Origin of the sequence: Guptibacillus hwajinpoensis (assembly GCF_001039475.1) — a bacterium.
In the GTDB taxonomy this organism is placed as follows: domain Bacteria; phylum Bacillota; class Bacilli; order Bacillales; family Guptibacillaceae; genus Guptibacillus; species Guptibacillus hwajinpoensis.
Genome location: NZ_LELK01000001.1, coordinates 691,433 through 749,103, shown reverse-complemented (window position 1 = coordinate 749,103; position 57,671 = coordinate 691,433). Strand labels below are relative to the sequence as shown.

Genomic DNA, 57,671 nt, shown 5'->3' with positions numbered 1-57,671 from the left:
TGAAAAGATTGTGAGTCTTGTACATAAGAACATCCCGATTGTCTTAGAAGAGGACAATTCAATCAATCTGTCAGATTCGAAAAGTGTTCTACTTGGTATTTCATCAAAGAATATTGGTCATGATTTTAAACTTTTAAAAAATCGAGGTGCAAATGTCCTTTTTGATGAACCGGAGCCTTGTCCACCAGGTCTTTACTTTATCGTTGAAGATCCATCTGGCAATCAACTAGAGGTTGTTGAATTCACAAATGAGGAACAATAGGTAATCAGTTAATGTTCAAAACTTACCTTGCCCGTTCACTCATTCAATTTTCCTTAACGTCAATAGGAATCATGTTGATAGGTTCACTTCCATACCTCTTTTTCAATATGGAATCTCAATTAGACGTCTTAAAGATGGTAGATCGAAAGGAACTAACAAATACGCTTTTCATCTACGATACAATCGTCCTCAACTTTGAAGAATATATAAAGCATATGATGACTACGTTAAACCCACTTTTTACTGATAATGCGATTCAATACTACGAGCGAGGAAGAGAGCTACCATTGTTCCCTGAATTTTTTGATGCGTATCTTCTATCGATGGTTTATCTTTTGGCTTCGCTTACCTTAGCACTAGTGTTAGGAGTCCTACTCACTATTCTCACAATGTTGCTACCAAAAGAGAAGAGAGCTCTACCAAAAGGAGTCCTCTTTGTTCTTGAGTCGCTACCAGACATTTTTGTTATATTGATTACGCAATTGACTATTATTTGGATTTACAAAGCATCAGGTATTCTTCTATTTAATATTGCGAGTGGATTTAATGATCGAGCTTTTTTACTTCCGATTGTTGTATTAGCTCTTCTCCCTGCTTTATACATCTTTAAATACTTGCTAGTCTCATTTGAAGATGAAGAACAGCAGCTATATGTTGAGCTAGCAAGAGGGAAAGGATTAAAGCGAAGCAAAATCCTAGTGGTCCATATTTTTAGAAATTCTATACTAACGTTATTTAACCACTTTAAAGGCATTTTTCTTTTTGCATTAGCAAATTTGGTGATGCTTGAGGTTATTTTTGAAGTAAGAGGATTCATGACGTTTGTTATTAACCATGGCGTGTTAAACCCTGAAATTGTAACCATCGCCTTATTTATGATATTTATTCCTTCCTTTTTATTCTTTACTGGGATGCAATGGATACTAGAGCGCTGGTTACATGGTAAGGGGGAGCTGTTATGAGGAAGATATCGTTACTACATAATAAACCATTACTTGGCGGTGGATTGTTTATTCTATTATTGCTTATTGGAAGCATCCTGTATGGTTTGTTTTCCGATCCGCAGGAGCCTCAAAAAGTTCTGCTTGATGAGAACAATAACGCGGTTGAACTTGCTCCTTTTTCGCCGTCAACAAAATTTCCACTAGGTAGTGACCTTGATGGCAATAACTTCTTGCTTAAAATTCTCGAAGGGGCAAAATTCACAATAGGGTTATCCATTCTCGTTGCATTTTTTCGAATGGTCGTTTCATTTGTTGGAGGATATATTTTGTACCTTCTTCCAGGAACATTTCGAAGATTATTAGATGGCCTTGCAAATGCTTTGCATTACGCACCTGTAACGATTTTTACCTACGTACTAATCGCACCTGTCATCTTAAGCTTCAGCTGGAGTTATGATACATCAACGAAAGTGATTTTCCCGATGCTAGTTCTTATCTTGATCAGCGTGCCGGTTTTATCACTTTATGTACAAAATGAACTGCATCTTATTGCAGAAAAGGAGTTCATTGAAAGTGCTAAAGTGATGGGAGGTAGTCATTTTCAAATCTTCCGCAAACATATGGCGCCGTTTCTATACCCTAAATTGTTTGTTGTTTTTATTCAACAAGTCGGTCAGGTGTTGATTGTTTTTGCGCATCTCGGTCTTCTGAATGTGTTTATTGGTGGATCGGATGTTAGAATTATGGAATACGATCTTGAGGGTGAAGCTACTATTGAAGTCTTCTCAATGTCCAATGAATGGGCAGGGTTGATTGCACAAAACTTTCAATATGTATCATCCTTTCCTTGGATGGTTCTTGCACCCGTTACGGCTTTTGCCTTAACAATTCTAGCGGTTAATAGTATTGTATATGGTTTAACGCATATGTATACTTATCGCAAACGTAGGAAAAAAAGCATTGAATCTTCCACACATTCCGTTATCCGAGAAGATAGTTTTTATATGAAGAGTTAATAGTGTTAATGTGAAGTACTGATCTTATGCATCAGTACTTCTTTTTCCCATGTAGGAAATACGTGCTATCAAATGCGAGCAAGTGTACGCTATACTAGTAAAGAGACGATGCGTGCATCATGTTCAGGGAGGAATGTTTTGATTGGCAGCAGTATGTATTATCGCCGAGAAGCCAGATCAGGGAACGCGTCTTGCAGCGCCTTACCCGTCAGAGAAAAAGCAAGGATATATTTACATAAAACCAAATCCAGATTTCCCAGAAGGTGCCTATATGACATGGGCAGTTGGCCACCTATGTGAACTTGTACCACCAGAAACATATGAGTCATCATGGAAGAAATGGTCACTTCAAACGTTGCCAATGATTCCACAGCAATTTCAATATCAAGTCACAAAAGGAAAGTGGAAGCAGTTTAAAGTTATTAAAGAATTAGTGAATAAGAAGGAAGTTAGATCCATCATTCATGCGGGAGATGCCGGGCGAGAAGGAGAGTTAATTGTCCGTACGATTCTTAATCAGGCGGGATGTAAAAAGCCAATGAAGCGGTTATGGATATCTTCACTAACTGAGCGAGCTGTAAAAGAGGGATTTAACGCACTACTTGATGAAGAGAAAACCCGAAACCTTTATTTTGAGGCCTATGCAAGGTCATGTGCTGACTGGGTTGTTGGGATAAATGCTTCTCGTGTTTATACGCTCCTTTTCAAGCAAAAAGGAGTACAGGATGTGTTCTCTGCAGGCAGGGTGCAAACACCTACGCTTGCACTAGTTGTCAAAAGAGAAAAAGAAATTGCAAACTTTAAATCAGAGCCATTTTGGGAAGTAAAGGGAACGTTCGATTACAATGGAAAACGTGTTGTCGGCAAATGGATTAAAGATGATCAAACGCGAATTGAATCGCCGGAAATGGCTAATAAGATTGCTCAGTTTTGTCAGAACAAAGATTGTCTAGCGAGTGATGTTAAGAAGGAACGAAAGCAATACAAGCCACCATTTCTATTTCAACTATCTTCGCTCCAATCGACAGCGAATAAACGGTATAAGTTTTCACCCAAAAAAACGTTAGACATAGCTCAAAAGCTCTATACAAGGGGGATTATCTCTTATCCCCGAAGTGATTCTAGTTTTGTTACGAAAGAGGAGGCTGCAGAGTTTCCTTCAATTCTAGCAAAACTGCAAAAGCAGTCAGCATACAATGATTTATTCCCTTTAAAGCGTGAGTCAATTATGAATGACAAACGGTTTGTGAATGCAGCTAAAGTTAGCGATCACTATGCGATCATTCCAACTGAACAAGTTCCTAACATGGATAAGCTATCAGGTGATGAAGCGAAGATCTATGATCTAATTGCGAGAAGTCTTCTAGCGGCACATGAAGAAGTCGCAATTGTAGACTACACTACGTTAATGACCCTTGTAGATGATCGTGCTTTATTTCAATCGAAAGGTCAGGTTCGAATCCAGGAGGGGTGGCAACGTATTATTAAATCAACACAAAAAGATGAAGAGTTGCCACTGATTGAAAAAGACGAAGCTGGTAAGGTAGTATCTGCAGAAGTTACTGAAGGGAAAACACAGCCTCCAAAACGATTTACTGAAGGTCAATTAATTACCATGATGAAAACCGCCGGAAGACATCTTGATGACGAATCGCTCGAGAAGATCTTAAAGGATACGGAAGGATTGGGTACCGAAGCAACCAGGGCTGGAATTATTACAATGTTAAAAGACAGGAAATACATCGACGTAGTAAAAAACCAGGTGTTCGCGACAGATAAAGGGGTTTTACTCATTGATTCAATCGGTAATGCCGTGTTATCCAGTGCAGAAATGACAGCCAAATGGGAGCAGCGGTTGAAACAAATAGGGAGCGGTGACGCCTCACCACAAGCTTTCATGGAATCTGTGAAAAAACTTGCTGCGAAATTAACATCGGATGCGATTGAAGCTTCTGGAACGTGGGATTTAAAAGACATTAAAATTGAACCTTCTACAGTTTCTAAAAAGTCTCTAGGTAAGAAAATAGGGGATTGTCCATTGTGTGGATCGGAAGTCATTGATAAAGGGAAGTTGTATGGATGTAGCAATTATTCAAAATCAAAATGTCCCTTTACGATATCAAAACGAATTCTCGGTAAACCAATTTCGCAAACGAATGCTAAGAAACTATTAACCGATGGTAAAACAAATGTGATCAATGGACTGAAAAGCAAGAAAGGTACGTTTGATGCAGCACTTGTTTGGAGTGCCGCTGACAAAAAAATAACGTTTGATTTTGCAAAAAAATAGTTACTCCAAGAACATGCTCAGTACGCTGAGCATGTTTTTTTATAGTGTTGGCTGCGGAACGTAATGTATTAATCAAAAATAAATATATTATTTTCTGGAAACCTGTTGTATATATATTCTTGCATATGTATAATCATACAATAAGAAAAGAAAGAGGGAGTGGAATTAGTGAAAGCAGGTATTGTCGGTGCCAGCGGTTATAGCGGTCTAGAATTGATTCGCTTGCTGCTAGGACACCCTGAAGTAGAAATTGAAACAATCGTATCTCCATCTAATGCAGGTTTTAAATTAAATGAAGTATTCCCTCATCTAACGAATATACAGAATTGTGAATTTGATGCGCTAGATGTTAACGATCTTGCATCTAAAGTCGATGTTGTGTTTTTTGCAACACCTGCTGGTATCAGCAGTCAGTCCATTCCTTCTCTTATCGAGATGGGAATCCCATGTATCGACTTGTCAGGTGACTTTCGATTAAAGGGGAATGGGTTATACGAAGAGTGGTATAACCATTCATCTCCACCTGCACAAGTATTAGAGCAAGCTGTTTATGGATTATCCGAATTTTATCCAGAGGAGATTGCGAATGCGAACTTAATTGCAAATCCGGGATGTTATCCGACAGCTTCTCTTCTCGGCATTCTTCCAATCATCCAACAGGACTGGGTGGATCCTAGCTCTCTTATCATTGATGGTAAATCCGGCCTGTCGGGAGCAGGTCGTAAAACAAGCCTAGCAGCACACTTTTCAGAAGTGAACGAGAATGTTTCTGCCTATAAGCTTGGGAAACACCAGCACATCCCTGAGATTGAGCAACTACTTTCCATGCAGATTGAAAAGGAAATTCAGGTAACGTTTGCTACTCATCTCATTCCACTAACAAGAGGTATGATGTGTAGCATGTATATGAATCTACTAACAGAAAAAACGACCAATCAAGTGATTGAGCTGTATCAATCTTTCTATGAAAATCATCCATTTATCCGCATTATGCCTGAAGGGAAATGGCCAACGCCAAAAGGTGTAGCGGGATCTAATTATTGTGATATTGGTTTCTCGGTCGACGATAGAACGAACCGTATTACAGTCATATCTGTTATTGATAATTTAATGAAAGGTGCGGCAGGTCAGGCTGTTCAAAATATGAATCTACGATTTGGTTTTGCCGAAACGGAAGGTCTAATGCTTTCACCAGTATTTCCATAAAACTATGAAGAGAGAGGAATGAATTTTGTGGCAATGACGACTGCTAGTGAAACACTTTTTACTAAAGTGAAAGAAGGTACAGTTACATCTCCAAAAGGATTTGAAGCAGGAGGCTTTCATGCAGGGTTAAAACGAAAGCGCAAAGATCTCGGCTGGATCAAGTCGAATGTTCCTGCAGCCGCAGCAGGTGTTTTCACCTTAAATACATTCCAGGCACCTCCATTGAAAGTAACGAAAGAAAGCTTATCAGGAGGACTATTACAAGGCATTATCGTAAACTCTGGAAATGCAAATGCTTTTACAGGTGAAAAAGGGCTAAAAGATGCTTATAAGATGCGCAAATCATTTGCTGATGTAATGAATCTAAAAGAATCGCAAACAGCTGTAACGTCTACAGGTGTAATCGGTGAATATTTACCAATGCATGATATTTGTAAAGGCATTAAGCAAATACCAGACTATAAAGAAACGACATCTGGAAGTGATTTTGCTGAAGCGATTGTGACAACAGATACGACAACTAAGGAAATCGCCGTTACGTGTGAGATAGACGGTAAGATGATTACGATCGGTGGTGCAGCTAAAGGCTCAGGGATGATTAAACCGAATATGGCAACCATGCTTGCTTTTGTAACAACAGATGCATTTGTGGAAACAGCTGCGCTCCAAACAGCGCTAAGCACCGTAACGGATCGAACCTACAATATGATTACAGTAGATGGTGAAACGAGCACAAACGATATGGTTCTCCTATTAGCAAACGGTCAAGCCGAAAACAATCCATTATCTCCAAATCATAATGATTGGGAAACATTTTTACACTCACTAGAGTATGTGTGTCAGCAATTAGCTAAAATGATTGCGAAAGATGGTGAAGGTGCAACTAAGCTCGTTGAAGTGCATGTTAAGGGTGCAGAAACGACTAATGGAGCGAAGGCAATAGCGAAATCCATCGTAGGATCTAGTCTTGTGAAAACAGCTATTTATGGAACAGATGCGAACTGGGGACGAATTGTTTGTGCCATTGGGTATAGTGGTGAATCGGTTCAGGAAGAGTCGCTTTCTATATCACTAGGTGAAATTAAAGTAGTCGATTATGGAATTACGACGAAATTCAGTGAAGAAGAAGCGAAAGCCTACTTAGAAAATGAGAACATTCATATATACGTTGACTTGCACAATGGTGATAAAGAAGCTACTGCTTGGGGGTGTGATCTTACTTATGACTACGTCAGAATCAATGCCTCCTACCGAACATAATAGAAAGTATTTTGTTATTAAATGTGGTGGAAGCATCCTAGCTCAGCTTCCAGACGAGTTCTATCACGATCTTATGAAACTCAAGTCCGAAGGTATCGATCCTGTGCTTGTACATGGTGGTGGTCCAGAAATATCGCATCTGTTTCAAAAGTTATCAATTGAGACAACATTTGTTGACGGTTTACGAGTAACGACAGATCAAATGATTGATACAGTTGAAATGGTTCTTAGCGGTAAGATCAATAAGCAGCTTGTAAGAAAGATCCACCGTGCTGGTGGAAAAGCGGTAGGCATAAGCGGGGTAGATGGAGGGATGTTTCGTTGCAAACAAACTGAGCAAGCGCTTGGTCGAGTTGGGGAAGTCACCTATGTAGATCGATCTTTAATTGAACAACTATCTATTTCAGGTTACATACCTGTTATCTCTCCAGTTAGTATGGATGAAAATGGGCAGTCTCTCAATATTAATGGAGATGAAGCAGCGTCAGCTGTTGCACAATCATTACATGCAGAGATTTGTCTTGTGAGTGATATTCCTGGAATCTACAAAGAAATTGATGGTGAAAAGGTCGTATTTGAATCACTTGATGATATCAAGATTGGAACGTTAATAGAAGAAGGAACAATATTCGGCGGTATGATTCCGAAAGTGAAAGGTGCGGTTGCTGCCCTTTCTGATCAAGTGCCGTCTGTAATTATACTTGATGGAAGAGAACAAAACGCTTTACTAAAAGCTGTCGCTCATAAAACGATAGGTACTCGAATTGTACGGAAGGAGCTTATCAATGTCACTAACTGAAACCTCTCAAACTAGCATTATGAAAACGTACAATCGTCTTCCAATTACTGCTGTTAAAGGCGAGGGAAGCTACCTGTATGAAGCAGCCGGCATGAAATATCTTGACTTTACCTCAGGGATTGCAACGTGTAATCTCGGTCACCAGCCTAAAGGAGTCAAAAATGCTGTAACAGATCAGTTAGATCTTCTCTGGCATTGCTCTAATTTATACCATATCCCGAAACAACAGGAGCTTGCAGAATTGCTTGCAGAAAAGAGTTGTTTGGATGAAGTGTTTTTCTGTAACAGTGGAACAGAAGCCAATGAGGCTGCTATTAAGCTAGTTAGAAAATGGAGTAACAAAGAAACCATAGTAACCTTTACGAAGTCATTTCATGGCAGAACGCTCGGTTCCCTTTCAGCTACTGCCCAAACCAATTTGCAAGAAGGCTTTGGTTCAATGTTGGAAGGATTCCACTACCTTCCTTACAACAAGTTTGAGAGTTTAAAAAGACTTGAGGAGCTTAAACCAGCGGCTGTTATGTTTGAACTTGTTCAAGGAGAAGGTGGTGTTAGACCCGCAGATCATCAATGGATCTCACAGCTCGTTGATGTTTGTCAGTCTAACAATATTCTTCTTGTCGTAGATGAAGTTCAAACTGGAATGGGGAGAACGGGTACTCTTTTCGCATATGAACAATATGGATTTGAACCCGATATTATGACACTCGCAAAGGGGCTTGGATCAGGATTTCCAATTGGCGCGATGCTTGCTAAAGAAACAATAGGATCTGCTTTCGGCCCTGGCTCCCATGGAAGTACGTTTGGAGGGAATCCTCTTGCGTCCGCGGCTGCGGTTGAAACGGTTAAACAAATATCCTCTCTATTGCCAGAAGTTAACCAGACATCTACCTATCTTTTAAATGAAATAAAGAATCTTTTAGAAAAGTCTTCATCGATTATAGACGTTAGAGGACTGGGATTGCTTTTGGGGATTGAAGTGAGAAATGCAGCGCACTATATGACGCATTTAAGAGAAAAAGGCGTTCTAGTTTTGACAGCTGGTGCAACTGTCCTTCGGATCCTTCCACCATTAAATGTGACTCATGATGAAGTGAATCACTTCTTGAACATCTTAACAGAAGTTTTTCAGACAGAGGAGGAGGGTGAACAGGAATGAAAAAAGGCTATCTAGTTCTTGAAAACGGTGAAGTGTTTGAAGGTGTCTTACCTTACGATACTGAGGCAACAGGTGAAGTTGTTTTTAATACGAGTATGACTGGTTATCAAGAAATCATTTCTGACCCTTCGTATGCAGGTCAAATCATTGTATTTTGCTATCCGCAAATCGGTAATTACGGGTTAAATGATCTAGATAGCGAAAGTGAGCATCTCCATCTTCATGGCGTTGTAACAGGTGAACAGTGTGATACTCCTAGTCATTATTTATCGAAGCATTCGTTCGCATCAGAACTTTCTCAAAAAAATGTTCCTTCATTAACAGGCGTGGACACACGTGCACTCGTTAAAATGCTTCGGAATCATGGGACGATGAAGGGTAAAATCATGTCTGAAATTCCAGCGGGAAAAATCAATTGGAATGAAGGAAAATCATATGTTCCTACTGTCTCGGTTCAAGAATCCATTTCTTATCCAAATGAAGGATCACATATTGTACTAATTGATTATGGCTATAAGAAATCAATACTAACCTCACTGCAATCTCTTGGGTGTGCGGTTACAGTTGTTCCTTATCATACAACGTTTGATCAGATTGTAAATCTGAATCCTGATGGCGTTGTGTTAAGCAATGGTCCAGGGGATCCTGAAGCATTATCAGATTGTTACGATACGATTCGAATCATAAGTGAAACGTACCCGGTATTCGGAATATGTCTTGGACACCAACTTCTAGCTCTTGCTCATGGAGCTTCTACTCGAAAGCTTATCTTTGGGCACCGAGGCTCGAATCATCCAGTAAAGCATGTTGAAACAAGTAAAGTATATATCACTTCTCAGAACCATGGATATGAAGTTGTACAAGAGAGTCTTTCAGGTACAGGATTTGTAACAACGTTTATTAATTTGAATGATGGAACGGTAGAAGGACTTATGCATAAGAAATACAACATTCAATCCGTGCAATTCCATCCTGAAGCACATGCAGGCCCTTCAGATACAGCTTATTTATTCGACGCTTTTATACAGCAGATTACTAGAACAGGAGACCAGCATTATGCCTTTACGTAAAGAGTTAAATAAAGTTGTTATTCTAGGTTCAGGTCCAATCGTCATAGGTCAAGCAGCTGAATTTGATTATGCCGGAACACAAGCTTGCCTTGCTCTGAAAGAAGAAGGAATTGAAGTAGTATTAATTAACAGCAACCCTGCGACGATCATGACGGATTCTTCAATTGCAGATCATGTTTATATGGAACCGATGACGCTTGAGTATGTTGAACAAATTCTACGAAAAGAAAAACCAGATGGGATTATCGGAACCCTTGGAGGTCAAACCGGACTGAATCTCGTTGTTCAACTATATGAAAAAGGGATCCTACAAAAGTTAAACGTTGAGCTTCTTGGAACGTCTGTTGAATCAATTCAAAATGGAGAAGATCGTGAGAAGTTTAGACAAATGATGATTGACATCGGAGAGCCAGTACCTGAATCAAAAATTGCAGTAACGGGAGATGAAGCACTAACGTTTGCAAATGAAATTGGTTATCCAATTATGGTTCGTCCAGCTTATACGATGGGTGGTGAAGGAGGCGGTTTTGCCGCAAATGATCAAGAGCTTCTTGAGATTGTTGAACGAGGACTATCATTAAGTCCGATTTCCCAAGTGCTTATTGAAAAAAGCATGCTCGGATGGAAAGAGATCGAGTATGAGGTAATGCGTGATGAGAACGACACATGCATGATTGTTTGCAATATGGAGAATATGGACCCAGTTGGGATTCATACAGGAGATTCCATAGTTGTAGCACCGTCACAGACGTTAAATGATTTCCAGTATCAAATGCTTCGTAATGTTTCCTTGAAAGTGATTCGGGCTCTGAATGTGATCGGAGGCTGCAATATTCAAATCGGATTAAATCCTGAATCAAATGACTATTACATTATTGAAGTTAATCCAAGGGTTAGTCGTTCCTCAGCTCTTGCTTCTAAAGCAACAGGCTATCCGATTGCTCGTATGGCAGCAAAATGTGCAATTGGTTATACACTTGATGAGCTTCCAAATCCAATTACTGGAACGACCTTTGCCGCTTTTGAACCAGCGCTCGATTATTTAGTTGTTAAAATACCTCGCTTTCCATTTGATAAATTCCCGGAAGGTGATCGAGTTCTAGGAACACAAATGAAAGCAACGGGTGAGGTCATGGCGATTGATCGTAGCTTTGAAGGAGCTCTTAACAAGGCCATTCGTTCACTAGAAATTGGTTATACATCGTTAACCAATGATTATTATCAAGAAGTTAGTACAGATCAATTAAATCATGACCTTCAGCACCCAACTGACGAAAGGCTTTTCTTAATTAGTGAAGCGTTTCGAAGAGGCTACACGATAGAGAACATTAAGTCGCTTACAGCAATTGATAACTGGTTTCTTGATAAAGTTAAACGAATAGTAGACGTAGAGACGATGTGGCTTAATCAACCTGACACTAATGATGCATTGCTGATCCAATCCAAACGGTTAAACATAAGTGACGCATTTATCGCTGAAGCAACCGGAAGAACAATTGATACGATTATGGAGAGGGTGAAAGAGACAGGGATCAATCGTGGAATGAAACAGGTTGATACGTGTGCAGGTGAATTTGAAGCTGTTACACCCTATTTCTATTCGACCTTTCTTGGAAGCGACGAAGCTGACGTGGTCAGTGATCCAGGAATTCTCGTTATTGGCTCTGGACCGATTCGAATCGGTCAGGGTGTTGAATTTGACTATTGTTCTGTTCATGCTGCTGAGGCAGTGAAAAAGTTAGGATACAGAGCGGTAGTAATGAATAACAATCCTGAAACAGTAAGTACAGATTACAGTATCGCAGATCGTCTATACTTTGAACCTCTTTCTTTGGAAGATGTTCTAGCAGTTATTGAGAAAGAAAACATTGTTGGAGTAGCGGTTCAATTTGGTGGTCAAACAGCAGTGAATCTCGCTGAAGATCTTCATGAACGAGGTATACCGATTCTAGGAACACCGGTTGAGAACATTAATAAAGTAGAAGATCGTGATCAATTTTATCAATTGTTGGATTCTCTTTCTATACCGTATATCGAAGGGAGAATGGCATATAAACCGGAAGAAATGGGGGTGCTTGCTAAGGAACTAGGGTTTCCTATTATCGTAAGACCGTCTTACGTAATCGGTGGGCAAAATATGTTTATTTTCCGTAATGAAGATGAGTTGAATAGGTATACGAAGAAGTTAGGCTCGAGTTCAACGAAAATGTGGCCATTTCTTCTTGATCGTTTTGTGGAAGGTATCGAATGTGAAGTTGATGTGATCTGTGATGGGAACTCAATTGCCATACCAGGCATTATGGAACACCTTGAACGCTCTGGCGTGCATTCTGGTGATAGCACGGCTATTTACCCACCTCTTTCCATTACGGAGAAGCAGAAGGAAGCGATCACACTATATTCTGAGAAATTATCACAAGCACTCGGATGTCGTGGGCTCATGAATATTCAATTTGTGATTGATGAAGATGTCATTTATGTTCTCGAAATCAATCCAAGATCGTCAAGAACCGTTCCTGTTATGAGTAAAGTAACCAATGTCCCAATGGTGGAATGGGCTATGAAAGCTCAATTACAACCAAATTCACTAGAAGTAACAGGGCTCCTGGAAGAGAAACCTTACTACACTGTGAAATTCCCGATTTTCTCAAACGGTAAATTAAAAAACGTGGATCACGTATTAGGTCCTGAAATGAAATCAACAGGCGAAGTACTTGCCATAGCAAAAAACAAAGACGAAGCGCTTAGTAAAGCTGCATTATCTACATGGGATACAGAAGTGCTCCCTTCAAAAATTCTTTGTTCAATAAGTGAAGAGCATAAAGAAGCGGCTTCACAAGTTTTATCAAAATTTACTGAAAAGGGTGTCGAACTATATGCTACTCCTGGAACCGCTCATTATTTAAACAAGAAAGGCATTCAGGCGAAGCTTATCCAAAAAGAGTTAGAAAACGTAGAGAAATTGATGAAAGAAGGGCTTGGAGCTGTTATATCTATTCCAACGACTGGAAGAGAAAAAGAACGCTCAGGCTTTCAAATTCGAGCGCTTGCAACAAGGTATAAAATTCCATGTTTTACTCATATCGACACTCTTCAGCTGCTAGATCTGACTGGTTTAAAGACAATGGAAGTGATGAGTCTTCAAGATTGGCACCAGATGGAGCAGACTACAACCGGACAGAAAGGATGATTTGATGATTCAATCAATACAGAAAGTATCCGAAATGAAGGAAGCCATGAAAGGAAAGGATTTTCTTACACTTGCAGAGTTCTCCACAGAAGAGATTCATTATCTTTTAAAAGAAGCAGTTGAATTGAAGAAACTACAGAAACAGGGTATTCCGCATGAAGAACTGAAAGGGAAAGTTCTTGGGATGATCTTTGAAAAATCATCAACTAGAACGCGTGTTTCATTTGAAGTAGCCATGTTGCAGCTTGGAGGGCATGCGCTATTCTTAAGTTCAAAAGATATTCAGCTTGGTAGAGGCGAAACGATTGAGGATACGGCACAAGTGCTGTCGGGTTACCTTGACGGCGTTATGATTCGTACGTTTGGTCATGAGACGATTGAACGCTTCGCTTCTGCCTCGTCAATCCCAATCATTAATGGTTTGACAGACACTCACCATCCTGCACAGATTCTGGCTGATTTGCTTACGATTATGGAACACAAAGGTGAGTTAAGTGGATTGAAAGCTGCATATTTTGGTGATGGAAATAACGTCGCTCATTCTTTAATTGAAGGAGCAGCCAAAGTAGGAATGCATTTCACAATTGCCTGTCCTCCTGGATATGAACCAGATGAAGCGATCGTATCGAAAGCAAAAGAAGTTGGAAAAGAGACCGGTGCAGTGATTACGGTTACCGTTGATCCGTTCGAAGCTGCCAAGGATGCTGATGTTATCATTACAGATGTATGGGCTAGCATGGGGCAAGAAGAAGAGCAAGAAGCACGTGAAGGAGTATTCGAACCGTATCAAGTTAATGAAGAGCTTTGTATAAATGCTAATAAAAAATACATCTTTATGCATTGTCTACCTGCACACAGAGGAGAAGAGGTTACCTCAGAAATAATTGATGGCTCACATTCCGTTGTATACCAGGAAGCAGAAAATCGTCTTCATGCTCAAAAAGCCCTTTTAAAACTTTTATTAAAAAGTTAAAAAAATTTAGTGCATTTTGAATAAATATACGTTATCATATATATTAATACAAAGATAAGGAGTGGGTAACATGGCGAAAGAAAAAATCATTCTTGCTTATTCCGGAGGATTAGATACCTCCATTTCGATAAAATGGCTTGAAGAGAAATACGGTTATGAGGTAATTGCACTTGGACTCGATGTAGGAGAAGGTAAGGATCTTGAAACGATCAAGGACAAAGCTCTGAAAGTCGGTGCTTCAAAAGCATATATGATTGAAGCAAAAGAATTGCTTGCTGAAAACTATTTGTTACCAGCGCTAAAGGCAAATGCACTTTACGAAGGAAAGTATCCGCTATCTTCTGCCCTGTCACGCCCGCTTATTTCTAAGCTCCTTGTTGAAGCAGCAGAACGTGAAGGAGCAACAGCTGTAGCTCATGGATGTACCGGGAAAGGTAATGATCAGGTTCGCTTTGAAGTTTCGATTCAAGCGTTGAATCCAGACTTGAAAGTGATCGCACCTGTCCGTGAGTGGGGCATGACGCGTGATGAACAGATTGCTTATGCTGAAGAGAAAGGGATTCCGATTCCAGTTAAGTTGGATAATCCCTTTTCAATAGATGCGAATATATGGGGACGTGCTTGTGAAGCTGGCGTACTTGAAGACCCGTGGGCTGAAGCACCTGAAGCGGCTTTTGAATGGACTGCTCCAATTCACCTTACACCTGATGAGCCAGAATATGTTGAGGTAGATTTTAAAGAAGGTTGTCCAACTGCACTGAACGGTGAGGAAATGGGGCTAGTTGATCTTATTGAAAAGCTTAATGAGCTAGGCGGTCATCACGGAATAGGCCGTATTGACCATATTGAGAATCGTCTGGTAGGAATAAAATCCAGAGAGGTATATGAGAATCCAGGAGCATTGATTTTAATTAATGCACACAAAGAACTCGAATTTCTAACACATACACGTGAAGTTTCCCAATTTAAAACAACAGTCGATCAACAGATGTCGAAGCTCATATACGATGGTCTTTGGTATTCACCACTTCGTCAAGCGCTTGAAGGATTTATTAATGAAACACAGAAAGTTGTAAGTGGAAAGATTCGCATTAAGCTTCACAAGGGAACACACACAGTCGTTGGTCGTAAGTCAGAGAATTCCTTATACAACGAACAACTTGCTACGTATCTTAAAGGAGATCTTTTCGATCATAATGCAGCGGTTGGTTTCATTAAGCTATGGGGACTTCCAACAAAAGTAAATGCGGAAGTGCACAAAAAGCAAGAAGTACATCAATAAGGAGTTGTTAACGTGTCTAAGCTTTGGGGAGGACGTTTTACGAAAGAAACGAATAAACTCGTAGAAGAATATACAGCATCTATTCAATATGATAAAGAACTTGCAGAAGAAGATATTGAAGGTAGTCTTGCCCATGTGCAGATGCTAAGTGAATGTGGCGTCATTAGTTCAGCTGACATGTTAGAAATTAAACGCGGATTGAATATTGTTCTTGAGAATATTCAATCCGGTGAGTTTGAATATGATGTGTCACATGAAGACATTCATATGAATATCGAAAAAGCCCTCATTGATGAAATAGGTCCAGTTGGAGGGAAACTTCATACAGGAAGAAGTCGTAACGACCAGGTAGCAACCGATATGCACATGTATCTTGTTAAGAAGGTGAAGTTATTCATCACGCATATCGAAGCAGTTCAGCAAGCAATTGTGAAGCAAGCTGAAGAACATGTTGAAACGGTTCTCCCTGGTTATACTCACTTGCAACGCGCGCAACCTGTTTCGTTTGCACACCATATGCTAGCCTATTTCTGGATGTTTGAACGAGACAAGGAAAGATTTCAGGATAGCTTGAAACGGACAAATGTGCTACCACTTGGTGCAGGTGCGCTAGCAGGGACGACGTTTCCAATTGATCGTCATCGAACAGCAGAGCTACTTGGGTTTGAAGATGTTTATCCAAATAGTATGGATGCTGTCAGTGACCGTGATTTTATTCTCGAATTTCTCTCCAACGCTTCAATTCTAATGATGCATATGTCTCGTTTGTCAGAAGAAATGGTCATCTGGAGCAGTCAGGAATTTCAGTTCATCGAACTTGATGACTCATTCTGCACAGGCTCTAGTATTATGCCTCAGAAGAAGAATCCTGATGTTCCTGAATTGTTACGCGCAAAAACAGGAAGAGTTTATGGGAACTTATTCAGTTTGCTAACTGTTTTGAAGGGATTACCACTAGCTTATAACAAAGATATGCAAGAAGATAAAGAAGGCATGTTTGACACAGCCAAAACGTTAGATGGTGCCTTAAAGCTATTAGCACCAATGATAGCGACAATGACTGTGAAAACTGAGAACATGAAGCAGGCAGTGAATGAGGATTATTCAAACGCAACAGACATAGCTGATTACCTTGTGAACAAGGGAATGACGTTTCGAGAGTCTCACGAAATGATTGGGAAAATTGTTTTATACAGCATTCAGCATCAAAAGTATTTGCTGGATCTAACGCTACAAGAATACAAAACCTTCACGCCACTGTTTGAGGAAGATGTATTTGATATCTTGAAACCTGCAAACGTTATGAATGCAAGAAAAAGCTATGGAGGTACTTCACCTGAACAAATTAAAGTTCAGCTTGAATTAGCTTATCATCATTTAAAAGTGAAGGAAAACGTATAGAAAAAGGCCCTATCCGTATGGATAAGGCCATGAAGAAGGAAATTATTAGCTTATGCTAAACATGCGATGGGGTAGAACGGAAATTGTCTTTTGGAGACACCTCTTTCTATCGAAAGTTGTTAGAGCCTTGTTTTACCAACAGAGTAGTTCAACGCGACCATCTCCTTAATTGACGAAGCCGTCTTTCCTTATGCACTTTTGTTTTCCTTCTTCACTAATTATAATGGCCAGATAAAGTTGTTCTTATACATTCTTATATTATTTTTTTCGAATATGCCTTTTATCAGGTGACATACTATCCACATGGAAGGAGGGATAGTATGGGTCGAGGGAAAGCATTTGATCATAAGAAAAAAGGTATGGAGCGAAAGCGCCCTGCAACAGCTGATCAAACGAAGTTTCCACACGAAGCTTCAACTGGACACAAAACAGTTAGCAATGAAGAACGTGAAGAATAATGCAAATTCCTGCTAAATAGCAGGGATTTTTTTGTGTCTTAAATTCATTTTATTAGTGAATATGCCATAAAATGTTTAGGGATGTTCCTAACAAGGGAACAGTTGATCATTAACACGTAGGAGGTCTTTCAAGTGAATAGTTATCAAATCTACATTAATGGTCAATTTACGAAGAGCAATTCTGAAGAAATGATTGATGTGATAAATCCAGCAACAGAAGAAGTCATATCCCGTATCCCCAAAGGTGATGAGAAGGACGTTGAACGAGCAATCGAAGCTGCTAAATCATCACAACAGGATTGGGAACACAAGCCTTCTATCGAACGTGCTGAATACTTAACAACAATTGCAAATAAAATAGAAGATCGAAAAGATACATTTATTAGAATGCTTACTGAAGAGAACGGTAAGACAACGGATGCTTCCAAAGCTGAAGTAGAATTAACGATCGACTACTTCCGTTATATGGCTGGTTGGGCTAGAAGATATGAAGGAGAAGTTCTTCAAAGTGATCGTCCAAATGAGAATATTCTTGTCTTCAAAAAACCTATTGGTATCGTTGGTGGTATTGTACCTTGGAACTTCCCAATGTTTATCTTTGCACGCAAAGTTGCACCAGCATTTGTTACAGGATGTCCTATCATTATTAAACCAAGTCAATACACACCAAATACGGCGTGTGAGCTAGCAAGCATCATTCATGAAGCTGGTGTTCCTAAAGGCGTATTTAATTTAATTACTGGTAAAGGTTCAGATATTGGTACACCACTTGCGTCATCCCCTGATATTGCAATGATAAGCTTAACAGGAAGCTATCCAGCAGGATCTAAAGTAATGGAAGCTGCCGCTAAAAACATTACGAAAGTAAACCTCGAGCTAGGAGGTAAAGCACCTGCAATCGTAACAAAACATGCAAATGTTGATCTTGCAGTAGAAAAGATTACAACTTCTCGCATTACAAACAATGGACAAGCTTGTACGAACGCTGAGCGAGTATACGTTCATGAGGATGTAGCAGAGGAATTTATTTCAAAAATCACTGAAACCTTTAAGGATACAAAAGTTGGTGATTCTTTAAATGAAGAAGGTTGCGACATCGGACCACTTGCTAACGAACAGCAAATCGATTCTGTTGAAGAGATGGTAAACAACGCGGTTAAAGCAGGTGCAGTTGTGAAGACTGGTGGAAAGAGAATCGATCGCGACAAAGGCTTCTTCTTTGAACCAACCGTTCTAACAGACGTTTCTCAGGACATGAACGTCATTCAAGAAGAAATTTTTGGTCCTGTACTTCCAATCGTTGTGTATAGCGATTTTGATAAAGTCTTAGAAGCTGCAAATGATACGAACTACGGACTTTCTTCTTCAATCTTTAGTGATAACATGCATGAAGTTATGAAGGCGTCTAACGTGCTTCGTTATGGTGAAACATTCGTAAACCGTGAAAACTTCGAAGCTGTTCAAGGCTTCCATGCTGGAATGGGTCAATCAGGGATTGGCGGCGCAGATGGTAAGCACGGCTTAAATGAATATTTGTCAACACACGTGATTTATATGGAATATGACCAGAATATTAAGTAAAGAGACCGGGCTTAGGCCCGGTTTTTTAATGTTTGAAGAAATGGTTCTTTAATGCGTATAATGAAGGCGAAGCGATTATTATAAAGAAAAGAGGGAGAATATGATTGATTCTCGTATTATAGAATTTTCACAGAAACTTGTTCAGTACTCAACTGAAATTAAGCCTGGTGAACATGTTTTAATTGAAGCGTTCGATGTGGATAATCCCCTTGTAAGAAGTATAGTGAAAGAAGTACATAAAGTTGGGGGATTTCCGCACGTTAATTTACGCGATAACCAAATCATTCGTGAATTGTTGATGAATGCAACTGAAGACCAAATTTCACAGTGGGCTGAGATTGACTTGAATCAAATGAAGCAAATGGATGCCTACATTGGTATACGTGGATCACAGAATATTAATGAACTATCTGACGTTCCTGAAGAGAAGATGGCTCTTTACAATCAAATTTATAAAACAAAAGTTCATAGCAACCAACGTGTTAAGAATACGAAGTGGGTTGTAATGAGATATCCAAATGAATCGATGGCACAGCTTTCTGGTATGAGTACAGAAGCGTTTGAAGATTTCTACTTTAATGTTTGTACGATGGATTATGCGAAAATGAGTGAAGCAATGGATGCGCTTGTTGACCGTATGAATCAAGCTGATATCGTTCGAATCGTTTCCCCAGATACGAATTTAAGTTTCTCAATTAAAGACATCCCTGCTGTTAAATGTGCAGGTAATCTTAATATCCCAGATGGTGAAGTATTTACTGCCCCAGTTAAAGATAGTGTAAATGGCGTTATTACTTATAACACGCCTTCTCCATATAATGGTTTTGTTTTTGAGGATGTTCAGCTTACGTTTGAAAATGGTAAGGTGATTGATGCAGAAGCAAATGATACGGAACGCTTAAATCACATTCTTAATACGGATGAAGGTGCTCGATATATCGGTGAATTTGCAATTGGCGTAAATCCATTTATCAGAGAGCCAATGAAAGATATCCTTTTCGATGAAAAGATTGATGGTTCATTCCACTTTACGCCTGGACAAGCGTATGATGAAGCTCCAAACGGGAACGATTCTTCCGTTCACTGGGATCTCGTATTAATCCAGCGTCCTGAATATGGTGGTGGTCAAATTTGGTTCGATGATGAATTAATTCGTAAAGATGGAAAGTTTGTTCCAGAGGCGCTTCAAGCGTTAAATCCTGAGAACCTTAAGTAATCCCGAAGCCACCATTCCTATGCACTGGTTCGTTTATTTTCGCAGAAAGAAGCGCAGAGATTTAATCTCTGCGCTTCTTTTAAGTCTTCAGCACTAGGGCGGACGTCAAATACTCTAAATTATTTATGTTGATCGATAAGGATAGGATTTCCGTCTGGATCTTCTATGGTAAGGTGGGCTGGTCCTTCTCCTGATTCATCTGCTCGAGTCAGGAGTGTGATGCCTTTTTCTTCGAATTGCTTTTGTAATTCTCTAACGTCTGTAAACGACTCAAGGTTTTCAGTGTCCTGATTCAAACCTGGATTAAATGTAAGTATATTCTTTTCAAACATTCCCTGGAAAAGTCCGATAATACAATCCCCATTTTTCAATATAAGCCAGTTCTCCTCAATGTCTCCACCCAATACTTTAAATCCTAAAGTTTCATAAAATGACTTAGATAGGTTGATATCTTTTACAGTTAAGCTTACAGAAAATGCACCTAGTTGCATCATTTTTCCTCCTTGTAATAAATCGTTTTGTTAAGTATACCAATATATTTGGGGAAATTGTTTCAGGAGAGCCAGGAACACTAACCACATCCACAGAAGAAAATGAGCCACAAAATAGTAGAGGTGGACTTGTTTTTACTCTCCAAATTGAGAGTACAACCAACTCGATACGCTTTTTTTGTACAGATGACCAATCACATTATAGATCTATTGAATATAAATAAAGAAAATACTTAAGACAGGAAGTGCCTTCCAATGGAAATACATTGTGATGGATGTACGAAGGAGATGAGGGACTGGGAAACCATTCATATGGTTAAGTTCGACAAATGGTATGTTGGTCATTTCAATTGCTTGTTGAACTTAAAAAAGAAATTAAATCTTAATAGACCAATTAAGTGGGATAAACTTGAAGGTAAAAAAGATAACCAGAAAGATTCTGATGGGAAAATGGCACCTTAGATTGAGGGATAAGAAAAGACGCTACGTTCTCTTAGCGTCTTTTCTTATGCAGTTACTCACCTTTCTCTTCAAGGAAGAGGTTTGTTTTACTCGCGTGAACCGCAAAAATGAGCGGATTCTTCTTAATATAACCTGCCTTTTTAAGGTCACTGATTGTTGCACTTACTGTTTCCCTTGTTGAACCAATCATAGTAGCTATGTCATAGTGAGTTAATTTAATGTCAATCGTTTGCCACTCGTTTTTACGTTTGCCGAATTTCTCACTTAATTTAAGTAATAAAGAAAGGATTCGATATTTCACACTATGAAGTGCAAGGTTCTCGCTCATTTCATATATTTCTTTAAGCCGTGATGACAGGATTTCGATGAATTTGATTGCTAATTTAGGGTTTTCAGAAATAAGTGTCTCAAATTGAGATTTCCCAATTATGCAAACATACACATCCGACATTGCTTCGGCATAAACCAAATCATCGGTTAACGAAAAGCTCGATGTTTCCCCAAAAATGTTCCCATCACCAAGAAGGTCTACGGTTAATTGTTTTCCGGCTGCATTCGACCGGTAGAGGCGGACTGTCCCTTGTTTCAGAAGAAATAGAGCTTTCATAGGTTTCTCTGGTCCAAGGATCAATGTACCTTTCTTTAAAGGCTGCATATCGCTAACGTTATCAATTTGTTTTAAATCACTCATCTCAAGCTCATCGAACAAATTAATTTGAGATAGCATTGTTAACTTATCCATTGTGATCACCTGCAATTCATTTAAACTTTACACAAGGCTCTTTTCGTATACATTGTTGCTATAAGCGTGGGTTAATTTCCGCTCCAGGATGCTCGCTTTCCGCGGGGCGGGCGGTGAGCCTCCTTCCGCTCCAATTAGCGTAGTCAGGTTCTTTTACGAAAATACTTTCAAAACCAACAATCTTTTAGAAAAGAGCCTTACACAAAAACGACTAGTAATTCAGCTTACATCGTTTACATAGGGTTTAATCGTATACTAATCATGTTAGGAGGTAAGGAAACTAACATGGAACAGCTTACATTATACACGATAACGAGTTGTATCGAATGCGGGAAAATTAAATCGTATCTAAATAAGAAAGAAATTCCTTTTGAAGAAATTAATCTTTTCGAACAACCGAATAAACAACAGGAGTTACTAAACTATACAGGTGATTCAATTGTACCTACTATTATTCACATGGGGAAGGTCCTGGAGATTGGAGACCTTTAAAATAGGCAATGTTAGTTCATATTGTTGATTTCTCGATTATTTATTCGAAGCGATTGGTCACCCCAGGGCGTAAATGAGCAAACAATCAACACTGTTCATTAATATAGTCTTGAAATAAATAGGAAGAACCAATTTGATTTGTTGCGAATAAGGTAAAGCAACTATTCAGTGAGGTGATTCTATGACAGAATATCCAATTCTTTATACAGCTATTGGAGACTCTATTACTCTTGGTACAGGTACAATTTTATTTTCACCTACATTTGTAGACTTTTATGCATCAGCACTTAAACGAGCTACAAAAAACTGTGTGCGATCAAGAATATATGCTCGAAATGGTTCAACAACCGAAGATGTTAAACAAGCACTTGCTTCGTCTACTATTTCATTAAACAATACAAGCGTTGTGACGTTAACAGCTGGGGGAAATGACTTAATTGATGCTATGCAAGATTTTGTGAAAATGAATGACAAAAGCATATTATATAAAGCTCTCCATCATTGCTGTCAAAATATGAATTGGATCGTGGATTATCTATCAACTAATTTAAATAAACAGCGGGACAACTATATGATAAGGGTTGTTAATTTATACAATCCATTTCCTAATCTTCCATTAGCCAATTATTGGGTTCAGGCTTTTAACGATCATATAGAAGACTGTTCGATAGAAGAACACGTGAAAGTAGCAGATGTTTTTACTCTTTTTCGCGGAAGAGAAGAAAAGTTATTATCTGATGACGGTATTCATCCGAATGACGAAGGTCAAAAAGTGATCGCAAAAGCCCTTGTAGAAACAGGAATATGCTTATGAATGTTTAATTTAGATTAAACCGGGGTAAATTCTGGTGTCAATTATACAAATCAGGGAGGAACATATGGTACAACAATCTATCCAAACAACTGAATTAAGAAATCAATTGCTCCATTCGTACGAAACAACAAGAATGATGACAAATAAATTAGTAGAACCACTTGAAACGGAAGACTATACAATCCAATCAATACCGGATGTAAGTCCTCCAAAATGGCACATGGCTCATACAACTTGGTTTTTCGAGACATTTATACTAAAAGAATACAGTGAGAGTTACCGTTCTTTTCATGAAGAATTTGATTACCTCTTTAATTCATACTACGAAAGTGTTGGTAGTTTCTTTCCGAGACATTCTAGAGGCTTATTAAGCCGACCTAGTATCGATAAGGTGAGGCGTTATCGTAAAGATATCGATGAGGAAATAACGAGATTAATAAATGAAGCAGACGAAGCGATATTAATTGAAATTGCAGACTTAATCGAAATAGGTTTACATCACGAACAACAGCACCAAGAGCTCTTAATGACAGATATTAAATACAATTTCTCAATTAATCCATTAAAACCAATCTATCGAGAACTAGATTCAATTGAAACAGCCAAAGCTTCTCCTATCGAATGGTTATCATTTGAAGGCGGACTTGTCGAAACCGGCATCAATGAGGGCAATGGTTTTTCTTTCGATAATGAAAGACCAGTACATAAAGTGTGGCTAGAGCCGTTTGAACTTGCCTCTAGAACGGTTACAAATGGGGAGTACCTTGCTTTTATCGAAGATGGAGGGTATAAACGCGCTGAATTTTGGTTATCAGATGGTTGGTCAACCGTTAAAAATCAATCGTGGGAAGCTCCATTACATTGGGAGAAAAAAGATGGTGAATGGTACAATTTCACTTTACACGGTTTGGTGCCAGTAAATAACGAAGAGCCTGTCACGCATATTAGCTATTATGAAGCAGAAGCGTATGCAAGCTGGGCAGGAAAAAGACTTCCTACTGAAGCGGAATGGGAAGTTGCCGTAAGAGATCAACCGATTGAGGGTAATTTTGTTGAAGATGGTGTCTATCATCCGGTTGCTTCAGTAAAAAAAGGAGAGGGACAGCTACAAAAAGCATATGGAGATGTGTGGGAATGGACGAAAAGTCCGTACATGCCATACCCGGGTAACAAACCTCTTGATGGTGCATTAGGTGAATACAATGCTAAATTTATGAGCAGTCAAATGATCTTGCGTGGTGGCTCTTGTGTAACCTCTCAATCTCATATTCGTCCTTCTTATCGGAATTTTTTCGCTCCTGATAAGCGCTGGCAGTTTACTGGAATTCGTCTTGCAGGAGATGTTGAATGATAAAAACACAAAGCAATATGCGAATCATTGATCAGCTTCAAGAACAGAACAACCGTTTTGACGAAGCTATAGAAAGCTTAACAGCTACTAAAAAGTCATTGCAGCCTAAGTTTTTGTACGATAAATATGGTTCGGTATTGTTTGAACAAATTACGCAGCTTGAAGAATATTACCCTACTAGAACGGAACTTTCGATTATGGAAGGTTCGCTTGATGAGATTTTAAGACACATCAGTTCTAGGTCAACAGTTATTGAATTTGGTAGTGGGGCAAGTAGGAAAATCAGGATGCTACTTGAATCAGGGATGATTGATGAGTATGTACCAATTGATATTTCGAAATCATTTCTTATGGAATCTTCTGAACAGCTATCAGTAGACTATCCCGCTATTCAAGTGACGGGTATTGTTGCGGATTATACAAATGAGCTTAATCTTCCAAAAGAATTAATGGATGCAACTAAGAAAAAAACAGTCTTTTTTCCTGGTTCAACTATTGGTAACTTCGAGAAAAAGGAAGCTCACAACTTTCTTTCAATGATTGCTGCATTACTATCATCTGGCGATGGCTTATTAATAGGAGTTGATGTTAAGAAGGCTCCTCGAATACTTCATAACGCCTATAATGATAAGGAAGGCATTACTGCCAAATTTAATTTAAATCTGCTTACACACTTGAATCGCGAACTTGGAGCAGATTTTAATCTTAATCAGTTCGAGCATTATGCTTTTTACAATGCAGAGTTGGGTAGAGTTGAAATGCACCTTGTTAGTATGGAGGAACAGGTTGTTACAATCGGTAATAAATCAATTCTATTTAACAATCATGAGACCATTCATACTGAAAATTCATATAAATATAGTATTAGTGAGTTTCAGCAATTAGCATCTTCTTCTGGTTTTGTTCTAGAGAAGACATGGACTGATCCGAAGGAATTATTTAGTCTCCACTATCTCAGCGTTTTATAAAGTGAGCCGTTAGTAAGACATTGAGAGAGTATTTCGGTATAATTGTTTAGAACCCAAGGTTAAAGGAGTGATAAGCATGAAAAAGATTGAAACAAATGATTCATATCAATCATTTATTAACAATACGAATGTATCCGTTCTTAAATACGAGGCCAATTGGTGTCCTGATTGCAAACGTCTTGATTTCTTTATTGATGATATTATGACAGAACATAACGATAAGAAATGGGCACAAATTGATATTGAACAGTTTCCTGAAATAACAGAGGAGAATGACGTGATGGGAATTCCAAGCCTTCTTATTTATAAGGAAGGTAAAAAGATTGGCCATCTTCACAGTGCTAATACGAAGAACCCTGATCAAGTAAAAGAATATTTAAGTCAATTTAAATAGGCTCTTTTCTAAAAGATTGTTGCATTTGAAATAATTTTAAAAAACTAATCTTAGTGATTGGAGCGGAAGGATGCTCACCGCCCGCCCCGCGGAAAGCGAGCATCCTGGAGCGGAAATTAACTCACTATAGCAACAATGTTTACGAAAAGAGCCTTTAAATAAGAGGGAGAGGGGGGCCACCCTCTCTTTTATTTTGTTAAAATATATTCGATTGTGCCATCAGGAAGCGTATGAACGAAGGAAATGGAGTAGCCAATGCTTAGAAAGGTAGATAGCGACTCTGTACATAAAGGATGAAGTGGTTCTACCGGGGCATGAAGACTTTGAAAAAACGACGTGACTTTATTGGTGTTTTGAGAGCACCGAATGAGAACAACATGTTTCCCGCTCCATGCAGTGCCGATTTGATCTCTATTCATTAGAAAACGTCCTTCATATTTATAGTAGTCATTAATAGGGTATGAGAAAGATACGCTAGTGTTAGAGAAAAAAACCGAATTATAATAAAAATATTTTGAATTTTTAACGAATTACTGGTATATTAATAACATATAACGTCACTGTTCTCTTAAATGTGCATGAGTATTACCGTTTCATAGTAGATCGATTAGAATCGTGTTGGAGTGTGTCATTTCTGAACTCTCCAGAAAAAGGCAAACCATCTGAAAAGGTGGGACGCAAAGACACAGGTCTAATGTTGGAACTCCAACGATGACGGCTGGTCCTCCTGGAAAACCTATAAAGGAGGATGAGGAAAATGGCCGTGGCCAAGATAATGTCTGAGAAAATACTTGATCAAGAGTGGATTGTTTTGATGAAAGCCGCTAAGGAACTGGGACTCCAAAAGGATGAGGTTCAAGCATTTTTAAGACAGTATACAAACCCTACAACGACGAGACTACATAAATAAGAAGAGCGATCTATAGATTGCTCTTTTTCTGGCAATAATAAGGAAAGACACGATGTAATTAAAATTCCTTGACTTTAGTTATTCATTTTTTGTATCATATGTCTTATCAAATGCATACATAAAATGTACAACTGTGAAGGACAAATAGTAGCCAGGAGATTTCTTACTAGCGATTCAGGGATGGTGAAAGCCTGAAAAAAATCTGGTGAAACGGCAGTCTGGAGTTGGAATACTGAAAGTGGATGTACCTTGTACATCAACTAGGGTGGAACCGCGGGTGCTTAAGCTCTCGTCCCTGGACAATTACTGTCCATGGGTCGGGGGCTTTTTATATTTGATGAGAACGAATAAAAGGAGAGAATGACATGAGTATTACAATGGAACAAATTGTTTCAATCGCGAAACACAGAGGATTTATTTTTGCAGGATCCGATATTTATGGTGGTCTTGCGAATACATGGGACTACGGTCCGCTTGGTGTAGAACTGAAGAACAACATCAAGGGTGCTTGGTGGAAGAAGTTTGTTCAGGAATCACCATATAACAGCGGGTTAGACGCAGCGATTTTAATGAACCCAAAAACATGGGAAGCTTCAGGTCATTTGGGGAATTTCAATGATCCTTTAATTGATTGCAAAAGCTGTAAAACACGTCATCGTGCAGACAAGTTGATTGAGGATGCCTTGTCAACTGATACTGATGAAATGATTGCAGATGGTCTTTCATTTGAAGAAATGGGCCGTTTAATTAAAGATAATAATATTACATGTCCTGAATGTGGAAGCAATGACTTCACAGAAATTCGACAGTTCGATTTAATGTTCAAAACACATCAGGGAGTAACAAAGTCAAGCACAAGCGAAATCTACCTGCGTCCTGAAACAGCACAAGGTATTTTCGTGAACTTTAAGAACGTGCAACGTTCTATGCGTAAGAAAGTTCCTTTTGGTATTGCTCAAATCGGTAAAAGCTTCCGTAATGAAATTACACCAGGGAACTTCACTTTCCGTACACGTGAGTTCGAGCAAATGGAGCTTGAATTCTTCTGTAAACCGGGGGACGAACTAGAATGGCACGAATATTGGAAAGAATATTGTAAGAACTGGCTTCTTAATCTTGGTGTAAGTGAAGATAGCATTCGTTTACGTGAGCACGCAGAAGACGAATTATCTCATTATAGTAATGCAACATCAGATATTGAGTACAAATTCCCATTTGGGTGGGGAGAACTTTGGGGTGTAGCATCAAGAACGGACTATGACCTTAAGCAGCACATGGAACACTCGAATGAAGACTTTACGTATCATGATCAGCAAACGGGTGAAAAATATGTGCCATATTGTATTGAACCTTCTCTTGGGGCAGATCGTGTAACACTTGCTTTCTTAATTGAAGCATATGAAGAACAGGAGCTTGAGGATGGATCATCAAGAAGTGTTATGCACTTCCATCCTGCTATTGCACCTTTCAAAGCTGCTGTTTTCCCACTATCTAAAAAGCTTTCTGAAGAAGCGAGAGCAGTTCATGCTGAACTATCTAAATACTTTATGGTGGACTATGATGAAGCAGGTTCGATCGGTAAACGTTACCGTCGCCACGATGAAATTGGAACGCCATATGCGATTACTTTTGACTTCGATTCAGTTGAAGATCAGCAGGTAACAATCCGTGATCGTGATACAATGGAACAAAAAAGAATGCCTATTTCAAAATTAAAAAGCTTCCTAGAAGAAAAAACACAATTTTAACTATGAGAGCCGCTCGATGTGAGCGGCTTTTCTATACTTATTAAAATGAGAGGGGTTTCACAATGAGGATTTTATGGGATTTTGACGGTACACTTTTTGATACATATCCAGCGTTTACAAGAGTGATGAAAGAATTAGTGCACTCTGAAATTAAAGAAGATATTTTAAAGGAATTAAAAGTATCTTTTCATCATGCTACAAAAGTTTTTAATTTATCGGAAGCTCAAGTAAAAACGTTTCGTGAAATGGATAATGCATTATCACCTGAGGATAAACCACCATTTACAGGTTTGAAAGATATCCTCGAGAAAGCAGAAGTGAACGTCATTATGACGCATAAGCCTCGAGAAGAAGTAATAACAATTCTAAATCATTTTGAAATGGACCATTATTTTACTGACCTTGTAGCTGGTGATGACGGGTATCCTCGTAAGCCTGATGCCTCTTCCTATCGCTATTTACATAAAAAACACAACCTCGATCTTGCGATTGGTGATCGTGTGCTTGATATCCTTCCTGCGAACGAAATCGGTTTGAAAACGTGTCTATTCCAGAATAATGCAGAAGGTGCCGATATGTATGTAACGAATTATCACGACTTAAGTGAAATGTTGTGGCCAACTTCTAAATAGATTAGCTCTTATGACAGATGCATTGAAAGTGAGGGAGAATGAAGCGTGGACAAACAACTCCGATTTATTTTAATTACATTTCTGCTCGGTGTGTTTCTTGGAGCCCTTGATTCTGGAATTGTATCGCCAGCTTTAACGACATTAATTGAGGAACTTGGCATTGATTTGAAGTGGACAGTTTGGGTCGTAACGATTTATACACTAGTTTATGCAGTAAGTATGCCGATCGTGGGTAAACTCGGAGATGTATTTGGGAGAAAACGCGTTTTTCTTACAGGAATTGTCTTATTCGCTGTTGGTTCACTTATTGCGGGATTGAGTCAATCGCTGCTTTTTCTCCTAACGGGTAGAGCGATACAGGCTCTTGGAGGTGGGGGAATACTTCCAATTGCTAACGCTGTGATTGGAAGTAGTTTTCCTAAAGAAAAGCGTGGTATGGCATTAGGACTGGTTGGCGCTATGTACGGTATAGCAACGATACTTGGTCCAAACTTGGGTGGCTTATTTGTAGCACAGCTCTCCTGGAGATGGATATTCCTTATTAATATACCTATTGCTTTCATTATATTAATGATGGGTCTTAAACTTCCTGAAGACCGTACTGAAAATAAACGACCTGCACTAGACTGGGGTGGGGCTACGATCCTATCATTTGTTATTATTACCCTCCTCCTCGGACTAACGAATTTAGAGACCAATGATTTAGTGACTTCTCTTCAATCAGTGTATGTATGGCCATTGTTATTTCTTAGTTTTTTCCTAATCTTTCCGCTCGTTAAAATTGAGAAGAAGGCTAAAGATCCGATTCTAAAATTATCATACTTCACTGATCGAAATATCGTTCTAGCATTACTAATATCGACTATCACGGGCATTGGTATTATTAGCATGATTTTCATTCCATCTTTTTCTGAAATACTCCTCTCCCTATCTAGAGGACAAGGTGGCTATGTTATGACGATTCTAGCTGTTGCGGCAGGATTTGCAGCTCCAATTGGTGGCGTTTTACTTGATAAATGGGGCGCAAAACAGGTAGTGCTGCTTGGGTTTTCGTTAAGTTTGCTAGGATCTCTCACTTTTGTTTACATTGCAGAGGGATGGATAACACTATCGATAGGTATGATACTCTCAGGTGTAGGCATTGGATTTACCATGGGAACCCCCCTTAATTACATTATTCTAGAATTAACACCAGATCGGGAAGCCGGTGCAGCGCTATCTCTTGTGAGCTTATTAAGATCGATTGGGACATCCCTAGGGCCAGTCATCCTTGCTGGATTTATAGCAACTTCTGGTGCTGAATCATTTAGTAACGGTATGACTGAGACGATTAGGAAGTTAGCTCTAATGGGCTATGAACAGATGTATCTTGCTAGTGCAGTTATTTTTCTCATAGGTCTAGTTCTCGGTATTTTTCTAAAGTTACCATCCAAAACTGTTACGAACTAAATGGTCAAAATAAGATGCTTTTTTCTGAAGGCTCTTTTCTAGAAGAATGTTTGAAACAATTATTGAATAAAAACCACACTTCGCTAATTGGAGCGGAAGGATGCTCGACTCCTGCGGGACTAGCGGGACAGGTGAGACCCCACTGGAGCGGAAATTATCCACTCTCATTGCACTAATCTCTACGAAAACAGCCAGATAAAAAAGCGAGGAGAGAGTTTGATCAATCAAGCTCTCTCCTCGCTTTTATGTATATAAGCCAATCTAAAATGATTATTGCCCAAATCGGTTAAGAACTTCATAAAAATGGGTAAGGAATTCAAAAAACTTCCTTTCAGATGGGGCGAGCTCCCTCCCTTTAGGGATAATCACGCCAACAGTGCGAGTTACGTTAGGTTCTGATAGTTCAATTTTCACTGTCTCACCTGGCAACTGTTCTGAAAGTGTAATTTCAGGAAGGAGGCTTACACCGAGTCCGGCGGCTACAAGTCCTTTAATCGTATCGATATCTTCACCTTCAAAGGCGATCCGAGGTTTAAAGCCAACCTGCTGACATGCTGAAGTAACAAGCTGATGCAGAGCATAGCCTGATCGAAACAAAACAAATGGTTCATTCTTTAATTGTCCAAGCCTAAGCATGGGGTAGTCCGCAAGCGGATGCGAAATAGGGAGAAGAGCTAGGAGCTTCTCAGTAAAGAAAATATGTCCATCAACATCAGTACGATCCTTCGGGACAGGTGATACAAAAGCAATATCGATTTCTCCTTTACTAACTGCATCTGTTAAGTCCTGAACAGAGCCTTGTCTCAGCTGAAACCCAACACTAGGATGTTCTTTTCGAAAGGCAGAAATAACAGTAGGTAACGTTTTGGCAGCCAGACTGTTAGGAAAACCAATGCGAATTGTACCAGTATCAGGATTAAGAAACTCATAAACTGCTTGTCTAGCACGTTCAATTTCTGAAATAGCTGTTTCTGCATGGTCCATAAAGATATGTCCAACTTGTGTTAGTTTGACGTTGCGACCCTCACGAATAAATAATTGCACACCAAGCTCAGACTCTAGATTGGCAATTTGTCGACTAACTGCTGACTGAGCAACGTGTAAGGAGGTTGCGGCAGCTGTTACATGCTCTCTTTTAGCTACTTCCATAAAATAATAGAGTTGTCTGAGTTCCACAAAAAACGACCCTTTCTTCGATTCATATCAATAATAGATTAATTATATCTTAATTATATATTGAAAGCATTGGTTAAAGCAATGTACAATGAGTGTAGAATATTTAAACAATTTAGACGTTATGGCGTTAAAGCGAGAAACCATAATGAATTGGGATAAGAGTGAGGAGTGGGATAATGGATAGAAGCAATTTTCCAGAGAAACAGGGATTATATGATCCAATTCATGAGCATGACGCTTGTGGAATCGGGCTGATCGCCAATATGAATAATGAACCAGCACATCATATTATCGAAAAAGGAGTCTATATGCTTCGTCAACTGGATCACCGAGGTGGACAGGGGAGTGACCCTGATACTGGTGACGGTGCAGGTATTATGCTTCAGATTCCTCATGAATTCTTTATAGAAAACTCGGGTTTTAACCTTCCGAATAAAGGTGAATACGGCGTAGGGATGATGTTCCTACCGGTAGATAATCAGCTGAGACAGCGCGCAAAGCAAATTGTTGAGAAAGCAATTAAGGAAGCAGGTCAAGAATTTATTGGCTGGAGAACAGTTCCTGTTGATGAGACGACAATTGGAGAAGCTGCATGCATTGCTCAGCCTGTCATTAGACAGGTTTTTATTAAGAAAAGCGATATTTCTGCAGAAGAATTCGAGCGTAAACTTTATGTCATTCGTAAGAAAGCAGAAAAGCAAGTTGCTCTTGATTCACAACTTTCCAAAACCAAATATTATGCTGCGAGCTTTTCAAAAGATACGATTGTTTATAAAGGAATGCTTACACCTGAACAACTTGATCAATTCTATTTGGATTTAAAAAATCCTAGTTTTAAATCCGCCTTTTCAATGGTTCACTCACGTTTTAGTACAAATACATTCCCTAGCTGGGACCGAGCACACCCGAACCGTTATCTCATTCATAATGGCGAAATCAATACGCTCCGTGGAAATGTAAACTGGATGAGAGCTCGTGAAGGAGCGCTTAAATCAGACATTTTTGGTGACGATATGCAAGATATCGCTCCAATCGTTCGTCCAAACGGAAGCGATTCTTCTTCATTGGACAATTGCCTGGAATTCTTGAACCTTTCAGGTCGTTCATTGCCACATGCAGCAATGATGATGATTCCAGAACCGTGGGATCGTGACGCAACGATGCAAGATCCAAAGAAAGCGTTCTACGAGTATCATAGTTGTTTAATGGAACCGTGGGATGGGCCTACAGCCATCGCTTTTACTAATGGTCGTCAAATTGGGGCGATGCTTGATCGTAATGGCTTACGTCCAGCTCGATATATCATTACAGATGATGACACGTTCATCCTTTCTTCAGAAGTTGGAGTTATCGAAGTTGAAGAAGAAAAGATTATTGAGAAAGGTCGTTTAAGTCCTGGTAAAATGCTACTTCTCGATCTAGAAGAAAAGCGACTTATTTATGATGAAGAGATCAAAGAACAAATTGCTACTGAGGTTCCGTACCGAAAATGGCTAGATGATAATTTAATGAGTCTAACATCAGTACCGGCAGCTGAACGTCAGATTGATGAGAAGGAACTCGTTAAAACACAGCGTGCTTTTGGATACACATATGAAGAATTAACGAAGAATATTGCACCAATGGTTACAGAAATGAAAGATCCAATTGGTTCAATGGGTAATGATGTGCCGCTGGCGGTTCTATCTGAACGTCCACAGCTTCTATTCAATTACTTTAAACAGCTATTTGCTCAAGTAACAAACCCTCCAATTGATTCAATTCGAGAGGAATCTGTTACATCTACAATGACGTTACTTGGACCAGAAGGAAATTTATTAAGTACAGATTCTGGTAGCGCAAAAAGAATTCGTCTTGAAACACCTATTCTAACTGAAGGTAGATTTGATGCAATCAAGGCATTAGATGAAGAGGATTTCCAAACGGAAAAGCTAAGTTTGCTGTTTAATGCGGGACGTGGTGAAACCGAAATGGAGCACGCGTTACTTGCTTTATTCCGTAAAGCAGATCGTGCCATTAAGAATGGAAAGAGTATTCTTGTACTTTCTGATTTAGGTGTTAATAGTGAGAAAGCAGCGATCCCATCGCTTCTTGCTATTAGTGGATTACATCACCATTTAATTAAGCGTGAAACGCGTACGAAAGTTAGTCTTATTGTGGAAACGGGTGAAGCGAGAGACGTTCATCAATTTGCAATGCTGATTGGTTACGGAACAGATGCAATTTATCCGTATGCTGCTTATGATTCGATTGCCCATATGATTCAGGATGGAACAATTGAAGGATTCTCTTTTGAAGATGCTATTAACAATTATGTTGAAGCTGCAACAACCGGGATTGTAAAAGTAATGTCCAAAATGGGGATCTCTACAATCCAAAGTTATCGTGGCGCTCAAATCTTTGAAGCCATTGGCGTTAGTAATGAAGTAATTGATCGCTATTTTGCTGGAACTGCATCACAAATTGATGGCATTCCGATCGATATTATTGCAACTGAAACGTTGATGAGACATCATTTTGCTTATCATGATTCTGAATACAGTGACCTTACTCTAGAAACAGGTAGCGAATTGCAGTGGAGAAATGGTGGAGAGCATCATTCGTTTAATCCAAAAACAATTCATACGCTCCAACATGCTGCACGAAGCAATAACTACGAGTTATATAAGAAGTTCTCAGGCATGGCCTTTGAAGAGAACTTAACGTATTTGAGACAGGCGATTGACTTTGGATCGAATGAACCAATTCCAATCGATGAAGTAGAAAGTGTTGAATCGATCACACGCCGATTCAAAACAGGAGCAATGAGTTACGGTGCTCTTAGTGGAGAAGCCCATGAAGCGTTAGCGATAGCGATGAACCGAATTGGTGGACGAAGCAATAGTGGTGAAGGAGGAGAAGATCCTTCTAGATTTACACCTGATGAGAACGGTGACTTGCGTCGAAGCTCGATCAAACAAGTTGCATCTGGCCGATTTGGTGTTTCAAGTTATTACTTGAGTAATGCAGATGAAATTCAAATCAAAATGGCTCAAGGAGCTAAGCCAGGTGAAGGTGGTCAACTTCCAGGTAAAAAGGTTTATCCATGGATTGCAGAAGTTCGAGGTTCAACACCTGGTGTAGGCTTAATCTCACCACCGCCACACCATGATATTTATTCAATTGAGGATCTTGCTCAGCTTATTCATGACTTAAAGAATGCCAATCCAACCGCTCGAATCAATGTTAAACTCGTATCTAAAGCGGGTGTAGGTACAATCGCTGCTGGTGTAGCGAAAGGACTTGCGGATGTTATTCTTATTAGTGGATATGAAGGTGGTACAGGAGCTTCCCCTCGAACAAGTATTAAACATGCAGGGCTACCATGGGAGTTAGGTCTTGCTGAGACCCACCAAACATTAGTCCTAAATGATTTACGTGACCGTGTTGTTCTTGAGGCAGATGGCAAAATGATGACCGGTCGTGACGTTGTTATGGCAGCCATCCTAGGGGCTGAAGAGTTTGGTTTCTCAACGGCGCCACTTGTAGTATTAGGTTGCATTCTAATGAGAGCATGTCACCTAGATACATGCCCAGTAGGTGTAGCAACACAGAACCCTGAACTTCGTAAAAAGTTTATGGGGAATCCTGATCACGTAGTTAATTATATGAAGTTTATTGCTGAAGAAGTTCGTGAAATCATGGCACAGCTTGGTTTCAGAACGATAGAAGAAATGATTGGTCGGACAGATGTGCTGAAAGTTAGCCGTCGCACGAAAGACCACTGGAAAGCAAGATATCTTGACTTAAAACCGCTCCTATATCAACCACATGTATCGGAAGAAGTTGGGCGTTTTAATCAACGTCAACAAGACCATAATCTTGAAGCGGCACTTGATAATACGTCAATTATTCCTGCATGCCTTGGAGCACTCGAAGAAGGCAAGGCTTTCGAAGGTTCATATGTTATTCGAAACACAAATCGAGTAGCTGGAGCATTGTTAGGGCATGAGATTACGAAACGTTATGGTGCAGAAGGACTGCCTAACGATCTAATTCGCTTGCACTTCAAAGGATCAGCAGGACAAAGTTTTGGAGCGTTTGTACCGAATGGTGTCACAATGCATCTTGAAGGTGATGCTAACGACTATGTTGGAAAAGGATTGTCAGGCGGCAAGTTAATTATCCATCCGTCATCCAAATCGTTATTTACGCGTGATGAGAATACGATTATCGGGAACGTCGCTTTCTACGGTGCGACATCTGGTGAAGCGTATATTAGTGGACTTGCCGGTGAGCGCTTCTGTGTAAGAAATAGTGGCGTTAAAGCAGTAGTAGAAGGTATCGGCGACAATGGGTGTGAATATATGACTGGCGGTCGAGTAGTTGTTCTTGGAAATACTGGGAAAAACTTTGCAGCGGGTATGTCAGGCGGAATCGCTTATGTACTTTCTGAAGATCGTGACACATTTATGAATAATGTAAATACTGAAATGGTTCATATTGAATCTTTAACAAATTATGAAGAAATTCTTGAAGTAAAGCACCTGATTCAGCAGCATGCTTACTTTACAGATAGCCCTAAAGCGATTCGTTACATTCAAAATTGGAATGAATATGTAAGTAAAATCGTGAAAGTTATTCCAAAGGAATTTAAGCGAATTACTAATTCATTAGCCGAATTGAAAGAAAAAGGATATGAAGATAATGAAGCAGCATATGAAGTGTTCCAGCAGGCTAAGAACGGGGAAGTTAAATCACGACAAAGCGATTTGGAACCGGTATAAAGGGAGGTAATCGATTGGGTAAGCCGACAGGTTTTATAGACTATCCTAGAGAAAAAGCACGTGAAAGAGATTTAACAACACGACTAAAAGATTGGGGAGAGTATCAGCTTCCTCAATCTGAAGACAAATTGAAGACGCAAGGGGCTCGCTGTATGGATTGCGGCACCCCCTTCTGTCACTCAGGGATTGAACTTAATGGTAACGCATCAGGATGTCCACTTTACAATCTTATTCCAGAATGGAATCATCTTGTTTACCAGGGCAAATGGAAAGATGCTTTAGACCGTTTATTGAAAACGAATAACTTCCCTGAATTCACTGGTAGAGTGTGCCCTGCACCATGCGAAGGTGCGTGTGTAGCAGCTATTCCAGATGATGCGGTTGCGATAAAGAGCATTGAGAAGGAAATCATTGATCGAGGTTTTGCAGAAGGTTGGATGACGCCTAAGCCACCAATGAATCGCACTGGAAAGAAAATTGCTATCGTTGGTTCAGGTCCAGCTGGTCTTGCAGCAGCTGACCAGTTAAATAAGGCAGGACACTCTGTTACAGTATTTGAGCGTGATGATCGTATTGGTGGATTGTTGATGTATGGTATACCAAACATGAAGCTAGATAAAGATCTTGTTGAGCGTCGAGTGAAGTTGCTTGAAGATGAAGGTGTAGTATTTGTTACAAATACTGAAATTGGTAAAGATGTGACACGTGAAGAGCTTCGTGAAGAACATGATGCTGTTATCCTTTGTACTGGGGCTCAAAAGCACAGAGATCTTCCAATCGAGGGACGTAAACTTGGTGGAATTCACTATGCAATGGACTATTTAAGAAAAAACACGAAAAGCTTATTGGATTCACAACTAGAAGATAAGCAATACGTTTCCGCAGAAGGAAAAAATGTTATTGTTATTGGGGGTGGAGATACAGGGGCAGACTGTGTCGCAACCGCGCTTAGACATGGATGCAAAAGTGTTCATCAGTTCGGTAAACATCCACAGCTAACAGCAGATCGTATGATTGATAATCCATGGCCGGAGTTTCCGAAAGTGTTTACTCTTGATTATGCTTATGAAGAAGCTCAAGCAGAGCACGGAGAAGATCCGCGTCAATATTCCATTATGACGAAGAAGTTCGTCGGGGATGAGAATGGTCATGTAAAAGAGCTTCATACCGTTACCATTGAGAAGCATATTGACAAAAAAGGTAACGTCTTTATGAAAGAATTACCGGGTACAGAGCAAGTTTGGCCGGTTGAGCTTGTTCTAATTGCGATCGGTTTTACTGGTCCAGAAGAAGGTGTCTTAGAGCACTTTGAAGTAGAGCAAGATAATCGCAAACGTGCAAAAGCAGAATTCGAAGATTACAAAACAAATGTTGATGGCGTCTTTGCCGCGGGGGATGTTCGAAGAGGGCAAAGTCTTATCGTTTGGGCAATCAACGAAGGTCGTGGCGTAGCTCGAGAGACTGATCGATATCTAATGAATAAAACAGTTATGCCATAAACAGAGAAAGCACTCCTCACTGAGGAGTGCTTTTCATGTTAAGAAGACCGATCTTTCGTGTGGATGATGGCGAGTACAAGAGCGGAAAAGCTGACCATTAACGACAGTGCCTCAAATACGCTAAGCATCTCATCACTCCTTTACATATAGAATGTCTCATTTAGAGGTTGTCCTATACGCGGAAATGAAAATAGTTGACAGAAAGAGTAGAACTTAATACACTTAAATCAAATATCTCGAATTAAAGATATTTAAAAGCAAATTTGAAGATTAGAAAGTTCCGTAGACGGGAATCTTCTAAAATGGATGTAAAATTGAAAAGGAGAATAGCAACTTATGAAGCATACGACAGGAATACATCATATAACAGCAATTGTAGGTAATCCACAAGAAAACGTTGATTTTTATAGTGGAGTATTAGGATTACGACTTGTTAAAAAAACTGTAAATTTTGATGACCCCGGAACGTATCATTTATATTTCGGCAATGAAGAAGGTGCGCCAGGTACAATAATGACATTTTTTCCGTGGTCCAATGCACACGAAGGTACAATCGGATCTGGTCAGGTTGGCGTTACAAGCTTTGTTATCCCAGAAGGCAGCCTTTCATTCTGGAAGAAGCGCCTGACGAAATTAAATGTCGAGTATGGTGAAATGACACGCTTTGGCGAAGATGTTCTTACATTTGATGATCCTCATGGATTGCACATTGAACTTGTAGAGCGAGAAGAAGGTGAACGTAATACGTGGAACTTTGGTGGTGTTGATACGAAACATGCCATTAAAGGATTTGCGGGTGCAACGCTATTAACTGGAAAACCGGATTCAACATTGAAAGTTCTTGAGGAAATATTTGGATTTGTTCGAGTAGCAGAAGAAGAGGATTTCGTTCGACTTAAATCGAGTGATTCTATTGGTAACACGATTGATGTTAAGAAAACGCCACTATCATCAGGCAGAATGGGTTCTGGAACAGTTCACCACATTGCTTTTCGTGCAAATGATTTTTCAGATCATGAAGAGTGGAGAAGTTTACTTGAAGAAAAAGGGTACAGTCCAACACCTGTAGTTGATCGCCAGTACTTTAATGCGATTTATTTCCGTGAAGAAGGTGGCATATTGTTCGAAATTGCAACAGATCCTCCAGGCTTTGCGAAAGATGAAAATCCTGAAGATATGGGTAAGAAGCTTCTTCTACCACCTTGGCTTGAAGAAAAGCGTACACAGATTGAGAGTGTACTTGAGCCTGCAGATGCAAGAGTTCTTAAGGGTGATAAATAATGAAGCATATCTTTAAAGAAGGAAATACTGAACTTCCGGTTCTATTGTTGTTACATGGAACAGGAGGTACAGAAGAAGATCTACTACCACTTGCGGAGCTAATTGCCCCTGAACATTCCGTTTTAAGCGTAAGAGGAAATGTATCGGAGAATGGCATGCCGCGTTTCTTTAAAAGGTTATCAGAAGGTGTTTTCGATGAAGAAGATTTGATTGAACGGACACACGAGTTGAATTCGTTCATTGATGACTCAGCAGATCAATATGGCTTCGACCGAACGAATGTTATTGCGATTGGCTATTCAAACGGTGCTAATATCGCTGCAAGCTTGCTGTTCCATGATAAGAACGCACTGCGTGGAGCTATTCTTCACCATCCAATGGTTCCACTAAGAAGCATAGAACTTCCAGATCTAAGTGAGAAACACATTTTTATCGGAGCAGGTGAGAATGATCCAATCTGTTCATCCGATGAAACGAGAGAGCTTAAGCAGTTACTAGATAACGCTGGCGCAGAAGTTACTGTTCACTGGGAAACGTCAGGTCACCAGTTAACACAGTCAGAAGCTATGAAAGCTGCAGAATGGTTTAAAAGATATAGTTGATGTTTAGAGGAGTAGCCAATCAGGCTACTCCTTTTTTAGATAGGCTCTTTTTAAGAGGATAAAGAAATTTTTTTTAGAAAGTGGGTGAATTTCAGCTCCAGGATGCTTGCTTTCCGCGGGGCGGGACGCTTGAGCCTCCTTCCGCTTCAATTAGCGAAGGTAGGTATTTTATATAAAAATTCTTAAATACCAACAAACGAAAGTAGTACCTTATACTACTTTTGGATGATAAACATATAGTTCTTTCTCTTCTGCCATTTAGAACCTTTAGTGAATAGGAAAAGATTTATTTTCATTACATAATGAATAGTAAGAAAACTATGAATCTATAAGGAGGAAAAAATGAAGCTGATTTATGTACTTATACTGTCTTTAGTACTAGCGATAGGGTTTGGCTCTATTCCTCAGTCATATGCAGAAAAAACTGCTGTGATTGGTCCCGATTTAACAGAAGAAATGGCTATGGAAAACGGGCCATTTGAAGTAATTGTAAGCTTTAATGGCGATGGTGCGCCTACTAATGCTCAAGCAAATTTACTAAAGAAAATAGGGGTTGAAACTGGCTTGACGCTACAAAACCTCCCTATGGCAGGAGTTATTGCAACAAAAGATCAAATAAACATGCTCTCGAAAAATGAAATGGTTCGTTCCATTTACTCGAATAAAAAATTAGAATACTTTAATTCAGATGCGACCGCTTTAACAGGTGTCGATAAGGTCCGTACAGATGATGAGATGCGAAAAGAGAATGGTGGCATGCCTGTTAGCGGGAACGGAATTGGCGTTGTTGTAAATGACAGCGGAGTAGATGGTACACACAAAGACCACGAGCTTGGAAAAAATCTAGTTCAGAATGTGCTTGGTTCCACTAACCTTAATAGTCTAGCACCAGGATTGCTACCTGTTACATATCAGGAAGGTGTTGCTAATACTGATACAAATTCAGGACATGGTACTCACGTTGCTGGTACAGTTGGAGGCACTGGTGCAATGTCAGGTGGGAAATATGAAGGTGCAGCTCCAGGTGCAGACCTAATCGGATATGGATCAGGAGCAGCACTATTCGTTCTTGATGGAATTGGTGGATTTGATTATGCGCTTACACATCAGTCTCAATATGATATTCGTGTCATTACCAATTCATGGGGGTCATCAGATGACTTTGACCCTAATCATCCAATAAATATTGCTAGCAAAAAAGCCTATGACCGTGGAATCGTCGTATTGTTTGCCGCAGGTAACGAAGGCCCGAGTGAAGATACACACAATCCATATGCGAAAGCTCCGTGGGTTATTTCAATAGCTGCAGGTGAAAAAGACGGAACTCTAGCAGACTTCTCTTCACGAGGCACAAAAGGAGTAGGTGGCACATTTGAGATGGACGGTGAGACTTGGAAATGGGAAGATCGTCCAACTGTAACTGCTCCAGGTGTTGATATTGTTTCAACACGCGTGATTGCTCCAGTTAGTTCTCTTGGTGCAATAAGTGATGTTGAGGGTATTGATCCTGCTCACATACCGTTTTATACAACAATGAGCGGAACATCAATGGCCACTCCACATGCAGCGGGTGTAGTAGCATTAATGTTAGAAGCTAATCCGAGTTTATCACCGGATAAAGTGAAAGAAATCTTACAAGCAACAGCTACAAACATGCCAGGTTATGAAGCATGGGAAGTTGGAGCAGGATACTTAAATGCATATGCTTCAGTTGATGCTGCTTTTGTTGCTAAATGATATGGTGAAATCTTACAATCTAAAACCGAAAACACCATGAATGCAAGAAGTCCCTTTGGGGGCTTTTTTCTATGTTAAAAGTAATTCTGTAAGAGGTTATCTTGGCACATGATATAATAATGGTACGAAAAGGAGCAATGAAAATATGATTTTTACAACAGCAGGAAGACCAACAGAAGCTTTAATTCTTGAAGCTACTAGACTATCAGGGCAATACAATGGAACATACATACCAAGAAAAAAGCGATCTCTTAAAGAACTAATTGACACTTATCGGTCCCCTGTAATAGTGGCTGGTTTTGATCGACTCTTTCTCTATACAGACAACGCCCTTGAACCCGTTTTCTTTCACCCAAACTCTGCGATGTTTCGCTGTAAATCATTACTAAATAATCGTCATGATGTTTTCATCAATGCAAGTGGTCTTACAGAAGGGATGAGTTTGCTCGATTGTACTGCGGGCTTAGGTTCAGACAGTATCGTTGCAAGTCTTATAACTGGTGAAAAAGGTAATGTTCAGGCACTAGAAGGCTCTAAGCATGCCATTCTCCTTCAAGAAGGTCTTAAAACGTGGCAGAGCGGAAATGAACAGATCGATGAAGCAATGAGAAGGGTATCGGTCAAACAAAACCGTTACGAGGAAGTATTGCCCTATTTAGATGATCAGTCTGTTGATGTTGTGTATTTTGATCCGATGTTTGAGGATAGTATTCTTGAATCAAACGGTGTGAATGCGATCAAGCAAGTAGCTCTTTATGATACGTTAACAGATGACATGATCAGAGAAGCGAGGCGTGTTGCTAGAAAAAGAGTCGTTCTGAAAGATTTTTGGAAAAGCAGTCGGTTTGAACGGTTTGGTTTTCAGCAATTCATCAGAAAAACAGCTAAATTTCACTACGGGATATTGGAAAATAAGGAGTGAATAGTAATGTTACCAGATCACCTCGCGCATGAGATGAACATTTTGTTTATCGGATTTAATCCTGGCCTACAATCAGAGAAGGAAGGCCATCACTATGCAAATCCGACTAATCGTTTTTATACCGTTTTGAAGGAAGCTGGATTAACAGACTGTAAACTTAAGCCGGAAGAAGATCACATGCTCCTTCAATATGGGTATGGGTTGACGAATATCGTTGATCGCCCAACGAGAGGAGCTGCGGACTTAACAGGAGAAGATTATGCAAAAGGAAGAGAGAAGCTACATAAAAAAATCGCGATGTATCGTCCCAAAGTCAATTGTTTTGTTGGAAAAGGAGTTTATCAAAGATTTTCAGGAATGAAAAAGGTTGATTGGGGATTTCAACCAGTTAATCAAATTGAAGGAGTTCGTGATTTTGTAGCACCTTCAACAAGTGGACTGGTTAGAATGAGTCTCGACGAGCTCACCCAAATATATAGCAAGTTACTAAAGTAAAGGCTATGTTAATGAACAATGTTGATTTTTGGCTCATTTACGCCCTGTTGTGCCCATTCGCTTGGAGCAAATTCATTTGCTCAGGCGAATGGGCACCACAGGCTTTCAGCAGAGCTGAAAGGCGAGTGAAACTGAGGTTTCACTCGAATGAGCCAAAAATCGAGAAATCAACAATATGAGCAAACATAGCCAAAGTAAAAGAAACCGCGTCAGGAAGGACGCGGTTTCTTAATGTTTATACAAATCGTAGTAGTAACCGCTTCAGTAGCGGTGTTAAGTAAGCAGGTATTTCGTTAGCAGACGGAATTACGAGACTTTGTGTACCATAAATGTTTCGCATCGTATTCTTTTCTTTTTCCTGAGGTTCTCCATTGGATAAGAACACGCCAATTACTTCATAGCCTTTTTTTCTCGTTTGTATGACAGCTTCATGTGTGTCCACGATGCCATTTTCACTGTAATCGTAAGCGGACGGTTCACCATCTGTAAACACTAGTAGTATTTTATGTTTCTCATTCCGTTCGGAAAGATCCTCAGCGGCTTTTCGTATCGCATAGCCATCTCGGTTATCTTCTTCGGGCTCAAGTTGCATAATCTTAGGACCCTCGTTCGGTTGCGTTGAACGATTGTAATTAATAACTTGGAACAAAGTGTTCGGTTGTTCTTGATCGTCTGCATCAAATGCATCTTCATAGAATCCTGTTATCGAATGCTTAATATCAAGTCCTTTTAATGTTTCATGAAAAAGAGTAATCCCTAGCCGTGTTTCTTCCATTTTGTCGTACATGGATGCTGAACAGTCCACTAGAAGAGAGAAAGTTACATCAAGCTTTGTACTTGGAGCATTTTTCTTATAGAACAGACGAGGATTTTCATCTGTTAACAGCCTGAGAAGCTTTCGGTTCAACCTTCCAAAATGCAGATCACTTCTTGGTGCGATTTGTTTCTGTTCAATTGTCTTCTGAATCGCGGTACGAAGAGATTTCTCCGCAAATTGAATCTCTGCTTTTGCAGTACGATAGGCGTCTTGATCTTGACCAGAAGGCTTTTCTGCATGACGTATGACTTCCCTAACGTTACGATTCGCTTCACCAAGTGGATCTTGAGCAGAAGCAACAGCTTTTGTATCTCGGCTCTCTAGAAGTGCTTCTTCATCGAATTGACTTCCTTCTGATTGCTTTGAAGCACCCTGTACACTAACGAAAGCCTGATCGCCAGATTCTTCTTTTCGTTCTCCTTCACCAATAAGATCAGACTTTGCACCTTCTTCTAAATCAAATTGAAGAAAATTAGATCCTTCTTGTTCTTGCTCTTCGTGCCAGGTGTTCATTTCTTCATCATACGTTTCCTTATCTTCTTTATCAGTTGCTTCCATCGTATCATCACTTTTTAACTCTCGTGCTTGTTCATCTTCTACAACTGCTGAAGAACTAGCGGCAGTTCCGTACATTGTTAAATATTCAGTCGTCATGTCGGCATGATCTGAACTAAGCTCATCGCAAAACGCCGTTGTTAGCACAGCGACGTCTTTCGTTGATTTGGCCTTACGTATCTCGGCAATTAAATGACGAAGGTAAGGCTTGTAGGTAGCGAGTTTGTCACCTAGAGCAACCGGCTTGCCAATCGCTTGAAGATAAATCGCACAAAAAAGAGAATCGATAACCTGATTTTGTCGATTGTGAACTTCTAACCGAGCTCGAAATCGTTTTTGAAATAGAGCGCTTCTCGTTTTAAATGCATCACTCATCCCAGGTCTCTTCATAATGCAAAGCGATTCAATTCGCATGTCTTCTACAAGAGTGAAAAGTTGTTTTCTAAAAGAGCGTAAAGGTTTATTTTGTAAAAATGAAAGGTAACGGTCAACGTCAGTAAAGTTAGTGAAGTGAACATTTCCAAGTGCACGTAAATAAATATCACTCTTCATTCCATCGAACTGTCTACCATCAAATATGTCATTCCAATAGTGGCTAACGGTTATTAGATTCTCAGCCGGTCTGAAATAGGAGTGAAAGGCAAATTGAACTTCGCTATCGCTGTTACTTAGTGTTTCAGCGAGATCAGATAAGCTCAAATGTAGAAAAGGATCCGTCTGATTCTCCGCAAAGTTAAGGAACTTCATTTATCCTTTCTCCTGAACGCGACCAAAAATCGTTTCTGCAATGTTCTCAACAGCTGCTTTTTCTCGTTCGTCTTCAAGCTTGTCTGTAATGGCACGCTTAATAGCACGTCTTGCTTCCATAAATGTTGTAAGATCACATGCATCAAGGAGAGAACGAGGGGATGCTGCTTCTTCTGAGATTTGACCGTCTCTTACCTTTGATTGAAGATCTGTTGATAGTGTAACGAATTGATCAAGTTGATTGGAATCGTTAAGCAGTGACTGCTCGCTTAGCATTTCTTTTAGGGCAGGGCCCTGTAAGTAAGGAACTTCAATAACGATAAATCGATTTTTAAGTGCCTCATTTAATGGAGCGGTTCCTATATACCCTTCATTAATTGCTGCAATAACACCAAAGTTTCCTTTTGCACGAACCGTTTCTCCAGTAAAAGGATTGAGAACCATGCGTCGATAATCAAGTACACCATTTAGTATAGGTAACGTTTCAGCCTTGGCTGTATTAATTTCATCAATATAAAGGAGTTCACCATTTTTCATAGCATTTTCAACAGGTCCTGGGATAAATGTAATGTGCGCGTTGTTTTGGTCATCATATGTGAGCGTTTTATACCCAAGTAGTGCTTCGGCGTCTAAATCTACCGAGCAGTTAATCGAATACATTGGTTGATTAAAGAAATAGCTAATAAGTTCAGCAAGCTTCGTTTTACCTGCACCAGTTGGCCCTTTTAATAGAACATTCTTACCTAGAATGAGCGATGTAACAGCATCTTTAACAATCGACATATCAGGTGCTGTATAGCCTTCCGAGCCAATTAAATAATGGTCAGGATTGTCATTTTCATCCCGTCGATCTTCAATTCTGTTCTGTATTTCTGATGGGATATCAAATGTTTCATATAGTTGCATAAGTAAGACCTCCGAGTTTCAATTAGTCGAGTCTGTTCAACAGTTAACTATAACGGAAAAAAACAATGCTTGTCTAATGAGGAGGTACGATAACGTCAATCATTTTACCCGACCAGATAGATAAGCTATACTAGTTCTAGCTAGATGGCCTAAGAAAGAAGGGGGCAATAGGATGAAACCTATTCTAATAGAAGAAGTACAAGACATTCTTGAAACGTTTGAGAACAAAGAGTTATATTTCCACCTTGAAACAACAAGTGGAGCATACGCAGCTCAAAACAAAGAGAAGCTTGCGGTTGGAGCATACATAAGAAATGGTTCACTTCAATTTACGAATGTAAAAATAGCAGGCTCTGGACCATTCCGTGTAGGGTTTAAACTTAAAGAGGGCTGGATGTATGCAGAAGGATTAACGGATTATCAATTGGACGATGGTCGACTGCTTATGGCCGGTCATGATGATAGCGGGCGTCTCGCTATTGCAGTTCAATTAAGTTATACGCCATTTGATTAAGGAGGAATGCTTGATGGAGAAACAAGTCCTAGTCATTTTCCCACATCCGGATGATGAGGCATTTGGAACGGCAGGGTTGATGACGAAATTTATTAACGAAGGCGTGCCCGTTACATACGCATGTGCAACGCTTGGTGAAATGGGACGTAATATGGGTAACCCATTTTTCGCTACACGTGAAACGCTACCCGAAGTGAGAAAGAAAGAATTAAAAGATGCCTGTCAGGCTATGGGAGTTAACGATCTTCGAATGCTTGGCTTTAGAGATAAAACACTTGAATTTGAAGATCCCGAGTTACTTGTATCCACGTTTAGTAAATTAGTGGATGAACTAAAGCCTTCACTAGTTATTACATTCTATCCAGGCTATGGTATTCACCCTGATCATGATGCATGTGGTGCAGCAGTAGTGGAAGCTATTAGAAGGTTGCCAGCATCTGATCGTCCAACACTATACACACTTCCTATCACACCTGATCGGGAATCCGTTCTTGGAAAACCTGATAAAGTATTTGATGTAACAGATGTGCTGGATACAAAAATAAAAACAATAGAGGCCCATCGCTCACAAACAGAAGCTATGGTTGCACGTCTTGACGATGGCTCTCTTGACCCGAATTCTGATATTATGACCTTCATCAAGCAAGAATCGTTCTGGATCTATCCGTTTGATGAATAAGTTCTAAGGCGTTCATATCTATTCGGCTCTATCCATGTTATAATTTTGACTATATTACGATAGATGGAGGAATACGACCTAAATGATTACAGTTACAGATGTCGGCTTACGATATGGTGATCGTAAGCTTTTTGAAGATGTTAATATTAAATTTACTCCTGGGAATTGTTATGGACTAATTGGCGCTAACGGTGCTGGTAAGTCAACATTTCTCAAAATTTTATCTGGTGAAGTTGAACCGCAAACAGGAGACGTTCACATGGGACCAGGTGAACGTCTAGCGGTGCTAAAGCAGAACCACTTTGAATATGAAGATTTTGAAGTGCTTAACACGGTTATTATGGGGCACACAAAACTTTATGAAGTGATGCAGGAGAAAAACGCGATTTATATGAAAGAGGATTTCTCTGACGAAGACGGTATGAAAGCTGCTGAACTTGAAGGCGAATTTGCTGATTTAAATGGTTGGGAAGCAGAATCTGATGCTGCAGTATTGCTTAAAGGACTTGGCATTTCTGAAGATCTTCACTACAAGAAACTTTCAGATTTAACTGGTTCAGAGAAAGTAAAAGTTCTACTTGCTCAGGCATTATTTGGTTCACCCGATATCCTTCTACTTGATGAGCCTACAAACAACCTTGATTTAAATGCAATTCAGTGGCTTGAAGAGTTTCTTATTAACTTTGAGAACACTGTCATTGTTGTATCCCATGACCGTCACTTTTTAAATAAAGTTTGTACGCACATGGCTGACCTTGACTACGGCAAAATTCAGGTATATGTAGGTAACTATGATTTCTGGTATGAGTCGAGCCAGCTTGCTCGTACAATGAAAGAAGATGCGAACAAGAAGAAGGAAGAGAAAGTTAAAGAACTTCAAGCGTTTATTCAACGATTTAGTGCAAACGCGTCTAAGTCGAAGCAAGCAACATCACGTAAAAAGTTACTTGATAAAATTACGCTTGATGATATTAGACCATCTTCAAGAAAATATCCTTATGTTGCCTTTACGCCAAACCGCGAAATCGGAAACGATGTACTTCACGTTGAAGGTCTAACGAAAACAATTGACGGTGTGAAAGTGCTTGATAATGTTAGCTTTATGCTTAATAAAGATGACAAAGTAGCACTTGTTGGTAAAAATGAGATTGCGAATACAACGTTATTAAAGATTTTGATGGGTGAAATGGAAGCTGATAGTGGCACGTTTAAATGGGGCGTTACAACGTCTCAAGCATACTTCCCTAAAGATAACTCTGAGTACTTTGAGGGTGTTGATACGAATCTTGTAAATTGGCTTCGTCAATATTCACCTGAAGATCAAAGTGAAAGCTTCCTTCGTGGCTTCCTTGGTAGAATGCTCTTCTCTGGTGAAGAAGTATTGAAGAAAGCAAGTGTTCTTTCCGGAGGCGAAAAAGTCCGCTGTATGCTATCTAAAATGATGTTGAGCGGTGCAAACGTGCTTGTTCTTGACGATCCAACTAACCACCTGGATCTGGAATCAATTACAGCGTTAAATAATGGACTAATGAATTTCAAAGGTGCTATGATCTTTACTTCTCATGACCATCAGTTCATTGATACGATCGCTAACAGAGTGATTGAAATCACTCCTAAAGGGATCATTGATAAAGAAACAACGTATGATGAATATCTTGAAAATACAGAGCTACAAGCGAAAGCGCAGGCAATGTATAACTAATACAATAAAAGCGGATCCCACTGGGATCCGCTTTTATTTGCTTACTAGCACTTTTGCTTTTTGAACATGGCGAAGTCTGATAAACAGGGTGACTGCTGCAACAAATAAGCCTGCACTAAGTCCTACCCAGTAGCCATAAGGTCCAAATGCTGTATACTTAGCTAGCAAAAAGCCTGACGGAAGTCCAATAATCCAATAAGAAATTAAACTCATTACAAGTGTTACATTAACGTCTTTGTAACCTCGTAACGCTCCTTGAATTGGAGCCGCGATGGCATCTGATAGTTGGAAGAAGATTGCATAAATAAGAAAGACTTTAATTAATTCAAACACAGTTTCATTAGTCGTGTACCAGAGAGCGACAGTATCATTAAAAATAAATAAGCAAAGTGCTGAGAGTAAGGCCATTCCTACAGCAAAGGCAATACCAAGGTAGCTGTACTGCTTTGCATCCTTTAATCTTCCACCACCAACCTCAAAACCAACGGCAATCGTTAAAGCCATCGATATACTGAGTGGAATCATGTATAGAAGAGATGCGAAATTAATTGCCGCTTGGTGAGCTGCGATTGTTTCGGTTGTGTACATACTCATTAAAAGCGTTACAGCTGCGAAGATACTCACTTCAAAGAAAATCGAAAAGCCAATTGGAACGCCAATTTTAAGCTGTTCTTTCCAGTTGGAAAGAGAAATTGGGTGTAACTTTTTAAAGATGGCGTAACCTTGGAATGGTCGGACTTTTAGAACGACAAATAATGAAATAAATAAGATAAACCAATACGTGATGGCGGAAGCATATCCTGCTCCAACACCACCAAGTTCAGGAAATCCAAATTTACCAAAAATCAAAGCATAGTTGAATAAAACGTTAATTGGAAGTGACATTAGTGTAATGAGCATTGTCGTTCTTGTTTCTCCAAGTGCATCGAAAAAGCTTCTAAGAACAGAGTAGATAAAGAGAGGAATGATTCCGAATGAAAGCCCTATTAAATACTCTTTTGCAATGCTCCTAACGCTATCATTTAGATCCATAAGTTGTAGAACTGGATTAATGATAAGACTTCCTGCAACTAAAATTAATAGTGATAGAACAATGGAAAGATAGATGCCCTGTAGGACTGAAAAGGACACTCGTTCTTGTTGCTTTGCGCCTATATAGTGAGAAACAATTGGCGTAATAGCTAGCAAGATCCCACTTAGCCCCGTGAAGACTGGAACCCAGAGACTTGAGCCAATTGCTACTCCTGCAAGATCATTTGCGCCAGCTCTCCCACTCATAATAGTATCAACAAAATTCATAGAATAAAGGCCAACTTGAGTAATTAAGATAGGGTATAAAATAATAAAAAGTAGTTTGATTTTTTCTCGCAATGATTGAGTAGGGTACATAAACAAACATCCTTGCTAAATAGTTTATTGAACGGAACAGGGAAATTATAGCACATCTAGCTTAATAAACATGAGATATATGATATACTCAGTATGTGAAATAGTGAGCATAAATAATGAGGTGAGCAGTATGAAGACGGATCAACAAACGAATATCATTTTATTTGATGGCGTATGCAATCTTTGTAATGGTCTCGTGAAGTTTATGTTTAAGTATGATAAGAAAGCAATATTTTCTTTCGCTTCTTTGCAGTCTGAAGTGGCTTCGAAATTGTTGAGTGAAGTAGGCATGGTAGATGTACCAGATAGTGTTATTGTCATTCAAGGTGGCAATGCTTTAGCCAAATCAGACGCTGCTCTATATATTGTGAAACAGCTTGGTGGGATCTTTAAGTTATTTCTTCTTTTTCGAATCTTTCCACGCAAGGTAAGGGACAATCTATATGATGCAATTGCAAAGAGACGATATAGCTGGTTTGGTAAACAGGAAGCGTGTATGATTCCGACGCGTGAACAGAGAAGTAGGTTTTTATAATTAGCTCTTTTCGAATACATTGTTGCTATAAGCGTGGGTTAATTTCCGCTTCAGGATGCTCGCTTTCCGCGGGTCGGGCGGTGAGCATCCTTCCGCTCCAATTAGCGAAGTGTGGCTTTTTATATACGAAAATCTTTCAAAGCAACAATCTTTTAGAAAAGAGCCTTATAAATAGTAAACAAAGCTTGCCATTTGGTGAGCTTTTTTTCGTAAATTACTTTAACTATTGTAGTCAGTTTTCCAACACTAGTGCCTTATATTTGCTTTTATGTATTCAATTAAAAAGGAAAAGTTCAAAGCGAGATGAATAATTACTTATAGTAAGAAAGTATTAAATAGTTAATAAAAAATTTAATTTATTATTTTTCTGAATAATTAGAAAAATATTATGCTTGCATGTTAAAATAAAACTATTATAGTGAGTTTAGTTTTATTAGTAGGCTCTTTTCTAATAGATTGTTGCTTTGAAACTATCTATTAGAAAATAACCACACTTGGTGACTGGAGCAACCTAGAGCGTATACGAAAAAAAGCCTAGTAAGACTAAAACATTGTGAGAGGAGCTTAAAGTATGGATAAAAGCATCCTGTTACGTAATAATGTTAACGTAAAAGGGAAAGGCACAACTTCCCTAATCTTTGCTCCAGGTCTTGGTTGTGACCAAAACGTCTGGAATGCAGTAGCAAAGACGTTTGAAGAAGATTTTAAAGTGGTTTTATTTGATTATGTAGGATCAGGTAATTCTAATATTAGTGCTTATGACGAAGAACGATACAGTTCACTAAAAGGGTATTCTCAAGATGTGCTAGATATATGTGCAAGTCTTAATATTAGGGATGCCATTTTTGTGGGTCACTCTGTTGGAAGTACAATTGGAATGTTGGCATCAATGGAACACCCAGAGTACTTTTCGAATCTTATCATGGTTGGACCTTCTCCATGTTATATGAACGTACCTCCTAACTACTTTGGAGGATTTGAGAGAGAAGAAATTCTTGGTTTGATCGATTTGATGGAGAAGAACTATATTGGTTGGGCTAATGTATTTGCCTCAACAGCAATGGGGAATGAAGAACGACCAGAACTATCTAAGGAACTCGAAGACCGTTTTTGCTCGACAGATCCGATCATTGCTCTTCAATTCGCTAAAGCTACTTTTTTTGCAGATACGAGGGGTGACCTTCATAAAGTAACTGTTCCTTCCCTTATCTTACAGTGTGCAGAAGATATTATTGCTCCAAGTGCAGTAGGTGAATATCTTCATCAACATCTTCCTTCTAGTACGTATAAGCAGATGAAGGCAACAGGGCATTGCCCACATATGAGTTATCCTAACGAGACTGCGCAGTTAATCAGAGAGTATTTGAATGAATCGATAGAAGATACAGTTCAAATCGGTGATTTAAGGTAATGGAAAATCTATTAAATCATGCACCTTGCGGATTTCTAACACTATCAGAAGATGGAACGATACTAGCGATTAACCAAACATTGCTTACTGTACTTGAGTATGACACAGACGTATTAATTGGTAAGAATATAAATCATATTCTTACAGTTCCAGCTCGTATTTTTTATCAGTTATACTTTATACCGTTAATAAAAGCAGATAAACCTGTGGAGGAGATGTACATCTCTTTACAAACGGCAAATGGTGAAGATATACCTGTCCTAATTAATGCAATCCAGAGAAAAAACAGTTTAGTAATCGATTGTGTTCTCGTTCAAATGCACAAACGAAACGAATATGAGAATGAATTACTCATTGCGAAGAAAAAGGCAGAAACTGCGCTCTCTGAAAAACGCCAAGCAAATAAAGAACTCGAAGTAGCTCTTCATAAACTAGAAATGAAACAAAAAGAATTAATTGAGTTAAACAAGGAAAATCAGAAATTCAAATTAGAAACTCAAATGGAACTGCACTTAGCAAAAAATATCCAAGAAACCTCACTTACAAAACCTATTTTCACAGAAGGGTTACAAATAGAAGCCTTTTATCAAGCATCTAGTGAACTATCTGGTGACATGTATGGGTTTTATCATATTAATCCAAATCAATATGGCATTATTATTCTTGATGTTATGGGACATGGCATTTCTTCAGCATTAATTACGATGTCGCTTCAATCCTTGTTTCAACGGTTAATTTTAAATGGGTTTAGAGCCGATATTATCTTTAAAGAGTTAGATAACCATCTGTATAGGTTATTCCAAGAAAACGATGAAACATGGCACTATTGCACAGCTATTTATCTTTTTATCGATACTGATCAAAGAACAATTGAGTACATAAACGCTGGACATCCTCCTGGGTTATGGCAGAATTCAACTGGAGAACAATTGGAATTAACCTCTACAAGCCCTCCAATAGGCTCTTTTCCTGGACTTACGTTTAAGCGGAGATCGCTAACATACAATAAAGGTGGAAGAATACTTCTTTACACAGATGGAGTAGTCGATCCATATGATTCTCATCTTCTTACTTCCTTGTTAGAGAATAACCAAGGCATAACGCTTACTGAGCTTAAACAGAAGCTTGTTCAATTAATGAAAGACGAGGAGAATGGTTATCACAACAATGATGATCAATGTTTTATTTTAATTGATTTAAAAGGGGTAGAAGAGCAGAACTTTTGTGTTAAATAAGAGATGAATTAATTGCTTATTCCTATGAGAGAGTTAAGGAAGTACCTACTAAAGGTGCTTCCTTTTTTGATTACGAAGAATCTATTCGAACGTTTGGAAACGACATAATGAATAATATTTTTTAAAACTATTTTACATTTTGTATAGTGCGAGACTTAAGACAATCTTCTACACTTTTATTAGAAAGAAAATTCAGTTAATTACATGTGGTGAAGGAGGTTTACATATGGCCGATTCAGTTACAATCGGATTGATCCAAGCAAGTAATGATGTAGAAGGTAATGAGTCAGTTGATGTTCATAAAGAAAAAGCGATTGAGAAGCATATTAAACTTGTTCAAGTGGCAAGTGAAAAAGGAGCACAGATTATTTGTCTTCAAGAAATTTTCTATGGACCTTATTTCTGTGCAGAACAAAATAAGAAGTGGTATGACGCAGCAGAGGAAATTCCAGAAGGTCCTACCACGGTTCGGTTTCAAGCGCTCGCGCGTGAGCTTGGTGTTGTTATTGTTCTCCCTATTTATGAGAGAGAAGGTATTTCAACATATTACAACACAGCAGCCGTAATTGATGCGGATGGTTCCTATCTTGGAAAATATAGAAAGCAGCATATCCCACACGTAGCAGTAGGAGATAATGGTCACGGGTTTTGGGAGAAGTATTATTTCAAACCCGGAAACTTGGGTTATCCAGTCTTTGATACAGCATTTGCAAAAGTCGGTGTGTACATTTGTTACGATCGACACTTTCCAGAGGGAGCAAGGCTTCTAGGGTTGAATGGAGCTGAAATTGTGTTTAACCCTTCTGCTACAGTGGCAGGGCTTTCTGAGTATTTGTGGAAGCTAGAGCAACCTGCGCACGCTGTTGCAAATGGTTATTATCTTGGCGCAATAAATCGTGTTGGAACAGAAGGTCCATGGAACATGGGTGAATTTTACGGCCAATCCTATCTTGTTGATCCTCGAGGGAATTTTGTTGCAACAGGGTCTCGTGACCAGGATGAAGTAATCATTGGAGAAGTGAACAAAAAAATGATACGGGAAGTTAGAGATACGTGGCAGTTCTATCGTGATCGACGTCCTGAAACATACGGTGAAATGACGTCACTATTACCTTAAAGATCAAAGCAGGTGTAACACACCTGCTTTTTATATTAAATATAGGGGGGACGTACATGAGTTCGCTAGAATCATCCATTCAAAAAGAGCTACAGAAAAACTTTACAGAAGTTATCCCATCTCTAACAAATCAAGAAGCCTTCCAAGAATCTCAACGCTGTTTGTATTGTTACGATGCTCCATGTATTACAGCATGTCCAACCGGTATTGATATCCCTACTTTTATTAAGAAAATCGCATCTGGAAATATGAAAGGTTCAGCCAAAACCATCATGACGGCAAATCCTGTAGGGGCTAGTTGTTCGAGGGTTTGTCCTACAGAAGAGCTATGTGAGGGCGCGTGTGTATTAAACCATACAACCAAGCCAATTTTAATTGGGAATCTTCAGCGGTATGCAACAGACTGGGCAATTAAAAACGATCAAGTATTGTTTAAACAAGGTCAACCAAATGGAAAAAAGGTAGCAATCGTTGGTGGGGGACCAGCAGGTTTATCTGCTGCTCGTGAACTGGCTCTCCTCGGATATGACGTTACGATTTACGAAGCAGAATCTGAGGCAGGTGGCCTTGATACGTATGGAATAGTATCTTTCCGTTTGCCGAAATCCGTCTCTCTTTGGGAAGTGGAACAAGTTCAGAATCTTGGTGTGACGATTAAAACAGGTGTCAAAGTTGGTGAAGACATTCCATTTGATGAAATATACTCAATGCATGATCGCGTCATCCTAGCTATAGGAATGGCAAGCGTACCGAACTTAAACATTCCTGGTGAACAATCAAGTGGAGTGTATGATGCAATTGAACTTGTGAAGAAGACAAAAGCAGCTCCATTTCCAACTGAATTAAAAGACAAGAAAGTTGTCGTTGTAGGTGCGGGTAACACTGCAATTGATGGAGCCACATGTTCTGTTCGTCTTGGAGCTGAAAATGTGAAAATACTTTATCGTAGAAGCGAACAGGAAATGACCGCCTACGATTTTGAATATGAGTTTGCAAAGCAAGACGGGGTAGAATTCAGATGGTTAACTCAGCCTATCGAAATTCTCACAAATAAAGAAGGAAAGGTGGAAGGTATTAAGTGTATTAGAATGCAGTTGTTAAAAGCTGCTCAAGGTGAAAGGAGAAGAACTGTACCAGTTCCTGACTCAGAATTTATTATTGAATGTGATGCAGTAATTAAAGCGATTGGTCAAAAAAGACACCTTCATTTTATCGAGGAACTGGGGCTTGCTCATAAAGAAGGAGTCATTCTCATTAATAATGAAACGATGGAAACGTCAAATCCAAAAGTATACGCCTGTGGAGACGTTATTTTTGGTAAAGGACAGGGAGAAGCAATGGTCGTGTCTGCAGCGCAACAAGGGAAAACAGCAGCTTATCATATGCATGAAAGTTTAAAAGAATCGTATACAGCATAATGAGAACGAAAGGGGAATGACGATGGCAGATTTGAGAACCAATCTTGCGGGCATCACATCACCAAATCCGTTTTGGCTAGCATCAGCACCTCCTACAAATTCTGGGTACCAGGTGCAACGAGCATTTGAAGCAGGGTGGGGTGGAGCTGTTTGGAAGACACTTGGTGATCCCATTCTTAATGTTTCATCTAGGTATGCAGCTGTTCACTTTAACGGTCAACGAGTCGCAGGCTTTAACAATATTGAACTCATTACAGATCGTCCTCTTGAGGTGAATTTAAAAGAAATCTACGAAACAAAAAAAAGATTTCCCAATCATGCTGTTGTCGCTTCTTTAATGGTAGAACCAAACCAGGGCGCATGGCATGAAATTGTGAAAAAGACGGAAGCAGCGGGCGTTGATGGGCTTGAGTTGAATTTCGGTTGTCCACACGGAATGGCGGAAAGAGGCATGGGATCAGCTTCAGGTCAGGTACCTGAACTCGTTATGAAACAAACGAATTGGGCAAAGGAAGCGGCTGAAACACCTGTAATTGTAAAGCTAACTCCAAACATTACGGACATTACCGCTACTGCAGAAGCTGCAGTTCAGGGCGGAGCGGATGCTGTTAGCATGATTAATACGATTAATAGTCTTGCAGGTGTTGACATTGACACGTGGTTACCAATTCCACATGTAGGTGGTAAAGGTGCCCATGGAGGTTATTGTGGACCAGCCGTTAAACCGATTGCTCTTAACATGGTTAGTGAATGTGCTAGAAATAGCCGAATCAATGTTCCAATTTCTGGGATGGGTGGCGTTTCAAACTGGCAGAATGCAATAGAGTTTATGCTGATGGGTGCGAGTAATGTTCAAATTTGTACAGCTGCCATGCACCATGGCTTTCGTATTGTGGAAGATCTTATTGATGGTCTATCAACCTACCTTGATGATCGCGGTATCCTCTCAGTACAAGATATTATCGGGAAATCAGTCCCTACATTTTCGGATTGGGGTAACCTTGATTTGAATTACAAGGTAGTTGCGCGAATTAACAATGATGTTTGTATTAATTGCAATAAATGTCATATCGCATGTGAAGATACATCACATCAATGCATTGATATGTTAAATGATCCTTCTGGCAATGCAATTCTTCAAGTTCGAGAAGAAGATTGTGTAGGGTGTAATTTATGCTCGATTGTATGCCCGGTTGACGGAGCGATCGATATGATCCAACTTAATCATGAACATCCACCAATGACTTGGAATGAAAGGCAAACGCTTATTGGCTCGCTGAAAGATAAGAAAGTATCCAAATAAGTAGGAGGATTTGAGATGAAGAAAATCATTCGAAATGGAACGATCGTAACGGCAAGTGAAACGTATCAAGCAGATATTCTTATTGCTAATGGAAAGATAGTATCGATAGGTAAGCAGATAATAGAGAAAGGTGCTGAAGAGGTTGATGCAACAGGACGGTATGTATTCCCTGGAGGAATTGATCCTCATACGCATCTAGAAATGCCTTTTGGAGGCACTGTGACGAAAGATGACTTTGAGACTGGAACCATTGCCGCAGCATTCGGTGGAACAACATCCGTCATCGACTTTTGTTTAACAGAGAA

At 39.5% G+C, this 57,671-nt stretch carries 51 protein-coding genes and 1 riboswitch (2 of these 52 running past the window's edge); of the genes, 43 read left to right on the top strand and 8 right to left on the bottom strand.

All coding sequences use genetic code 11. The features are described 5' to 3' along the window. The 16 genes from AB986_RS03745 to AB986_RS03675 form a co-directional block, all read left to right on the top strand. A protein-coding gene (locus AB986_RS03745; RefSeq protein ID WP_053216025.1) for a VOC family protein crosses the window boundary here: on the top strand, window positions 1-262 show its 3' portion. The gene continues 104 nt to the left of window position 1, outside the view; the window shows 262 of its 366 coding nt (coding positions 105-366); its start codon lies off the left edge, out of view; its stop codon occupies window positions 260-262. A gap of 11 nt (window positions 263-273) precedes the next feature. After that, entirely contained in the window at window positions 274-1,224 is a 951-nt protein-coding gene (locus tag AB986_RS03740; protein WP_048309538.1) for an ABC transporter permease subunit, read from the top strand. Next, window positions 1,221-2,222: an ABC transporter permease subunit gene (locus tag AB986_RS03735; protein WP_048309536.1), complete on the top strand. Its 1,002-nt coding sequence runs from the start codon at window positions 1,221-1,223 to the stop codon at window positions 2,220-2,222. The genes AB986_RS03740 and AB986_RS03735 overlap by 4 nt, the downstream gene beginning before the upstream one ends. Before the next feature lie 142 nt (window positions 2,223-2,364). Beyond that, entirely contained in the window at window positions 2,365-4,512 is a 2,148-nt protein-coding gene (locus AB986_RS03730) for a DNA topoisomerase III (RefSeq protein WP_152670913.1), read from the top strand. A gap of 168 nt (window positions 4,513-4,680) precedes the next feature. Next, the gene (gene argC, locus AB986_RS03725; protein WP_084006385.1) at window positions 4,681-5,718 is read left to right on the top strand and encodes an N-acetyl-gamma-glutamyl-phosphate reductase; all 1,038 of its coding nucleotides are present in this window, start codon (window positions 4,681-4,683) and stop codon (window positions 5,716-5,718) included. A gap of 18 nt (window positions 5,719-5,736) precedes the next feature. Beyond that, the gene (gene argJ / locus AB986_RS03720; protein WP_236690303.1) at window positions 5,737-6,978 is read left to right on the top strand and encodes a bifunctional ornithine acetyltransferase/N-acetylglutamate synthase; all 1,242 of its coding nucleotides are present in this window, start codon (window positions 5,737-5,739) and stop codon (window positions 6,976-6,978) included. Beyond that, the gene (gene argB, locus AB986_RS03715) at window positions 6,941-7,777 is read left to right on the top strand and encodes an acetylglutamate kinase (protein WP_048309534.1); all 837 of its coding nucleotides are present in this window, start codon (window positions 6,941-6,943) and stop codon (window positions 7,775-7,777) included. The genes argJ and argB overlap by 38 nt, the downstream gene beginning before the upstream one ends. Next, window positions 7,764-8,936: an acetylornithine transaminase gene (gene argD, locus AB986_RS03710; protein ID WP_048309533.1), complete on the top strand. Its 1,173-nt coding sequence runs from the start codon at window positions 7,764-7,766 to the stop codon at window positions 8,934-8,936. The genes argB and argD overlap by 14 nt, the downstream gene beginning before the upstream one ends. Next, a complete protein-coding gene (locus AB986_RS03705; protein ID WP_048309532.1) occupies window positions 8,933-10,006 on the top strand; it encodes a carbamoyl phosphate synthase small subunit in 1,074 nt (357 codons plus the stop codon). The genes argD and AB986_RS03705 overlap by 4 nt, the downstream gene beginning before the upstream one ends. Further along, on the top strand, window positions 9,993-13,196 hold the full coding sequence (gene carB / locus AB986_RS03700; RefSeq protein WP_048309531.1) for a carbamoyl-phosphate synthase (glutamine-hydrolyzing) large subunit: 3,204 nt from the start codon (window positions 9,993-9,995) through the stop codon (window positions 13,194-13,196). Before AB986_RS03705 ends, carB begins: the two co-directional genes overlap by 14 nt. Before the next feature lie 4 nt (window positions 13,197-13,200). After that, a complete protein-coding gene (argF, locus tag AB986_RS03695; protein WP_048309530.1) occupies window positions 13,201-14,169 on the top strand; it encodes an ornithine carbamoyltransferase in 969 nt (322 codons plus the stop codon). A 70-nt stretch (window positions 14,170-14,239) separates the two neighbouring features. Continuing rightward, on the top strand, window positions 14,240-15,451 hold the full coding sequence (locus AB986_RS03690; RefSeq protein WP_048309529.1) for an argininosuccinate synthase: 1,212 nt from the start codon (window positions 14,240-14,242) through the stop codon (window positions 15,449-15,451). 12 nt (window positions 15,452-15,463) lie between these two features. Then, window positions 15,464-16,852, top strand: coding sequence for an argininosuccinate lyase (gene argH / locus AB986_RS03685; RefSeq protein ID WP_048309528.1), 1,389 nt, complete (start codon window positions 15,464-15,466; stop codon window positions 16,850-16,852). Between the two features lie 320 nt (window positions 16,853-17,172). After that, window positions 17,173-17,310, top strand: coding sequence for a hypothetical protein (locus AB986_RS22215; protein WP_161797324.1), 138 nt, complete (start codon window positions 17,173-17,175; stop codon window positions 17,308-17,310). A gap of 132 nt (window positions 17,311-17,442) precedes the next feature. Further along, window positions 17,443-18,891: an aldehyde dehydrogenase gene (gene aldA, locus AB986_RS03680; protein ID WP_048309527.1), complete on the top strand. Its 1,449-nt coding sequence runs from the start codon at window positions 17,443-17,445 to the stop codon at window positions 18,889-18,891. Window positions 18,892-18,991: 100 nt separating this feature from the next. Further along, window positions 18,992-20,107, top strand: coding sequence for an aminopeptidase (locus tag AB986_RS03675; RefSeq protein WP_048309526.1), 1,116 nt, complete (start codon window positions 18,992-18,994; stop codon window positions 20,105-20,107). A 119-nt stretch (window positions 20,108-20,226) separates the two neighbouring features. On the opposite strand, the gene AB986_RS03670 is transcribed toward AB986_RS03675, so the two are convergent. Further along, complete coding sequence (locus tag AB986_RS03670; protein WP_048309525.1) at window positions 20,227-20,598, bottom strand: VOC family protein; 372 nt, start codon at window positions 20,596-20,598, stop codon at window positions 20,227-20,229. Window positions 20,599-20,853: 255 nt separating this feature from the next. On the opposite strand from AB986_RS03670, the gene AB986_RS03665 reads away from it, so the two are divergent. Next, window positions 20,854-21,060: a hypothetical protein gene (locus AB986_RS03665; protein WP_048309524.1), complete on the top strand. Its 207-nt coding sequence runs from the start codon at window positions 20,854-20,856 to the stop codon at window positions 21,058-21,060. Window positions 21,061-21,112: 52 nt separating this feature from the next. Here the strand turns inward: AB986_RS03665 and AB986_RS03660 are convergent, their stop codons facing one another. Next, window positions 21,113-21,802, bottom strand: coding sequence for a Crp/Fnr family transcriptional regulator (locus AB986_RS03660; protein ID WP_048309523.1), 690 nt, complete (start codon window positions 21,800-21,802; stop codon window positions 21,113-21,115). 285 nt (window positions 21,803-22,087) lie between these two features. Between AB986_RS03660 and AB986_RS03655 the strand changes: the two genes are divergently transcribed. From AB986_RS03655 to AB986_RS03635, 5 genes are all read left to right on the top strand, one after another. After that, entirely contained in the window at window positions 22,088-22,294 is a 207-nt protein-coding gene (locus tag AB986_RS03655) for a glutaredoxin family protein (RefSeq protein ID WP_048309522.1), read from the top strand. Between the two features lie 181 nt (window positions 22,295-22,475). Next, entirely contained in the window at window positions 22,476-23,108 is a 633-nt protein-coding gene (locus AB986_RS03650; RefSeq protein ID WP_048309521.1) for an SGNH/GDSL hydrolase family protein, read from the top strand. A gap of 64 nt (window positions 23,109-23,172) precedes the next feature. Continuing rightward, on the top strand, window positions 23,173-24,459 hold the full coding sequence (egtB, locus tag AB986_RS03645) for an ergothioneine biosynthesis protein EgtB (RefSeq protein WP_048309520.1): 1,287 nt from the start codon (window positions 23,173-23,175) through the stop codon (window positions 24,457-24,459). Then, window positions 24,456-25,427: an L-histidine N(alpha)-methyltransferase gene (egtD, locus tag AB986_RS03640; RefSeq protein ID WP_053216023.1), complete on the top strand. Its 972-nt coding sequence runs from the start codon at window positions 24,456-24,458 to the stop codon at window positions 25,425-25,427. The genes egtB and egtD overlap by 4 nt, the downstream gene beginning before the upstream one ends. 76 nt (window positions 25,428-25,503) lie before the next feature. After that, entirely contained in the window at window positions 25,504-25,821 is a 318-nt protein-coding gene (locus AB986_RS03635; RefSeq protein ID WP_048309519.1) for a thioredoxin family protein, read from the top strand. A gap of 188 nt (window positions 25,822-26,009) precedes the next feature. Here AB986_RS03635 and AB986_RS21440 read toward each other — a convergent pair whose 3' ends face one another. Continuing rightward, window positions 26,010-26,240, bottom strand: coding sequence for a hypothetical protein (locus AB986_RS21440; protein ID WP_084006383.1), 231 nt, complete (start codon window positions 26,238-26,240; stop codon window positions 26,010-26,012). A 223-nt stretch (window positions 26,241-26,463) separates the two neighbouring features. After that, window positions 26,464-26,552: riboswitch (cyclic di-GMP riboswitch) on the top strand. A 26-nt stretch (window positions 26,553-26,578) separates the two neighbouring features. Between AB986_RS21440 and AB986_RS21980 the strand changes: the two genes are divergently transcribed. The 4 genes from AB986_RS21980 (at window position 26,579) to AB986_RS03620 (ending at window position 30,560) form a co-directional block, all read left to right on the top strand. After that, on the top strand, window positions 26,579-26,731 hold the full coding sequence (locus AB986_RS21980; RefSeq protein ID WP_236690302.1) for an anti-repressor SinI family protein: 153 nt from the start codon (window positions 26,579-26,581) through the stop codon (window positions 26,729-26,731). A gap of 365 nt (window positions 26,732-27,096) precedes the next feature. After that, on the top strand, window positions 27,097-28,479 hold the full coding sequence (locus AB986_RS03630; RefSeq protein ID WP_048309518.1) for a glycine--tRNA ligase: 1,383 nt from the start codon (window positions 27,097-27,099) through the stop codon (window positions 28,477-28,479). Between the two features lie 62 nt (window positions 28,480-28,541). After that, a complete protein-coding gene (locus AB986_RS03625) occupies window positions 28,542-29,111 on the top strand; it encodes an HAD-IA family hydrolase (RefSeq protein WP_048309517.1) in 570 nt (189 codons plus the stop codon). Between the two features lie 45 nt (window positions 29,112-29,156). Further along, window positions 29,157-30,560, top strand: coding sequence for an MFS transporter (locus AB986_RS03620; protein WP_053216022.1), 1,404 nt, complete (start codon window positions 29,157-29,159; stop codon window positions 30,558-30,560). A 270-nt stretch (window positions 30,561-30,830) separates the two neighbouring features. Here the strand turns inward: AB986_RS03620 and gltC are convergent, their stop codons facing one another. Beyond that, on the bottom strand, window positions 30,831-31,736 hold the full coding sequence (gene gltC / locus AB986_RS03610) for a glutamate biosynthesis transcriptional regulator GltC (RefSeq protein ID WP_048309515.1): 906 nt from the start codon (window positions 31,734-31,736) through the stop codon (window positions 30,831-30,833). Window positions 31,737-31,912: 176 nt separating this feature from the next. Between gltC and gltB the strand changes: the two genes are divergently transcribed. Together gltB and AB986_RS03600 are read left to right on the top strand one after the other, a co-directional pair. Beyond that, the gene (gene gltB, locus AB986_RS03605; protein ID WP_048309514.1) at window positions 31,913-36,502 is read left to right on the top strand and encodes a glutamate synthase large subunit; all 4,590 of its coding nucleotides are present in this window, start codon (window positions 31,913-31,915) and stop codon (window positions 36,500-36,502) included. 14 nt (window positions 36,503-36,516) lie between these two features. Further along, a complete protein-coding gene (locus AB986_RS03600; protein ID WP_048309513.1) occupies window positions 36,517-38,001 on the top strand; it encodes a glutamate synthase subunit beta in 1,485 nt (494 codons plus the stop codon). 38 nt (window positions 38,002-38,039) lie between these two features. On the opposite strand, the gene AB986_RS22650 is transcribed toward AB986_RS03600, so the two are convergent. Beyond that, the gene (locus tag AB986_RS22650) at window positions 38,040-38,129 is read right to left on the bottom strand and encodes a putative holin-like toxin (RefSeq protein WP_224880206.1); all 90 of its coding nucleotides are present in this window, start codon (window positions 38,127-38,129) and stop codon (window positions 38,040-38,042) included. A gap of 208 nt (window positions 38,130-38,337) precedes the next feature. On the opposite strand from AB986_RS22650, the gene AB986_RS03595 reads away from it, so the two are divergent. The 5 genes from AB986_RS03595 to AB986_RS03575 all read left to right on the top strand — a co-directional run bounded on the left by AB986_RS03595 (window position 38,338) and on the right by AB986_RS03575 (window position 43,038). Beyond that, a complete protein-coding gene (locus AB986_RS03595; protein WP_048309512.1) occupies window positions 38,338-39,282 on the top strand; it encodes a ring-cleaving dioxygenase in 945 nt (314 codons plus the stop codon). Then, entirely contained in the window at window positions 39,282-39,884 is a 603-nt protein-coding gene (locus AB986_RS03590; protein WP_048309511.1) for an alpha/beta hydrolase, read from the top strand. The genes AB986_RS03595 and AB986_RS03590 overlap by 1 nt, the downstream gene beginning before the upstream one ends. A 342-nt stretch (window positions 39,885-40,226) precedes the next feature. Continuing rightward, window positions 40,227-41,621 (top strand): S8 family serine peptidase, encoded by a 1,395-nt coding sequence (locus AB986_RS03585; protein ID WP_048309510.1) that lies wholly within the window; start codon window positions 40,227-40,229, stop codon window positions 41,619-41,621. A gap of 145 nt (window positions 41,622-41,766) precedes the next feature. After that, window positions 41,767-42,543 carry a class I SAM-dependent methyltransferase gene (locus tag AB986_RS03580; RefSeq protein ID WP_048309509.1) on the top strand — a complete coding sequence of 259 codons (777 nt, stop codon included), beginning with the start codon at window positions 41,767-41,769 and terminating at the stop codon, window positions 42,541-42,543. 6 nt (window positions 42,544-42,549) lie between these two features. Beyond that, a complete protein-coding gene (locus tag AB986_RS03575; protein ID WP_048309508.1) occupies window positions 42,550-43,038 on the top strand; it encodes a mismatch-specific DNA-glycosylase in 489 nt (162 codons plus the stop codon). Window positions 43,039-43,273: 235 nt separating this feature from the next. Here the strand turns inward: AB986_RS03575 and AB986_RS03570 are convergent, their stop codons facing one another. After that, window positions 43,274-45,157 carry a vWA domain-containing protein gene (locus tag AB986_RS03570; protein WP_048309507.1) on the bottom strand — a complete coding sequence of 628 codons (1,884 nt, stop codon included), beginning with the start codon at window positions 45,155-45,157 and terminating at the stop codon, window positions 43,274-43,276. Continuing rightward, window positions 45,158-46,063: an ATP-binding protein gene (locus tag AB986_RS03565; RefSeq protein WP_048309506.1), complete on the bottom strand. Its 906-nt coding sequence runs from the start codon at window positions 46,061-46,063 to the stop codon at window positions 45,158-45,160. A gap of 172 nt (window positions 46,064-46,235) precedes the next feature. On the opposite strand from AB986_RS03565, the gene AB986_RS03560 reads away from it, so the two are divergent. From AB986_RS03560 to AB986_RS03550, 3 genes are all read left to right on the top strand, one after another. Then, on the top strand, window positions 46,236-46,577 hold the full coding sequence (locus tag AB986_RS03560) for a YojF family protein (RefSeq protein WP_048309505.1): 342 nt from the start codon (window positions 46,236-46,238) through the stop codon (window positions 46,575-46,577). A gap of 13 nt (window positions 46,578-46,590) precedes the next feature. Beyond that, on the top strand, window positions 46,591-47,256 hold the full coding sequence (gene bshB2, locus AB986_RS03555) for a bacillithiol biosynthesis deacetylase BshB2 (protein WP_048309504.1): 666 nt from the start codon (window positions 46,591-46,593) through the stop codon (window positions 47,254-47,256). 82 nt (window positions 47,257-47,338) lie between these two features. Beyond that, entirely contained in the window at window positions 47,339-48,958 is a 1,620-nt protein-coding gene (locus AB986_RS03550; protein ID WP_048309502.1) for an ABC-F family ATP-binding cassette domain-containing protein, read from the top strand. 33 nt (window positions 48,959-48,991) lie between these two features. Here AB986_RS03550 and AB986_RS03545 read toward each other — a convergent pair whose 3' ends face one another. Continuing rightward, window positions 48,992-50,347 (bottom strand): MATE family efflux transporter, encoded by a 1,356-nt coding sequence (locus tag AB986_RS03545; protein ID WP_048309501.1) that lies wholly within the window; start codon window positions 50,345-50,347, stop codon window positions 48,992-48,994. Window positions 50,348-50,477: 130 nt separating this feature from the next. On the opposite strand from AB986_RS03545, the gene AB986_RS03540 reads away from it, so the two are divergent. The 7 genes from AB986_RS03540 to hydA form a co-directional block, all read left to right on the top strand. After that, complete coding sequence (locus AB986_RS03540; protein ID WP_048309500.1) at window positions 50,478-50,882, top strand: thiol-disulfide oxidoreductase DCC family protein; 405 nt, start codon at window positions 50,478-50,480, stop codon at window positions 50,880-50,882. A gap of 571 nt (window positions 50,883-51,453) precedes the next feature. Further along, window positions 51,454-52,293 (top strand): alpha/beta fold hydrolase, encoded by an 840-nt coding sequence (locus tag AB986_RS03535; RefSeq protein ID WP_048309499.1) that lies wholly within the window; start codon window positions 51,454-51,456, stop codon window positions 52,291-52,293. Continuing rightward, window positions 52,293-53,528, top strand: a complete 1,236-nt coding sequence (locus tag AB986_RS03530) for a SpoIIE family protein phosphatase (RefSeq protein ID WP_048309498.1) — start codon at window positions 52,293-52,295, stop codon at window positions 53,526-53,528. The genes AB986_RS03535 and AB986_RS03530 overlap by 1 nt, the downstream gene beginning before the upstream one ends. Window positions 53,529-53,754: 226 nt before the next feature. Further along, a complete protein-coding gene (locus AB986_RS03525) occupies window positions 53,755-54,645 on the top strand; it encodes a nitrilase-related carbon-nitrogen hydrolase (RefSeq protein ID WP_048309497.1) in 891 nt (296 codons plus the stop codon). A 56-nt stretch (window positions 54,646-54,701) separates the two neighbouring features. Then, window positions 54,702-56,063, top strand: coding sequence for an NAD(P)-dependent oxidoreductase (locus tag AB986_RS03520; protein WP_048309496.1), 1,362 nt, complete (start codon window positions 54,702-54,704; stop codon window positions 56,061-56,063). 22 nt (window positions 56,064-56,085) lie between these two features. Next, on the top strand, window positions 56,086-57,366 hold the full coding sequence (preA, locus tag AB986_RS03515) for an NAD-dependent dihydropyrimidine dehydrogenase subunit PreA (RefSeq protein WP_048309495.1): 1,281 nt from the start codon (window positions 56,086-56,088) through the stop codon (window positions 57,364-57,366). A gap of 15 nt (window positions 57,367-57,381) precedes the next feature. Continuing rightward, window positions 57,382-57,671: the 5' end (the start) of a dihydropyrimidinase gene (gene hydA / locus AB986_RS03510; RefSeq protein ID WP_048309494.1), read on the top strand. 1,135 nt of this gene lie beyond the right edge of the window; only the first 290 of its 1,425 coding nucleotides appear in the window; the start codon lies at window positions 57,382-57,384; the stop codon falls past the right edge of the window.

Bases quoted from the DNA above. Each gene is read 5' to 3' on its own strand.
- AB986_RS03740 (WP_048309538.1), top strand. From the start codon at position 274: ATGTTCAAAACTTACCTTGCCCGTTCACTCATTCAATTTTCCTTAACG.
- AB986_RS03735 (WP_048309536.1), top strand. From the start codon at position 1,221: ATGAGGAAGATATCGTTACTACATAATAAACCATTACTTGGCGGTGGA.
- argJ (WP_236690303.1), top strand. From the start codon at position 5,737: ATGAATTTTGTGGCAATGACGACTGCTAGTGAAACACTTTTTACTAAA.
- argB (WP_048309534.1), top strand. From the start codon at position 6,941: ATGACTACGTCAGAATCAATGCCTCCTACCGAACATAATAGAAAGTAT.
- argD (WP_048309533.1), top strand. From the start codon at position 7,764: ATGTCACTAACTGAAACCTCTCAAACTAGCATTATGAAAACGTACAAT.
- AB986_RS03705 (WP_048309532.1), top strand. From the start codon at position 8,933: ATGAAAAAAGGCTATCTAGTTCTTGAAAACGGTGAAGTGTTTGAAGGT.
- carB (WP_048309531.1), top strand. From the start codon at position 9,993: ATGCCTTTACGTAAAGAGTTAAATAAAGTTGTTATTCTAGGTTCAGGT.
- argF (WP_048309530.1), top strand. From the start codon at position 13,201: ATGATTCAATCAATACAGAAAGTATCCGAAATGAAGGAAGCCATGAAA.
- AB986_RS03690 (WP_048309529.1), top strand. From the start codon at position 14,240: ATGGCGAAAGAAAAAATCATTCTTGCTTATTCCGGAGGATTAGATACC.
- AB986_RS22215 (WP_161797324.1), top strand. From the start codon at position 17,173: ATGGGTCGAGGGAAAGCATTTGATCATAAGAAAAAAGGTATGGAGCGA.
- AB986_RS03675 (WP_048309526.1), top strand. From the start codon at position 18,992: ATGATTGATTCTCGTATTATAGAATTTTCACAGAAACTTGTTCAGTAC.
- AB986_RS03670 (WP_048309525.1), bottom strand. From the start codon at position 20,598: ATGCAACTAGGTGCATTTTCTGTAAGCTTAACTGTAAAAGATATCAAC.
- AB986_RS03665 (WP_048309524.1), top strand. From the start codon at position 20,854: ATGGAAATACATTGTGATGGATGTACGAAGGAGATGAGGGACTGGGAA.
- AB986_RS03660 (WP_048309523.1), bottom strand. From the start codon at position 21,802: ATGGATAAGTTAACAATGCTATCTCAAATTAATTTGTTCGATGAGCTT.
- AB986_RS03655 (WP_048309522.1), top strand. From the start codon at position 22,088: ATGGAACAGCTTACATTATACACGATAACGAGTTGTATCGAATGCGGG.
- AB986_RS03650 (WP_048309521.1), top strand. From the start codon at position 22,476: ATGACAGAATATCCAATTCTTTATACAGCTATTGGAGACTCTATTACT.
- egtB (WP_048309520.1), top strand. From the start codon at position 23,173: ATGGTACAACAATCTATCCAAACAACTGAATTAAGAAATCAATTGCTC.
- egtD (WP_053216023.1), top strand. From the start codon at position 24,456: ATGATAAAAACACAAAGCAATATGCGAATCATTGATCAGCTTCAAGAA.
- AB986_RS03635 (WP_048309519.1), top strand. From the start codon at position 25,504: ATGAAAAAGATTGAAACAAATGATTCATATCAATCATTTATTAACAAT.
- AB986_RS21440 (WP_084006383.1), bottom strand. From the start codon at position 26,240: ATGAATAGAGATCAAATCGGCACTGCATGGAGCGGGAAACATGTTGTT.
- AB986_RS21980 (WP_236690302.1), top strand. From the start codon at position 26,579: ATGGCCGTGGCCAAGATAATGTCTGAGAAAATACTTGATCAAGAGTGG.
- AB986_RS03630 (WP_048309518.1), top strand. From the start codon at position 27,097: ATGAGTATTACAATGGAACAAATTGTTTCAATCGCGAAACACAGAGGA.
- AB986_RS03625 (WP_048309517.1), top strand. From the start codon at position 28,542: ATGAGGATTTTATGGGATTTTGACGGTACACTTTTTGATACATATCCA.
- gltB (WP_048309514.1), top strand. From the start codon at position 31,913: ATGGATAGAAGCAATTTTCCAGAGAAACAGGGATTATATGATCCAATT.
- AB986_RS22650 (WP_224880206.1), bottom strand. From the start codon at position 38,129: ATGCTTAGCGTATTTGAGGCACTGTCGTTAATGGTCAGCTTTTCCGCT.
- AB986_RS03595 (WP_048309512.1), top strand. From the start codon at position 38,338: ATGAAGCATACGACAGGAATACATCATATAACAGCAATTGTAGGTAAT.
- AB986_RS03590 (WP_048309511.1), top strand. From the start codon at position 39,282: ATGAAGCATATCTTTAAAGAAGGAAATACTGAACTTCCGGTTCTATTG.
- AB986_RS03585 (WP_048309510.1), top strand. From the start codon at position 40,227: ATGAAGCTGATTTATGTACTTATACTGTCTTTAGTACTAGCGATAGGG.
- AB986_RS03580 (WP_048309509.1), top strand. From the start codon at position 41,767: ATGATTTTTACAACAGCAGGAAGACCAACAGAAGCTTTAATTCTTGAA.
- AB986_RS03575 (WP_048309508.1), top strand. From the start codon at position 42,550: ATGTTACCAGATCACCTCGCGCATGAGATGAACATTTTGTTTATCGGA.
- AB986_RS03570 (WP_048309507.1), bottom strand. From the start codon at position 45,157: ATGAAGTTCCTTAACTTTGCGGAGAATCAGACGGATCCTTTTCTACAT.
- AB986_RS03565 (WP_048309506.1), bottom strand. From the start codon at position 46,063: ATGCAACTATATGAAACATTTGATATCCCATCAGAAATACAGAACAGA.
- AB986_RS03560 (WP_048309505.1), top strand. From the start codon at position 46,236: ATGAAACCTATTCTAATAGAAGAAGTACAAGACATTCTTGAAACGTTT.
- bshB2 (WP_048309504.1), top strand. From the start codon at position 46,591: ATGGAGAAACAAGTCCTAGTCATTTTCCCACATCCGGATGATGAGGCA.
- AB986_RS03550 (WP_048309502.1), top strand. From the start codon at position 47,339: ATGATTACAGTTACAGATGTCGGCTTACGATATGGTGATCGTAAGCTT.
- AB986_RS03545 (WP_048309501.1), bottom strand. From the start codon at position 50,347: ATGTACCCTACTCAATCATTGCGAGAAAAAATCAAACTACTTTTTATT.
- AB986_RS03540 (WP_048309500.1), top strand. From the start codon at position 50,478: ATGAAGACGGATCAACAAACGAATATCATTTTATTTGATGGCGTATGC.
- AB986_RS03535 (WP_048309499.1), top strand. From the start codon at position 51,454: ATGGATAAAAGCATCCTGTTACGTAATAATGTTAACGTAAAAGGGAAA.
- AB986_RS03530 (WP_048309498.1), top strand. From the start codon at position 52,293: ATGGAAAATCTATTAAATCATGCACCTTGCGGATTTCTAACACTATCA.
- AB986_RS03525 (WP_048309497.1), top strand. From the start codon at position 53,755: ATGGCCGATTCAGTTACAATCGGATTGATCCAAGCAAGTAATGATGTA.
- AB986_RS03520 (WP_048309496.1), top strand. From the start codon at position 54,702: ATGAGTTCGCTAGAATCATCCATTCAAAAAGAGCTACAGAAAAACTTT.
- preA (WP_048309495.1), top strand. From the start codon at position 56,086: ATGGCAGATTTGAGAACCAATCTTGCGGGCATCACATCACCAAATCCG.